The 57,293-nt window shown below is 73.1% G+C and carries 48 protein-coding genes, 1 tRNA gene and 1 other RNA gene (1 of these 50 running past the window's edge); 14 read left to right on the plus strand and 36 right to left on the minus strand.

Features of this window, described 5'->3' with window-relative positions; translation table 11 throughout:
- Positions 1–15: 15 nt before the first annotated feature.
- From rho to argS, 6 genes are all read right to left on the minus strand, one after another.
- Entirely contained in the window at positions 16–2,241 is a 2,226-nt protein-coding gene (gene rho, locus CK505_RS06850; RefSeq protein ID WP_095650603.1) for a transcription termination factor Rho, read from the minus strand.
- A gap of 325 nt (positions 2,242–2,566) precedes the next feature.
- Positions 2,567–3,517, minus strand: a complete 951-nt coding sequence (gene thrB, locus CK505_RS06855) for a homoserine kinase (protein ID WP_035927273.1) — start codon at positions 3,515–3,517, stop codon at positions 2,567–2,569.
- A gap of 6 nt (positions 3,518–3,523) precedes the next feature.
- A complete protein-coding gene (thrC, locus tag CK505_RS06860) occupies positions 3,524–4,633 on the minus strand; it encodes a threonine synthase (RefSeq protein ID WP_017834411.1) in 1,110 nt (369 codons plus the stop codon).
- Positions 4,634–4,742: 109 nt separating this feature from the next.
- On the minus strand, positions 4,743–6,065 hold the full coding sequence (locus tag CK505_RS06865) for a homoserine dehydrogenase (RefSeq protein WP_017834410.1): 1,323 nt from the start codon (positions 6,063–6,065) through the stop codon (positions 4,743–4,745).
- Positions 6,066–7,514: a diaminopimelate decarboxylase gene (lysA, locus tag CK505_RS06870; protein ID WP_095650604.1), complete on the minus strand. Its 1,449-nt coding sequence runs from the start codon at positions 7,512–7,514 to the stop codon at positions 6,066–6,068.
- 4 nt (positions 7,515–7,518) lie between these two features.
- Positions 7,519–9,189, minus strand: a complete 1,671-nt coding sequence (gene argS / locus CK505_RS06875; protein ID WP_031283503.1) for an arginine--tRNA ligase — start codon at positions 9,187–9,189, stop codon at positions 7,519–7,521.
- 105 nt (positions 9,190–9,294) lie between these two features.
- Between argS and CK505_RS06880 the strand changes: the two genes are divergently transcribed.
- Positions 9,295–9,370 (plus strand) — tRNA-Arg (locus tag CK505_RS06880).
- Between the two features lie 61 nt (positions 9,371–9,431).
- Here the strand turns inward: CK505_RS06880 and CK505_RS06885 are convergent.
- The 5 genes from CK505_RS06885 to CK505_RS06905 form a co-directional block, all read right to left on the minus strand.
- Entirely contained in the window at positions 9,432–10,808 is a 1,377-nt protein-coding gene (locus tag CK505_RS06885; RefSeq protein ID WP_017834407.1) for an APC family permease, read from the minus strand.
- 58 nt (positions 10,809–10,866) lie between these two features.
- Positions 10,867–11,238 carry a hypothetical protein gene (locus tag CK505_RS06890; protein ID WP_095650605.1) on the minus strand — a complete coding sequence of 124 codons (372 nt, stop codon included), beginning with the start codon at positions 11,236–11,238 and terminating at the stop codon, positions 10,867–10,869.
- A gap of 141 nt (positions 11,239–11,379) precedes the next feature.
- Positions 11,380–12,207 carry an ABC transporter ATP-binding protein gene (locus tag CK505_RS06895; RefSeq protein ID WP_017834405.1) on the minus strand — a complete coding sequence of 276 codons (828 nt, stop codon included), beginning with the start codon at positions 12,205–12,207 and terminating at the stop codon, positions 11,380–11,382.
- 3 nt (positions 12,208–12,210) lie between these two features.
- Complete coding sequence (locus CK505_RS06900; RefSeq protein WP_031283500.1) at positions 12,211–13,149, minus strand: ABC transporter permease; 939 nt, start codon at positions 13,147–13,149, stop codon at positions 12,211–12,213.
- Positions 13,150–13,300: 151 nt separating this feature from the next.
- Positions 13,301–14,305 carry an ABC transporter substrate-binding protein gene (locus tag CK505_RS06905; RefSeq protein WP_017834403.1) on the minus strand — a complete coding sequence of 335 codons (1,005 nt, stop codon included), beginning with the start codon at positions 14,303–14,305 and terminating at the stop codon, positions 13,301–13,303.
- 174 nt (positions 14,306–14,479) lie between these two features.
- Here CK505_RS06905 and hrpA point away from each other — a divergent pair, with 174 nt between their 5' ends.
- Positions 14,480–18,517, plus strand: coding sequence for an ATP-dependent RNA helicase HrpA (hrpA, locus tag CK505_RS06910; protein ID WP_095650606.1), 4,038 nt, complete (start codon positions 14,480–14,482; stop codon positions 18,515–18,517).
- Positions 18,518–18,529: 12 nt separating this feature from the next.
- Here the strand turns inward: hrpA and CK505_RS06915 are convergent, their stop codons facing one another.
- Complete coding sequence (locus CK505_RS06915) at positions 18,530–18,958, minus strand: HIT family protein (protein WP_017834401.1); 429 nt, start codon at positions 18,956–18,958, stop codon at positions 18,530–18,532.
- 57 nt (positions 18,959–19,015) lie between these two features.
- Complete coding sequence (locus CK505_RS06920; protein WP_017834400.1) at positions 19,016–19,678, minus strand: MBL fold metallo-hydrolase; 663 nt, start codon at positions 19,676–19,678, stop codon at positions 19,016–19,018.
- Between the two features lie 103 nt (positions 19,679–19,781).
- On the opposite strand from CK505_RS06920, the gene CK505_RS06925 reads away from it, so the two are divergent.
- Together CK505_RS06925 and CK505_RS06930 are read left to right on the plus strand one after the other, a co-directional pair.
- Positions 19,782–20,213, plus strand: coding sequence for a Fur family transcriptional regulator (locus CK505_RS06925; RefSeq protein WP_017834399.1), 432 nt, complete (start codon positions 19,782–19,784; stop codon positions 20,211–20,213).
- A complete protein-coding gene (locus tag CK505_RS06930) occupies positions 20,206–21,162 on the plus strand; it encodes a diacylglycerol kinase family protein (RefSeq protein ID WP_095650607.1) in 957 nt (318 codons plus the stop codon). The genes CK505_RS06925 and CK505_RS06930 overlap by 8 nt, the downstream gene beginning before the upstream one ends.
- A gap of 73 nt (positions 21,163–21,235) precedes the next feature.
- On the opposite strand, the gene CK505_RS06935 is transcribed toward CK505_RS06930, so the two are convergent.
- The 3 genes from CK505_RS06935 to CK505_RS06945 all read right to left on the minus strand — a co-directional run bounded on the left by CK505_RS06935 (position 21,236) and on the right by CK505_RS06945 (position 25,328).
- Positions 21,236–22,318, minus strand: coding sequence for a hemolysin family protein (locus tag CK505_RS06935; protein ID WP_035927290.1), 1,083 nt, complete (start codon positions 22,316–22,318; stop codon positions 21,236–21,238).
- Positions 22,315–23,676, minus strand: a complete 1,362-nt coding sequence (locus tag CK505_RS06940) for a hemolysin family protein (RefSeq protein ID WP_017833671.1) — start codon at positions 23,674–23,676, stop codon at positions 22,315–22,317. The genes CK505_RS06935 and CK505_RS06940 overlap by 4 nt, the downstream gene beginning before the upstream one ends.
- Before the next feature lie 194 nt (positions 23,677–23,870).
- A complete protein-coding gene (locus CK505_RS06945) occupies positions 23,871–25,328 on the minus strand; it encodes a GuaB1 family IMP dehydrogenase-related protein (protein WP_017833670.1) in 1,458 nt (485 codons plus the stop codon).
- A 271-nt stretch (positions 25,329–25,599) separates the two neighbouring features.
- Here CK505_RS06945 and CK505_RS06950 point away from each other — a divergent pair, with 271 nt between their 5' ends.
- Both CK505_RS06950 and CK505_RS06955 read left to right on the plus strand, forming a co-directional pair.
- Positions 25,600–29,442 carry a multifunctional oxoglutarate decarboxylase/oxoglutarate dehydrogenase thiamine pyrophosphate-binding subunit/dihydrolipoyllysine-residue succinyltransferase subunit gene (locus tag CK505_RS06950; protein WP_095650608.1) on the plus strand — a complete coding sequence of 1,281 codons (3,843 nt, stop codon included), beginning with the start codon at positions 25,600–25,602 and terminating at the stop codon, positions 29,440–29,442.
- A 133-nt stretch (positions 29,443–29,575) separates the two neighbouring features.
- Positions 29,576–30,175, plus strand: coding sequence for a GDSL-type esterase/lipase family protein (locus CK505_RS06955; RefSeq protein ID WP_031283102.1), 600 nt, complete (start codon positions 29,576–29,578; stop codon positions 30,173–30,175).
- A gap of 325 nt (positions 30,176–30,500) precedes the next feature.
- On the opposite strand, the gene rsrA is transcribed toward CK505_RS06955, so the two are convergent.
- Both rsrA and CK505_RS06970 read right to left on the minus strand, forming a co-directional pair.
- Entirely contained in the window at positions 30,501–30,767 is a 267-nt protein-coding gene (gene rsrA, locus CK505_RS06965) for a mycothiol system anti-sigma-R factor (RefSeq protein WP_017833667.1), read from the minus strand.
- Between the two features lie 2 nt (positions 30,768–30,769).
- Positions 30,770–31,438 (minus strand): sigma-70 family RNA polymerase sigma factor, encoded by a 669-nt coding sequence (locus CK505_RS06970; protein ID WP_017833666.1) that lies wholly within the window; start codon positions 31,436–31,438, stop codon positions 30,770–30,772.
- A gap of 309 nt (positions 31,439–31,747) precedes the next feature.
- Here CK505_RS06970 and CK505_RS06975 point away from each other — a divergent pair, with 309 nt between their 5' ends.
- The 4 genes from CK505_RS06975 (at position 31,748) to hisN (ending at position 35,657) form a co-directional block, all read left to right on the plus strand.
- Positions 31,748–32,287: a DoxX family membrane protein gene (locus CK505_RS06975; protein WP_017833665.1), complete on the plus strand. Its 540-nt coding sequence runs from the start codon at positions 31,748–31,750 to the stop codon at positions 32,285–32,287.
- 17 nt (positions 32,288–32,304) lie between these two features.
- Positions 32,305–33,687: a 3-phosphoshikimate 1-carboxyvinyltransferase gene (gene aroA / locus CK505_RS06980; protein WP_217987530.1), complete on the plus strand. Its 1,383-nt coding sequence runs from the start codon at positions 32,305–32,307 to the stop codon at positions 33,685–33,687.
- Entirely contained in the window at positions 33,677–34,786 is a 1,110-nt protein-coding gene (locus CK505_RS06985; RefSeq protein ID WP_017833663.1) for a ribosome small subunit-dependent GTPase A, read from the plus strand. Before aroA ends, CK505_RS06985 begins: the two co-directional genes overlap by 11 nt.
- Positions 34,787–34,859: 73 nt before the next feature.
- Positions 34,860–35,657 (plus strand): histidinol-phosphatase, encoded by a 798-nt coding sequence (gene hisN / locus CK505_RS06990; protein WP_017833662.1) that lies wholly within the window; start codon positions 34,860–34,862, stop codon positions 35,655–35,657.
- 71 nt (positions 35,658–35,728) lie between these two features.
- Here the strand turns inward: hisN and CK505_RS18160 are convergent, their stop codons facing one another.
- The 3 genes from CK505_RS18160 to smpB form a co-directional block, all read right to left on the minus strand.
- Positions 35,729–36,526, minus strand: a complete 798-nt coding sequence (locus tag CK505_RS18160) for a DUF4190 domain-containing protein (RefSeq protein WP_052132952.1) — start codon at positions 36,524–36,526, stop codon at positions 35,729–35,731.
- A 162-nt stretch (positions 36,527–36,688) separates the two neighbouring features.
- Positions 36,689–37,083: a transfer-messenger RNA gene (gene ssrA, locus CK505_RS07000) on the minus strand.
- An 87-nt stretch (positions 37,084–37,170) separates the two neighbouring features.
- Positions 37,171–37,647, minus strand: a complete 477-nt coding sequence (gene smpB, locus CK505_RS07005) for an SsrA-binding protein SmpB (protein ID WP_017833660.1) — start codon at positions 37,645–37,647, stop codon at positions 37,171–37,173.
- A gap of 177 nt (positions 37,648–37,824) precedes the next feature.
- On the opposite strand from smpB, the gene CK505_RS07010 reads away from it, so the two are divergent.
- Positions 37,825–39,060, plus strand: a complete 1,236-nt coding sequence (locus CK505_RS07010) for a polysaccharide pyruvyl transferase family protein (protein WP_095650609.1) — start codon at positions 37,825–37,827, stop codon at positions 39,058–39,060.
- A 77-nt stretch (positions 39,061–39,137) separates the two neighbouring features.
- Here the strand turns inward: CK505_RS07010 and prfB are convergent, their stop codons facing one another.
- Positions 39,138–40,259 (minus strand): peptide chain release factor 2, encoded by a 1,122-nt coding sequence (gene prfB / locus CK505_RS07015; protein ID WP_017833658.1) that lies wholly within the window; start codon positions 40,257–40,259, stop codon positions 39,138–39,140.
- 88 nt (positions 40,260–40,347) lie between these two features.
- On the opposite strand from prfB, the gene CK505_RS07020 reads away from it, so the two are divergent.
- Entirely contained in the window at positions 40,348–41,508 is a 1,161-nt protein-coding gene (locus CK505_RS07020; RefSeq protein ID WP_095650610.1) for a glucose-1-phosphate adenylyltransferase family protein, read from the plus strand.
- A gap of 79 nt (positions 41,509–41,587) precedes the next feature.
- On the opposite strand, the gene CK505_RS07025 is transcribed toward CK505_RS07020, so the two are convergent.
- From CK505_RS07025 to CK505_RS07065, 9 genes are all read right to left on the minus strand, one after another.
- Positions 41,588–42,811, minus strand: a complete 1,224-nt coding sequence (locus CK505_RS07025) for a glycerol dehydrogenase (RefSeq protein ID WP_081994412.1) — start codon at positions 42,809–42,811, stop codon at positions 41,588–41,590.
- Between the two features lie 104 nt (positions 42,812–42,915).
- On the minus strand, positions 42,916–43,809 hold the full coding sequence (locus CK505_RS07030) for a LamG domain-containing protein (RefSeq protein ID WP_255250902.1): 894 nt from the start codon (positions 43,807–43,809) through the stop codon (positions 42,916–42,918).
- Between the two features lie 354 nt (positions 43,810–44,163).
- Positions 44,164–44,673 carry a pilus assembly protein TadG-related protein gene (locus CK505_RS07035; RefSeq protein WP_017833654.1) on the minus strand — a complete coding sequence of 170 codons (510 nt, stop codon included), beginning with the start codon at positions 44,671–44,673 and terminating at the stop codon, positions 44,164–44,166.
- Positions 44,670–45,053, minus strand: a complete 384-nt coding sequence (locus CK505_RS07040; RefSeq protein ID WP_017833653.1) for a hypothetical protein — start codon at positions 45,051–45,053, stop codon at positions 44,670–44,672. The genes CK505_RS07035 and CK505_RS07040 overlap by 4 nt, the downstream gene beginning before the upstream one ends.
- A gap of 169 nt (positions 45,054–45,222) precedes the next feature.
- A complete protein-coding gene (locus CK505_RS07045; protein ID WP_017833652.1) occupies positions 45,223–45,630 on the minus strand; it encodes a TadE/TadG family type IV pilus assembly protein in 408 nt (135 codons plus the stop codon).
- Positions 45,631–45,632: 2 nt separating this feature from the next.
- Entirely contained in the window at positions 45,633–45,857 is a 225-nt protein-coding gene (locus CK505_RS07050) for a hypothetical protein (RefSeq protein WP_017833651.1), read from the minus strand.
- A 53-nt stretch (positions 45,858–45,910) separates the two neighbouring features.
- On the minus strand, positions 45,911–46,855 hold the full coding sequence (locus CK505_RS07055) for a type II secretion system F family protein (RefSeq protein ID WP_095650612.1): 945 nt from the start codon (positions 46,853–46,855) through the stop codon (positions 45,911–45,913).
- Positions 46,852–47,709: a type II secretion system F family protein gene (locus CK505_RS07060; RefSeq protein ID WP_017833649.1), complete on the minus strand. Its 858-nt coding sequence runs from the start codon at positions 47,707–47,709 to the stop codon at positions 46,852–46,854. Before CK505_RS07060 ends, CK505_RS07055 begins: the two co-directional genes overlap by 4 nt.
- Entirely contained in the window at positions 47,706–48,968 is a 1,263-nt protein-coding gene (locus CK505_RS07065; protein WP_095650613.1) for a CpaF family protein, read from the minus strand. Before CK505_RS07065 ends, CK505_RS07060 begins: the two co-directional genes overlap by 4 nt.
- 339 nt (positions 48,969–49,307) lie before the next feature.
- Here CK505_RS07065 and CK505_RS07070 point away from each other — a divergent pair, with 339 nt between their 5' ends.
- Positions 49,308–50,255, plus strand: a complete 948-nt coding sequence (locus CK505_RS07070) for a glycerophosphodiester phosphodiesterase (protein ID WP_176475299.1) — start codon at positions 49,308–49,310, stop codon at positions 50,253–50,255.
- Positions 50,256–50,271: 16 nt separating this feature from the next.
- Here the strand turns inward: CK505_RS07070 and CK505_RS07075 are convergent, their stop codons facing one another.
- Together CK505_RS07075 and CK505_RS07080 are read right to left on the minus strand one after the other, a co-directional pair.
- Entirely contained in the window at positions 50,272–50,688 is a 417-nt protein-coding gene (locus CK505_RS07075; RefSeq protein ID WP_095650615.1) for a DUF2304 domain-containing protein, read from the minus strand.
- Between the two features lie 51 nt (positions 50,689–50,739).
- Positions 50,740–51,405 carry a glycosyltransferase family 2 protein gene (locus tag CK505_RS07080; RefSeq protein WP_229588149.1) on the minus strand — a complete coding sequence of 222 codons (666 nt, stop codon included), beginning with the start codon at positions 51,403–51,405 and terminating at the stop codon, positions 50,740–50,742.
- Positions 51,406–51,548: 143 nt separating this feature from the next.
- Here CK505_RS07080 and CK505_RS07085 point away from each other — a divergent pair, with 143 nt between their 5' ends.
- On the plus strand, positions 51,549–53,612 hold the full coding sequence (locus CK505_RS07085; RefSeq protein WP_095650616.1) for a DUF6541 family protein: 2,064 nt from the start codon (positions 51,549–51,551) through the stop codon (positions 53,610–53,612).
- A gap of 103 nt (positions 53,613–53,715) precedes the next feature.
- On the opposite strand, the gene CK505_RS07090 is transcribed toward CK505_RS07085, so the two are convergent.
- The 3 genes in view from CK505_RS07090 to CK505_RS07100 are tightly spaced (at most 11 nt apart) and all read right to left on the minus strand, a layout consistent with a single transcriptional unit that may run on beyond the window.
- Positions 53,716–54,483, minus strand: coding sequence for an ABC transporter ATP-binding protein (locus CK505_RS07090; protein ID WP_051063783.1), 768 nt, complete (start codon positions 54,481–54,483; stop codon positions 53,716–53,718).
- Positions 54,484–54,485: 2 nt separating this feature from the next.
- Positions 54,486–55,334, minus strand: a complete 849-nt coding sequence (locus tag CK505_RS07095; protein WP_255250905.1) for an ABC transporter permease — start codon at positions 55,332–55,334, stop codon at positions 54,486–54,488.
- A gap of 11 nt (positions 55,335–55,345) precedes the next feature.
- Positions 55,346–57,293, minus strand: partial view of a glycosyltransferase gene (locus CK505_RS07100; protein WP_095650618.1) — the 3' portion only. Its footprint extends 56 nt past the window's final position; 1,948 of the gene's 2,004 nt are visible here — the last part of the coding sequence; its start codon lies beyond the right edge, outside the window; the stop codon is at positions 55,346–55,348.

Below are 57,293 nucleotides of genomic sequence, written 5' to 3' on the forward strand. Positions count from 1 at the left end.
GGCGGCGGGGGCGTGCTAGCGGTCGCTCTCGGCGCGGGCCGACAGCGTGGTCTTCTGCACCTGGAGCAGGAACTCGGTGTTGGACTGGGTGTCCCGCAGCTTGTTCGTGAGCAGCTCGAGGGCCTGCTGCTGGTCGAGCCCGGAGAGGACGCGGCGCAGCTTCCACATGATCTTGATCTCGTCCGGGGAGAGGAGGTTCTCCTCGCGGCGGGTGCCCGAGGAGTTGACGTCCACGGCCGGGTAGATCCGCTTGTCCGCGAGCGAGCGGGACAGGCGCAGCTCCATGTTGCCGGTGCCCTTGAACTCCTCGAAGATGACCTCGTCCATCTTGGACCCGGTCTCCACGAGGGCGGTCGCGAGGATCGTGAGCGAGCCGCCGTTCTCGATGTTGCGGGCCGCCCCGAAGAACTTCTTCGGCGGGTACAGCGCCGCGGAGTCCACGCCGCCGGAGAGGATGCGGCCGGAGGCGGGGGCCGAGAGGTTGTAGGCACGGCCCAGGCGGGTCATGGAGTCCAGGAGGACCACCACGTCCATGCCCATCTCCACGAGCCGCTTGGCGCGCTCGATCGCGAGCTCGGCGACCGTGGTGTGGTCGTCCGCCGGGCGGTCGAAGGTCGAGGCGATGACCTCGCCCTTGACCGTGCGCTGCATGTCCGTGACCTCCTCGGGGCGCTCGTCGACGAGCACCATCATGAGGTGGACCTCGGGGTTGTTCGTGGTGATCGCGTTGGCGATCGCCTGCAGCATCAGCGTCTTGCCGGCCTTCGGCGGGGAGACGATCAGCCCGCGCTGGCCCTTGCCGATGGGGGCGACGAGGTCGACGACGCGGGGCCCGATCTTCTTGGGCTCCGTCTCGAGGCGCAGGCGCTCCTGCGGGTACAGCGGGATCAGCTTCCCGAAGTCCACGCGGTCCTTGTTCTCCTCGGTCTTCTTGCCGTTGACCGTGGTGAGCTGGACCAGCGCGTTGAACTTCTGCCGCGTGGCGTTCTGCTGCTCGCCGTCGCGGGGGGCGCGGATGGCGCCGACCACGGCGTCGCCCTTGCGCAGGTTGTGCTTCTTGACCTGGGCGAGGCTGACGTAGACGTCGTTCGGGCCGGGGAGGTAGCCGGAGGTGCGCACGAACGCGTAGTTGTCGAGCACGTCCAGGATGCCGGCGACGGGCAGCAGGACGTCGTCCTCGGTGAACTCCGTGTCGTCGACCTCGGGGCCGGTGCTGCGCCCGCGGCGGTTGCGCCGCTCGTTGCGCTCGGCGCGGTCGTTGCGGTCGCTGCGGTCCCGGTCGCGGTCGTTGCGGTTGCGGTTGCGGCGGCTGCGGCGGCTGCCGCCGTCGTCCTGGCGGTTGTCCTGACCCCGGTTGTCCTGACCGCCCTTGTCCTGGCCGCCCTTGTCCTGGCGGTTGTCCTGGCGGTTGTCCTGGCCGCCCTTGTCCTGGCGGTTGTCCTGGCCCTTGCCGTCCTGGGACTTCCCGCCCTCGGACCGGCCGTCGCGCCGGCCGCGGCCGTCGCCCCGGTCCTGGCCACCCTTGTCCTGGCGGTTGTCCTGGCCCCGGTTGTCCTGGCCGCGGTTCTGGTTGCGGCTCCGGTCCTGCTTCGACTGGTCGTCGTCACGGCCCTCGGCGGAGGAGCGCGCCTCGTCGGTCTCCTGCCCGGAGTCCTGGCCCCCGTTGCCCTGGCCGTTGTCGTCGCGGTTGCGGTTGCGGCGGCTGCGGTTGCGGTTGCGGCCGCCCTCGCTCTCGGCGCCGGAGGAGTCCTCGGCGGGAGCGGGCTGGTCGGCCGGCTGCTGCTCGGTGGCGCCCTGCGCCGCGGTCTGCTGGGCGGCGTCCTGCTGCTCGGAGCCCTGCTGCGCGGGGACGGACACCACACCGGTGCTCGTGGCGCGGCGGGAGCGCGAGCGCCGCTGCGGCTGGCCGCCGTCGGCGCCCTGCGCGGCGGAGGAGTCCTCGCCGGTCGTGGCGGCGGCCGGGGCGGCGCCCTGGTCGGCGCCGCCGTCGGCGGTCTTCTCGACCGTCTGCGCGATCTTCTGCTCGACGGCCTGGTCCCGGTCGGCGACGGCGCCGCCGCGCTGGTGGGCGGCGATCGCGTCGACCAGCAGGCTCTTGCGCATCCGGCGGGCGCCGGTGATCCCGAGCTGGGAGGCGAGCGCCTGCAGCTGGGCCAGCTTGAGCGCGGACAGTCCCGCGTTCCGGGGGTCGCTGGTGGTGGTCTCTTCCGTACCCGTGGAAAGGTCGGTGGTCTCGGTCACGAAGTGTCCTTCTCCCTCGGTGGGGGGCCCATGGATCTCAGAGTCCAGGACCGTGGATGGTTCTCGGCGGGCCGCGATCGCGGGCCGCCTGCGGCGGGGCGCACTTCAGGGCGCGGCAGCCTGGGCGAACAAGGTGTCACCCGGAGATCATGGTGCGCTCCGGTCCGTGTCGGTGCGGGCCGGGGCGCCGACGGCATCGAAGAAGCCGGTGCCGGCGGGGGATCACCGGAGGATCTGAGGCGGTGGAGCCGAGGACCCCGGGGCATCCGACCGGGGCGCTGCCCCTCATGATGCCCGCTGTCCTCGCCGCGCCGGGCGCGGTCTCCTACCCCTGGATCTGCTGCGGGTGCCTCTCCAGCTTAGCACCCTGACCGTCGACGCGCAGACGGAGGACACGCCAGGAGACGGAATCGGCCCCGGGGGCGACGAGCTCCGCGAGGGCCTGCTCCGTCTCCTGCGCCTGGTCCCGGTCCGCGGCGAGGACCAGGACGGTCGGCCCGGCCCCGGAGATCATGGCCGGCAGCCCGCGGGCCCGCAGCGCGGCCATCAGCCGGGCGCTGGGGGGCATGGCCGAGGCCCGGTACGGCTGGTGCAGCCGGTCCTCGGTGGCGGGCAGCAGCAGCTCGGGTCGCCGCGTGAGGGCTTCGACGAGCAGGGCCGTCCGCCCGGCGTTGACCGCGGCGTCGTGGTGCGGGACGGTCGCGGGCAGCAGGGTGCGGGCGAGGCGGGTGGGGACCTCGAAGTCGGGGATCGCCACCACCGGCACGACGTCCTCGTGGACGGTCACGGGGGCGCTGCGGTAGCCGTCCGCGTCGGTCCACGAGATCACGAGCCCCCCGAAGAGGGAGGGGGCCACGTTGTCCGGATGGCCCTCCATCGCGGCGGCGACCTGGAGCAGTCGCCGGTCGTCGAGGGCGCGCTCCGCGGGCAGCAGCGCGTTCGCCGCGAGCACGCCGGCCACCACGGCCGAGGCGCTCGAGCCCATCCCGCGGCCGTGCGGGATCCGGTTGGTCGCCTCGAGCCGCAGCCCCGGCAGCTCCTCGACGCCCGCGGCCCGGAAGGCGGCCCGCATGGCGCGGACCACCAGGTGCTCCGCGGACCGGGGCACGGACGCGGAGCCCTCCCCGTGCAGCTCGAACTCCAGGCCGCCGCCGGTCACGGTGACGGCGAGGTCGTCGTAGTGGCCCAGGGCCAGGCCCAGGCTGTCGTAGCCCGGGCCCACGTTGCCGGTGGAACCGGGGACGCTCACCGCCACCCGCTGGCCGATCTCGAACATCCGGGACTACTCCAGGCCCAGCGCGGCGGCGACGGCGACCACGTCGAAGGGCACGCGCGTGGGCTCGGCCAGCGAGGGGTCCTCCCGCTCGGCGGCCTTGATCGCCCACTGCGGGTCCTTGAGACCGTGGCCGGTCACGGTGATGACCACCGTCTGCCCGGTGGGGGCCTCCCCCGCGGCGTGCTTCTGGAGCAGGCCGGCCACGCCCGCGGCGGAGCCCGGCTCGACGAACACGCCCTCCTTGGCCGAGAGCCACCGGTGGGCGGTCAGGATCTCGTCGTCCGAGACGGAGCCGATGAGCCCGCCGGACTCGTCGCGGGCGGCGATCGCCGAGTCCCAGGAGGCGGGGTTGCCGATCCGGATGGCGGTCGCGATGGTCTCGGGCTCCGTGACGGGGTGGCCGAGGACCAGCGGGGCCGCGCCCTCGGCCTGGAAGCCCCACATCACGGGCAGCTTCGTCGAGACGGCCGGCAGCTCCCCCGCCGTGGCGGAGGCGTAGGGCCGGGCGTACTCCTGGTAGCCCTTCCAGTACGCGGTGATGTTGCCGGCGTTGCCGACCGGCAGGATGTGCAGGTCCGGGGCGTCGCCGAGGGTGTCGACCACCTCGAACGCCCCGGTCTTCTGGCCCTCGATCCGGTACGGGTTCACGGAGTTGACGAGGAACACGGGGTAGGACTCGGAGAGCTTGCGGGCCACCTCGAGGCAGTTGTCGAAGTTGCCGTCCACCTGGATGATGTCCGCGCCGTGCGCCACGGCCTGCGAGAGCTTGCCCATGGCGATCCGCCCCTCCGGCACGAGCACCGCGCACGTGAGCCCGGCCTGCTTGGCGTAGGCCGCGGCGGAGGCGGAGGTGTTGCCGGTCGAGGCGCACACGACGGCCTCGGCGCCCTCCTCCTTGGCCTTCGTGATCGCCATGGTCATGCCCCGGTCCTTGAACGAGCCGGTCGGGTTCATGCCCTCGAACTTCAGCCAGACGGTGTTGCCGGTGAGCTCCGAGAGGGCGCGCGCCCGGATCAGCGGCGTACCGCCCTCCCCCATCGTGATGACCTCGGTGGAGCCGGAGACCGGCAGCCGGTCCCGGTACTCGTTGATGACGCCCTGCCAGACGTGTGCCATGTGCTGGATCTCTTCCTGTGGACTCGGTGGTGCGGGGGTGCTCGCGGGGGGCGTGCGGCGGCACCCCCTCCGGGTGCGGTGCCGCCCGCAGGCGGCACCGCGGGGCGGATCAGTCGGCGTGCTCCACACGGATCACGCCGGCGACCTCCTCGACGAAGGGCAGCTCGCGCAGGGCGTCCACCGTGGCCACGAGGTCCTTGTTCGCGCCCCGGTGGGTCACGAGCCGGATCTCCGAGAGCTGCGGGTCGCCGTGCGGGTGGTCCGTCTGCTGCATCGTGAAGATCGACACGCCGTGGTCGGCGAAGACCTGGGCGATCCGCGCCAGGACGCCGAGCCGGTCCTGGACGGTCAGGGTGATCGAGAAGCTCGTGCGGACGTCGTCCATCGGCGCGGCGGCGAGCTGGGCGTGGGGGTCCGCGCCCTGGGCCGGGCCGCCGAGCACGAGCCGGCGCGCGGCCGAGACGAAGTCGCCCAGCACGGCCGAGGCGGTGGCGGCGCCGCCGGCGCCTGCGCCGTAGAACATGAGGGACCCGGCGTTCGCGGCCTCGACGAACACGGCGTTGTAGGCGCCGTGCACGCCGGCCAGCGGGTGCTCCCGCGGGATCATGGTCGGGGTGACCCGCAGGTTCACCCCGCCCGGGCAGCGCTCGCACACCGCCAGGAGCTTGATGACGTAGCCGGCCTCGCGGGCGGCGGCGACGTCCGCGGCGGTGACCCCGGTGATGCCGCGGCAGTACACGTCGTCGATGGTGAAGGTCGAGTGGAAGGCCAGGGACGCGAGGATCGCGGCCTTCGCCGCGGCGTCGTGGCCCTCCACGTCGGCGGTGGGGTCCGCCTCGGCGTAGCCGAGCTCCTGCGCCTCGGCGAGCGCGTCGTGGAACTGCGCGCCGGTGGTGTCCATCTGGTCGAGGATGTAGTTCGTGGTGCCGTTCATGATGCCCAGCACGCGGTCCACCCGGTCCCCCGCGAGGGAGTCCTGCATGGGGCGCACGATGGGGATCGCCCCGGCCACGGCGGCCTCGTAGGACAGGGGCACGCCGGCGGCGTCGGCCGCGTCCTGGAGCTGGCGGCCGTGCCGGGCGATGAGGGCCTTGTTGCCCGAGATCACCGGCTTGCCGGCGTGCAGGGCCCGCAGGATGCGGCTGCGGGCCGGCTCGATGCCGCCGGTCAGCTCGATGACCACGTCCGCGGCGTCGACGAGGGCCTCGGCGTCGGTCGTGAGCAGTTCCTCGGGCAGCTCGACCGTCCGCCGGGCGGCGAGGTCGCGCACGGCGATGCCGATGAGCTCCACGGGCGCGCCCACGCGGGCGGCGAACTCGGGGCCGTGGTCGAGCAGGGTCCGGGCCACCTCGGCGCCGACGTTGCCGGCACCGAGCAGGGCGACCTTCACGGTCGAGGGCGGGCGGGTGGTCTCAGGGGTCGAGGCGGTCAATCAGGCTCCCAGGTCGCGGGCGAACAGGTCTTCTTCGGTCTCGCCCCGCACGATGAGCCGGGCCTCCGGCCGGTCGCCGGCGGCGCGCACGGCGACGACCGGCGGGCGGGCGATCCAGTTGTAGTTGCTGGACAGGGCCCAGCAGTAGGCGCCGGTGGCGGGCACGGCCAGGACGTCCCCGGGGGCGAGGTCCTCGGGCAGGTAGACGTCCCGGACCACGATGTCCCCGGACTCGCAGTGCTTGCCCACCACCCGGGAGAGCACGGGGGCCCCCTCGGCGCGGCGGTTCGCGAGCACGGCCGTGTAGTCGGCCCCGTAGAGCACAGGCCGGGCGTTGTCGCTCATCCCGCCGTCCACGGAGACGTACCGGCGCTGCGCGCCGGACTCCGCGGTGACGGTCTTCAGGGTGCCCACGGTGTAGAGGGTGCACGCGGCCGGCCCGGAGATCGCGCGGCCGGGCTCGATGGACAGGTGCGGGACCGCCATCCGCAGGGACCGGGCCGTGGTGGCCACCTGGTCCGCGAGGGCCTCGGCGATCTCGCGGGCCGGGCGGGGGGTGTCGGCCTCGGTGTAGGCGATGCCGTAGCCGCCGCCGAGGTCGAGCTCCGGGAGGGTCAGGCCGAAGCGCTCGTCGGCGGCGGCCATGAAGGCGAGCACCCGCTCCGCGGCCATCCCGAAGCCGTCGGCGTCGAAGATCTGGGAGCCGATGTGGCAGTGGATCCCGCGCAGGTCGAGCTCGGGCTCCAGGACGCACGCGGCGACGGCCTGCATCGCGGGGCTGTCCCCCCCGCCCTCGGACGGGGCGAGGGACAGGCCGAACTTCTGGTCCTCGTGGGCGGTGGCGATGAACTCGTGCGTGGACGCGTGCACGCCGGGGGTGACCCGGATCAGGACGGGGGCGACGACGCCGAGGGTGCGCGCCAGGTGGGCCACGAGCTCGATCTCGGCGAGGGAGTCCACGACGATCCGGCCGAGGCCGTGGTCGAGGGCGCGGGTGATCTCGGCGGCGGACTTGTTGTTCCCGTGCAGGGCGATCCGGGCGGGCTCCATGCCGCCGCGCAGAGCGACGGCCAGCTCCCCGCCCGAGGCGGTGTCCACGTTGAGGCCCTCCTCGCGCAGCCAGCGCACCACCTCGGTGGTCAGGAAGGACTTGCCGGCGTAGTAGACGGAGACCTCGGCCCCGATCCGCGCGAACGCCTCGGTGAAGGCGGCGCGGAACTCGCGGGCGCGCGCCCGGAAGGTGTCCTCGGAGTAGACGTAGGAGGGAGTGCCGTAGCGCTCGGCGAGCTCCGGGACGGGGATCCCCGAGACGGCCAGCACGCCGTCCTCGCCGCGGCGGAACGCCTCGGGCCAGATGACGGGGTCGAGGGCGTCGAGGTCCTCGGGGACGCTGAGCCAGGCCGGTGCCAGGGGGGAGCCCCCGGTGCGGGTGGTCGGGTCGGCGGTCATGCGATCACATCCTCTCCGGCGCGGACACGCCGAGCACGCCCAGGCCGTTGGCCAGGACCTGGCGTGCGGCGTCGTTGAGCCACAGGCGGGTGCGGTGCAGGTCGGTGACCTCGTCCTCGCCCTGCGGCGCCACGCGGCACGCGTCGTACCAGCGGTGGTAGGTCCCGGCGAGCACCTCGAGGTGGCGCGCCACGCGGTGCGGCTCGCGGAACTCGGCGGCCTGGGCGAGCACCGACGGGTACTGGCCGAGGGCGGCCAGCAGCTCCCCCTCCATCGGGTGGTCGAGCAGCGAGGCGTCGAACACGGCCTCCCCCCGCTCGTCCGTGCGGGCGACCCCCGCCGCCTCGGCGTTGCGCCCCACCGCGCACGTGCGGGCGTGGGCGTACTGGACGTAGAACACCGGGTTCTCGTTGGAGCGCCGGGTCAGCAGGCCCAGGTCGATGTCGATGTTGGAGTCCACGGAGAAACGGGTCAGCGAGTACCGGGCGGCGTCGACGCCGACGGCCTCCACGAGGTCCTCCATGGTCACCACGTTGCCGGCGCGCTTGGACATCCGCACGGGCACCCCGTCCTTGACGAGGTTGACCATCTGGCCGATGAGGACCTCGACCCGGTCCGGGGCGTCGCCCAGGGCGGCGGCGGCGGCCTTGAGCCGGGCCACGTAGCCGTGGTGGTCGGCGCCGAGCATGTAGATGCACAGGTCCGCGCCGCGGTCCCGCTTGTCCTTGAAGTAGGCGATGTCCCCGGCGATGTAGGCGGCCTGGCCGTCGGACTTGATGACCACCCGGTCCTTGTCGTCGCCGTAGGCGCTCGAGCGCAGCCACCAGGCGCCGTCCGCGAAGTAGAGGGCGCCGGAGGTCTTGAGCTGCTCGAGGAGCTTCTCCACGGCGCCCTGGTCGAACAGGGACTGCTCGTGGAAGTACACGTCGAAGTCCACGCCGAAGTCGTGCAGCGAGGACTTGATCTCGGCGAACATCAGCTCGACGCCCGCGGCGCGGAACGCCTCCTGGGGGTCCCCGGAGTCGAGGACGCCGGGGTTCTCGGCGACGATGCGCGCGGCGATGTCGGTGATGTACTCCCCGCCGTAGCCGTCCTCGGGGGCGGGCTCGCCCTGGGCGCGGGCCAGCAGGGAGCGGGCGAAGCGGTCGATCTGCGCGCCGGCGTCGTTGAAGTAGTACTCGCGCACCACGTCCGCGCCCTGCGCCTCGAGCACGCGGGCGAGGGAGTCGCCGACCGCGGCCCAGCGGGTGCCGCCCAGGTGGACGGGGCCGGTGGGGTTCGCGGAGACGAACTCCAGGTTGACGGACGTCCCGGCCAGCGACCGAGCCCGGCCGAAGGCCTCGCCCTGCTCCACGACGGTGCGGGCGATCTCCCCGGCGGCGGCGGCGTCCAGGGTGATGTTGAGGAAGCCCGGCCCGGCGACGTCCACGGCGGCCACGCCCGCGGTGCCCTGGAGGCGGTCACGGACCACGGCGGCGACGTCGCGCGGGGCGCGCCCCACCTTCTTGGCCAGCTGCATGGCGACGTTGGTCGCCCAGTCCCCGTGCTCCCGGTTCTTCGGTCGCTCGATCCGCACCTCCGGCAGCGGAGCGCCGTCGGCGAGGGCGAGGTCGCCCCGGGCCACGGCGTCCTGCAGGCATGCGGATACGGCGAGAGAAAGTTGTTCTGGAGTCACCGGACCAGTGTAACCGGGCGCCGTGGAGCGCCCGCGCCGGGTGGTCCACGAGCACCCCGCGAAACCTGCTAGTATCGTCGAGGTTCATCGCTGCGGCGGTGAAAGGCCCGCGTAGCTCAGGGGATAGAGCGTCTGCCTCCGGAGCAGAAGGCCGTAGGTTCGAATCCTACCGCGGGCACCACTCGGGACGAAGGCCCCGGACCACTCGGTCCGGGGCCTTCGTCGTGCCCGGCCCGGGCCGGTCAGCGGCGCTCCGCGGGTCGGCCGGTGCCGGCGCCCCGGTCCCCCGCCTCCTCGGCCCGCCGGTACCGGACAGGCTGCCCGCCGCGGACCCGGGCGACGGCGTAGAGCAGCACGCCCACGGCGAGGACGATCCCACCGCGTGCCCACACCCCGGCCTCCAGCTGGGTCAGCAGCACGAGGCAGGACAGGACGGCGAGCACCGGCAGGGGCGTCCAGGCACGGAAGTGCCGGTGCTCGACCGCCTCCCGGCGCAGCACGAGGACGGCGACGTTCGTGCTGATGAAGACGATGAGCAGCAGCAGCACCACCGTCTCCGCCAGCACGGCCACCCCACCGGTGAGGGTCAGCGCCAGCGCGGCGAGGGTCGTGACGACGATGGCCACCCACGGGGTGCCGCGGCCCGGCAGGACCCGGCCCAGCACGGCGGGGAAGAGTCCCTGCACGGCCATGCCGTAGGTGAGGCGGCTGGCCATGATCATGGTCAGCAGGGCCCCGTTGGCCACCGCGACCAGGGCGAGGAGGCTGAACAGCCAGCCGGGCACCGGGACCCCGGTGGCCGTCACCACGTCCAGCAGCGGGGCGCTCGAGGACTCCAGCCGGTCGGCCGGCAGGGCCACCGACGCCGCCGTGCCGACCAGCACGTACATCGCCCCGGCCACCAGGAGGGACCCGAACAGGGCCCGGGGGTAGACCCGCGACACGTCGCGGACCTCCTCGGCCATGTTGGCCGAGGTCTCGAAGCCCACGAAGGAGTAGTACGCGAGCAGTGCGGCGCCCAGCACGCCCAGCAGCGGGTCGACGTCCTCGCCGAAGCGCACCGCGCGCCCGACGTCGCCGCCCCCGCCGCCGAGCATCACGGCGACGGCCACGACGACCAGGACCAGCCCCGAGACCTCGAGCGCCGTCATGACGACGTTGGCGCGCAGCGACTCCTTGATCCCGCGCGCGTTGAGCAGGGCGATGGCAACGAGGAACACGATGGCCCCGGCAGCCGGGGGCACGTCCACGAAGACCGCGAGATAGTCCCCGCTGAAGGCCAGGGCCAGCGCGGACGCGCTGACCACGCCGGCGGTGAGCATGCAGAAGCCCACGAGGTAGGGCACGATCGGGACGCGGAAGGCGCGGTGGGCGAAGACCGCCGCCCCGCCCGCCCGCGGGTACTTGGTGACGAGCTCGGCGTAGGACGCGGCCGTCAGCAGGGCCAGCAGCAGCGCCACGAGCATCGGCGCCCAGGTGACGCCGCCCACCTCTCCCGCGATGATGCCCACGAGGGCGTAGACCCCGGCGCCGAGGACGTCTCCGAGGATGAACAGGAACAGGAGGGGCCCGGTGATGTGCTTCTTGAGGCCCGGACCGTCAGCAGGCTGATTGAGCATGGGACGAGTCTAGGCCGACCGCCCGGCGCAGGAGGCCGGGGCCCCGGTCGTGGGCCCGTCAGTCGCGGGCGCCGGGGTCCCGGCGCCCCGGGCCGCGGAACTCGTCCGGGTCGTAGGGGCGCACGGGCCCGTCGCCGAACTGTTCGTCGAGCAGCCGGTCCTCCTGGCTGGGACCCTCCCCCGCCGAGCGGCGCCAGTTGAACCCGGCGATCGCCAGGGCCCCTCCGCCGAGCAGGGTCACGGCGCCCACCACGACGACCACCACCGCGCGCCCGCTCAGGCCCGTCCCGTCCTCCGCCGAGACGCGCGCCAGGTGGTGGATGGCCTCGGGCACGGTGAACGTGGAGAGGAACAGGGCCACCACGCCCACGGCCAGCAGCCACCCTCCGGTGCGTCGGCGGGCGTGGTGCGGGTCGGGGGTCTGGCTCACGGGGCTGCTCTCCTGGCCTTCTGGACGTGCTGCTGGGCTCTGCCGGGCGGACCGCCCGGCGACGCGCGACGGGGCGGGCCGTGCCCGGCCCGCCCCGTCCTCGTCCGCGCCGGTCGTGGACCGGCGGCCGGTGCCGTCCGGTCAGGAACCGTCCTCGGTCTTGACGCTCTCGAACAGCGTAGCGTCGTCGAACGCCTCCTGCCCCGCCCCGGGCTGCAGCCGGCGGAACTGCTCGAGCAGTCCGGGCACCGTCATCGACTGCTTCTGCGCGGCGTCGAGCTCGAAGAGGATCCGGCCCTCGTGCATCATGATGAGCCGGTTGCCCAGGCGCAGGGCCTGGTCCATGTTGTGCGTGACCATCACCGTGGTGAGGTGCTGCTCGGCCACGATGTCCGCGGTGAGCCGGGACACGAGGTCCGCGCGCTGCGGGTCGAGGGCCGCCGTGTGCTCGTCGAGGAGCAGGATGCGCGGCTCGGAGAACGTCGCCATGAGCAGGGACAGCGCCTGCCGCTGGCCGCCGGAGAGCAGGCCCACCTTGGCGCCCAGCCGGTTCTCCAGGCCCAGCTCGAGGCTGGCCAGCTTGTCGCGGAAGAGCTGGCGGCGGGCGCTGGTGAGCCCCGGGGCGAGCCCGCGGGACTTGCCCCGCTGGTACGCGATCGCCATGTTCTGCTCGACCGTCATGGTGGGCGAGGAGCCCTTCATGGGGTCCTGGAACACGCGGGACAGGTACCGGGCGCGCTTGTGCTCGGGCAGCCGGGTGACGTCGGTGTCGTCGACCCGCACCGTGCCGGTGTCCGGGATCAGGCTCCCCGAGATGGCGTTGAGGATCGTCGACTTGCCGGCGCCGTTGGAGCCGATGACGGTGAGGAAGTCGCCCTCCGCCAGGGTCAGCGAGACGCCGGCGAGGGCGCGCCGCTCGTTGACGGTCCCGGCGAAGAACGTCTTGTGGACGTTGTCGATGGTGAGCACGGCTCAGGCACCTGCCTTCGTGGTCGCGGGGGTGTCGGTGAGGTCGTCGACGAGCCGCGCCGCCTCGCTCGCCAGGTGCCGCTCCCTGCGGCGCCGGAAGAACTGCAGCTGGGGCACCACGAGCGCGGCCACCACGAGGACCGCGGAGATCAGCTTCATGTCGGACGGGTTGAGACCCGCCTGCAGGGCCACGGTGATGACCAGACGGTAGACGACCGAGCCGAGGACGACGGCGAGGGTCGCCATCACCACCGTGCGCGAGCCGAAGAGCCCCTGGCCGAGGATCACGGAGGCGAGGCCGACGACGATGAGGCCGATGCCCATGCCGATGTCGGCGAAGCCCTGGTACTGGGCCACGAGGGACCCGGCGAGGCCCACGAGCCCGTTGGACAGGCACAGGCCCAGCATCTTCTGGTGGTCCGTGTTCACGCCGAAGGAGCGGATCATCTCCGGGTTGTCGCCGGTGGCCTGCATGGCGAGGCCGGCGTCCGTGTAGAGGAACCAGTCGAGGAGGACCTTGACCACGGCCACCCCGAGCAGGAACAGGGCGATGCCGATCCACGTCCCCTGCACGCCCATCTCGGCGAGCGGGGTGAAGACCGTGTCCTCGCGCAGCAGCGACAGGTTCGCGCGCCCGTCCATGACGCGCAGGTTGATGGAGTAGAGCGCGGTCATGGTGAGGATGCCCGCGAGCAGCCCGTTGATGTGGGCCTTGGTGTGGAGCAGGCCCGTGATGAGCCCGGCGAGCGCACCGGTCAGGAAACCGGCGGCGGTGGCGAGCCAGGGGCTGCCGCCGCCGAGGATGATCATCGCCGTGGTGGCGGCGCCCGTGGTGAAGGACTGGTCGACCGTCAGGTCGGGGAAGTCGAGCACCCGGAACGTGAGGTAGACGCCCAGCGCCATGACCGCGTAGAGCAGTCCGAGTTCGATACCGGCTATCACTTCTGCTGGATCCGTTCTGGTTGGTGGGAGACGGGGGCCGTCCGCCGATCGGGCGGGCGCGTCCTCCGTCGGAGGGGTGCCGCGGGGGCGGGGGCCGGGCGGGCCGGCGTCCGGGGTCTCCGGACGCCGGCGCCGTCCCGGCCGCCCGGGACTACTCGATGACCTGGTCGGCGGAGTCCTGGAGCTCCTGGGGGACCTCCACGCCCATCCGCTCGGCGGCCTGCAGGTTGATGATCAGCTGCGTGTCCTCCTGGGACTCGACGGGCATGGAGGCGGGGTCCCCGCCCTCCTTGAGGATGCGCACGGCCATCTCGCCGGTCTGGCGGCCGAGCTGCTCGTAGTCCAGGCCCTGGGTGATGAGGGCGCCGCGCTCCACGGAGTCGCCCTCGCCGGCGATGAGGGGGATCTTCTTGGACTCGGCGGCGGAGATCACGGCCTCGAGGCCGGAGACCACCTTGTTGTCGGTGGGCACGTAGATGGCGTCGGTGTCCAGGGACTCGGCGGCCTGGGCCACCTCGGAGGTGTTGGTCACCGACTTCTCGACGACCTCCAGCCCCTCCTCCGCGGCGGCCTCCTTCGCGAGGTCCACCTGGACCTGGGAGTTGGTCTCGCCCGAGCTGTAGATGATGCCCACGGACTCCGCCGCCGGGTCGAGCTGCTTGATCAGCGCGATCTGCTCGGCGACCGGGTTCATGTCGGTGGTCCCGGTGACGTTGCCGCCGGGGCTCTCGAGGGAGTCGACCAGCCCGGCCTCGACCGGGTCGGTGACGGCCGTGAACAGCACCGGGCGGTCGGTGACCGACTGGGCCAGGCCCTGGGCGGACGGCGTCGCGATCGCCAGGACGAGGTCCGCGTCCGAGGACGCCATGTTGGAGGCGATGCTGGTGGAGGTGCCCTGGTCCCCGGAGGCGTTCTGGAGGTCGACGGTGAGGTTCTCCCCCTCCGTGTAGCCGCCCTCCTCGAGCGCGGCGAGGAAGCCCTCCCGGGCGGAGTCGAGCGAGGGGTGCTCCACGAACTGGCTGATCCCGACGGTGGCCTCCTCGGCGGCCTCGCCGCCGCCCCCGCCGCCGGCGGGCTCGGTGTCGGAGCCGCCGCAGGCCGTGAGCAGCAGGGCGGTGGAGGCGAGGGCCGCCGTCATCGGGAACAGTCGCTTCATGGTGGGTCCTTTCTGGAACGAGTGGTGTCAGCGATATTACCTTCCGTTCGGTCACAAAATGAGAGGCAGCTCACAAGTGGTGACATAACGGCTCCGACGGCGTGTCGGCGGTGCCCGATCGTCCACCGGGACCGGGCCCTCCGCGGCCCGCGTCCCCGGTAGGATCGGGAGGTCATGTCAGCATCCCTGAGCAGCCCCCGAACCATCGTCTACCCCGAGAACCTCCCGGTCTCCGCGCGCCGCGAGGACATCATGGGCGCGATCGCCGCGCACCAGGTGGTCGTGATCGCCGGCGAGACCGGGTCCGGCAAGACGACCCAGATCCCCAAGATGTGCCTCGAGCTCGGCCTGGGCGAGCGCGGCCTGATCGGCCACACCCAGCCGCGGCGGATCGCCGCGCGTTCGGTCGCGGAGCGGATCTCCTCGGAGCTCGGCGAGAAGATCGGCGGCACGGTCGGCTACCAGGTGCGCTTCACCTCCGAGGTGGGCGCGGACTCACGGGTCAAGCTGATGACGGACGGCATCCTGCTCGCCGAGATCCAGCACGACCGCCTGCTGCAGAAGTACTCGGCGATCATCATCGACGAGGCCCACGAGCGCTCCCTCAACATCGACTTCCTGCTGGGCTACCTCCGGCGGATCCTGCCCCGGCGCCCCGACCTCAAGGTGATCATCACCTCGGCCACGATCGACCCCGAGCGCTTCGCCCGGCACTTCGCGCCGGAGGAGACCGAGGGCGGCGAGCCGGGACGGGCCCCCGTCATCGAGGTCTCGGGCCGCACGTACCCGGTGGAGATCCGCTGGCGCCCGCTGGCCCAGCCGCGCTCCGGGGACGGCGGCCAGGACGCCGAGGACGCCGGCGACGGGCTGGAGGACGAGGACCGGGACCCGATCGACGCCGTGTGCGACGCCGTCGAGGAGCTCTCCGCGGAGCCGCCCGGGGACATCCTGATCTTCTTCGCCGGCGAGCGGGAGATCCGCGACGCCCAGGAGGCGCTGCAGGGCACCCTGAAACGGGTCCGGGGCCTGGCCGACGCCGAGATCCTGCCCCTGTTCGGCCGGCTGTCCATGGCGGAGCAGCACCGGGTGTTCGCGCCGTCGGGCCGCCGCCGGATCGTGCTGGCCACCAACGTGGCCGAGACGTCGCTGACCGTCCCCGGCATCAAGTACGTGATCGACCCGGGCACGGCCCGCATCTCGCGCTACTCGGCGCGGACCAAGGTGCAGCGCCTCCCGATCGAGCGGATCTCCCAGGCCTCGGCGAACCAGCGGGCGGGACGCTGCGGGCGCGTCTCGGACGGCATCTGCATCCGGCTGTACTCGGAGGAGGACTACCTCTCCCGCCCGGAGTTCACCGATCCCGAGATCCTGCGCACGTCCCTGGCGGCCGTGATCCTGCAGATGACCTCGGTGGGGGTCGTCAAGGAGCCCGGGGACATCGAGCGCTTCCCCTTCGTGGAGCCGCCGGAGTCCCGGGCCGTCAAGGACGGCGTGGCCCTGCTCCGGGAGCTGGGCGCTCTCAAGGAGCCGCGGGGCGCGTCCCCGCGGGGCGGGCGGGACGACGACGCCCGCGGCGGGCCCCTCACCCCGGTGGGCCGCCAGCTGGCGCAGCTGCCGGTGGACCCGCGGCTGGGCCGGATGATCGTGGAGGCGGACCGGCGGGGCTGTGCCCGGGAGGTCATGGTCCTCGCGGCGGCGCTGACCGTCCAGGACCCCCGCGAGCGCCCCCTGGAGAAGCGGCAGCAGGCGGACGAGCTGCACAAGCGGTTCTTCGACGAGAACTCCGACTTCACGAGCTGGCTGCTGCTGTGGCGCTACGTGCAGGAGCAGCAGGAGGAGCTCTCCTCGACGCAGTTCCGGAAGCTGTGCCGGCGGGAGCACCTGAACTTCCTGCGCATCCGGGAGTGGCAGGACCTCTACGCCCAGCTGCGCCAGATGGGCCAGCAGGTCGGCATCCGGGTCGGCAAGGGCCGCGAGGTGGACCCCTCCGGGAAGGAGCGGGAGATCCACGTCTCGCTGCTGGCGGGGCTGCTCAGCCACATCGGGCTCAAGGACGAGCGCAAGCGGGAGTACCAGGGCGCCCGCGGCTCGCGGTTCGCCGTCTTCCCGGGCTCCAACCTGTTCAAGAAGTCCCCCGACTGGGTCATGTCCGCCGAGCTCGTGGAGACCTCCCGGCTGTGGGCCCGCGTCAACGCCGCGATCGACCCGCTGTGGGCCGAGGAGCTGGCCCCGCACCTGGTCAAGCGCAGCGTCTCGGAGCCCCACTGGTCCCGCGCGCAGGGATCCGTGACGGCCTACGAGAAGGTCACCCTCTACGGCGTGCCCGTCGTGGCCCAGCGCCGGATCAACTTCTGGCGGGTGGACCCCGCCCTGGCGCGGGAGCTGTTCCTCCGCCACGCCCTCGTGGAGGGCGACTGGCAGACCCGGCACCGGTTCTGGGCGCGCAACCGCAAGCGCCTGGCCGAGGTCGAGGAGCTCGAGAACCGGCTGCGCCGCAAGGACCTGCGGATCGACGACGAGGCCCTGTTCGCGTTCTACGACGCCCGGATCCCCGAGTCCGTGGTCTCGGCACGGCACTTCGACGCGTGGTGGAAGAAGGCCCGCCAGCAGGACGAGCACCTCCTGGACCTGGACCCCGAGGACCTGATCGCCGAGGAGGCCGGCGGCTACGACGAGTCGCTCTACCCGCGCCAGTGGGTCCGGCGCACCCGGGACGGGGAGCTGGTGCTGGACCTCGCCTACGAGTTCGCCCCGGGCTCCGACCAGGCGGACGGCGTGACCGTGCGCGTGCCCGTGCTGTTCCTCAACCAGCTGGACCCCGAGCAGTTCCGGTGGCAGATCCCCGGGTTCCGCACCGAGCTCGTCACCGCGCTCATCAAGTCCCTGCCGAAGGCCGTGCGCCGCAACTTCGTGCCCGCCCCCGACGTCGCCCGCCAGGCGGTGGCGATGCTCGACGCCGACTTCGACCCCGCCGTCGACGCCCTCGAGCCGTCCCTGGAGCTGGTCCTGCGCCGGCTCAAGGGCCACGTGGTCCCGCCGGGCTCCTGGAACTGGGAGGCCGTCCCGGCCCACCTTCGGATGCGCTTCGAGGTGCGGGACCGCCGCAACCGGGTGCTGGGCGAGGGCGAGGACCTCGAGGCGCTCCGGGCGGAGCTGCACGACGAGATCCGTGCCGCCCTGGCCGAGTCCCTGGGCGCGGTGCCCGGCGCGGCCCCCGGCGCCCCGGCCGGCGGCCCCGCCCGGAACGGCCCGCGCTCCCCCGCGCCCCGGCCCCCGGACGCGGCGCCGGCCCCGCCGGCGCTCGAGCGCTCGGGGCTGACGGCGTGGCCCGAGGAGGACCTGCCGCGCAGCGTGGAGACGACGGTGGCGGGCCAGCGGATCACCGGGTGGCCGGCGCTCGTCCCCGAGCGTCCCCGGGCCGCGGGGAGCCGGCCCGCCGGCCGGGAGGCCACGGTGGCCGTGCGCATCCTGTCCTCCGCCGCCGAGCAGCGGGCCGCCCAGCGCCGCGGGGTGATCACGCTGCTGCAGCTGCGCATCCCCTCCCCCGAGCGGTACGTGCTGGAGCACCTCAACAACCGGGAGAAGCTGGTCTTCACGCAGAACCCGCACGGGTCGGTGACCGAGCTCATCGCGGACTGCACGGTCGCGGCCATCGACAAGCTCACGCCGCCCGAGCCCCCCTTCACCCGGGCGGAGTTCGACGCGCTGCACGAGCACGTGCGGGCCGAGCTCATCGACACCGTCTTCCAGGTCACCGCGCTCGTGGAGCAGGTGCTCTCCGGGGCCGCCCGGATCCGCAAGCAGCTCAAGCGGTCGTCCTCGCTCGCCGCGGTGAACTCGCTCAACGACGTCAAGGCCCAGCTCGAGCACCTCGTGCACCCGGGCTTCGTCGCCGCCACCGGCTACGACCAGCTCCAGCACCTGCCCCGCTACGTGCGGGCGATGGAGGTGCGGCTCGAGAAGCTCTCCGGCCACCTGCAGCGGGACACGGTCGGGATGCTCGCCGTGCAGAAGCTCGAGGACGACTACGACGCCGCGCTGGACGCCCTGCCGACGCACGCCCCGGTCCCGGACGAGCTGCGCCGGGTGGCCTGGATGATCGAGGAGCTGCGGGTTTCGCTGTTCGCCCAGGAGCTGGGCACCGCCCACACCGTCTCGGAGAAGCGGATCCGCAAGGCCCTCAAGGACGCCCTCGGGGCCGCCCGGGCCTGACCCGGCGGCCGGTCAGGCCTGCGGCACGGCGGACCCGTGCCCGGCCTCGACGAGGGCGGCCCGGATCCGCTCCGCGGCCTCGTCCATCCAGGCGGGGTCCGGGTCGCGGAGCACGTTGACGAACTGGAACTGCTCGACCGTCTCCGCCGGCCACACGTGCACGTGGGTGTGCGGGACCTCGAAGCCCTGGATCATCTGGCCTACCCGCGCCGGCCGCCAGACGGCGTCGATGGCCCGCCCGATGCGCTGGGAGACCACCATCAGGTGCGCCGCCAGGTCCTCCGGCAGGTCGACCCAGTGGTCGTGCTCCTCGCGCGGGACCACGAGCGTGTGGCCCTGCGCGAGCGGGTCGATCGACAGGAAGCCGACGCAGCGCTCGTCCTGCCAGACGAAACGGCCGGGGATCTCCCCCTCGATGATCTTCGTGAAGACGGTGCTCACAGGTGCTCCCTTTCGGTGGTGGGTCGGGTGCGGTCGGCGGGCCGGGCGGTCCCGCGGCTACAGGGCGACGCGCTCGCCGACGGCGAGGTGGCGGTACTCGGCCCCGTACTTGGCGGCGAACGAGGTGAGCTGGCCCTCGATCACGCCGAGGCCGTTGTCGGAGAGCAGGCCGTCGTGGATCTGGAAGACCCGCTCGGGGCGCACGGACACCACGAAGTCGACGACCTCCGCCAGCTTGTTCCACGGCGCGTGGATCGGCGCCAGCAGCACGGGGGCGGAGAGCCCGTGCGGGACCACCAGCGAGTCGCCGGGGTGGTAGACCGTGTCCTCGACCAGGTAGCCGATGTTGTCCACGGTGCGGATGAGCGTGTGGATCAGCGCGTGCTGGCCGCCGAACGTCCGCACGGTGAAGCCCTCGAGCTCCAGCACGGTCTCGGGCTCGGCGTCGTGGATCGCGTGGCCCTCCCCCAGGGCCTCCCGGAGCCCCGCGGCCACCGGGGCCGGGGCGTACACCTGCACCTCCGGGTGCGCCCGGAGGTGCGCGTGCACCGGCTCGGGGTCGAGGTGGTCCGGGTGCTCGTGCGTGACGAGCAGGACGTCGGCCCCGTCGAGGGCCTCCGCCAGCTCCTCCCGTCCGGAGAACTTGCCCGGGTCGATCACCAGGACCCTGCCCTCGTTCTCGAGCCGCACGCACGAGTGGGTGTACTTGATGAGCTCCATGGGCCCACCCTAACCCCGGGTCCCACCGGCCGGCGGGGCACGTTCCGCGCGGTCCTTGTTAAGCTGGTGCCCGGCCCGGGCACCAGCGACGAGAGGACGAGGCGTGAGCGTGAGAACCAGCGGGGGGAGCGCCGGGGAGGTCCGCAACACCCGGCAGCGCCGCGCCGTCGCGCGGGCGCTCGCGTCCTTGGAGGACTTCATCTCCACGCAGGACCTGCACGCCCTGCTGCGGGAGCGCGGCGACTCCGTCTCCCTGGCCACGACCTACCGGATCCTGCAGTCGATGTCCGAGCTCGGCGAGCTGGACGTCCTGCGCAGCGACGACGGCGAGGCGATCTACCGCCGCTGCGCCGCCGAGCACCACCACCATCACCTGGTGTGCCGCCGCTGCGGCGCCGCCGTGGAGCTCGAGGCCCCCGCGGTCGAGGAGTGGGCCGGGCGCACCGCCGCCGCCCACGGCTTCACCGAGGTGGACCACACGGTCGAGATCACCGGCCTGTGCGCCGCCTGCGCGGCGCGGCGGGCCGATGGCTGAGCCGGGCCCGTCCCGCGGCGTCTTCGTCCTGGCGGTCAACCCGTGCGCCGGCCGCGGCCGGGCCCTCGAGGACGCCCACCGGGCCGCGGAGCTCCTGCGGACCGGCGGTGACGAGGCCGTGGTGCTCTCCGCCGCGGGCCTCGGCACCCTGGTGGGGCTGGTGCGCGACCGGCTGCGGGCGCACGCCCTCACCACCCGGGCGCTCGTGGTCGTGGGCGGGGACGGGATGGTGCAGGCCGGCCTCGGTGTGCTCGTGGAGCTCGCCGCGCAGGGCGTCGACGTCCCGCTGGGCGTGGTGCCGTGCGGGACCGGCAACGACCTGGCCCGCCACCTGCGCGTGCCGCTCCGGGACCCGGTGGCCGCGGCCGGGCGGATCTTGCGCCGGCTCGACGACCCCCGGGACCGCCGCCTCGACGTGGGCCGGGTGCGCTTCGCGGACGGCCGCACGTCCTGCTTCGCGACCGCCCTGTGCGCGGGCTTCGACGCCGTGGTCAACGAGCGGGCCAACCGGTGGCTGCGCCCGGCCGGCTCCTCCCGCTACCTGCTGGCCGTCCTGGTGGAGATCGCGCGGCTGCGCACCGTCCACTACCGGCTCGAGATCGAGGACGCCGGCGGCCAGCGCCGCACGGAGCGCCGGGACGGGGTCCTGCTGAACGTCGCCAACACGTCGTCGATCGGGGGCGGCCTGCGGATCGTGCCCGACGCCCGGGCGGACGACGGGCTGCTGGAGCTGTTCACCGTGGCGCCCCTGGGCCGGGCCCGGTTCCTGCTCCTGTTCCCCCGGCTGTTCTCGGGCCGCCACGTGGCGCTGGAGAGCGTGCGGATCGAACGGGTCCGCGCCGTGGCCGTGGACGCCCCGGACGTCACCGTCTACGCGGACGGGGAGCGCCTCGGCCCGCTGCCCGTGCGCGTGGACGTGCTCCCCGCGGCGGTCCGCGTCCTGGCCTGAGCCGGGGCCCGGTCGCGGCGCCGGGCGCCCGGCGCCGCCCGCCGCGGGAGTCCCCGCGGCGGGCGCCGGCCGTTCAGCGCGGCGGCTCCGAGGTGTCCACCCGGTCCCCGCGGCGCTGCCGCCGGTCCTGGGTGGTGTCCCGGATCTCGCCCACCAGCTCCTCGATGACGTCCTCGAGGAACAGCACGCCCAGGGTCTGCCCGCCGGCGTCGACCACGCGCGCCAGGTGCGAGCCCGTGCGCTGCATCGCCGCCAGCGCGTCGTCGATCTCGATGCCGGGACGCAGGTTCGCCAGCGAGCGCACCCGGGTCACCGGCACCGGCTCGTTGTAGCGGCTCTCCGGGATCGAGAGCACGTCCTTGATGTGCAGGTAGCCGTTGAGCTCGCCGTCGTCCTCCGTGAGGGCGAAGCGGGAGAAGCCCGTGCGGGCCACCGCCTTCTCGACGTCCGCCGCGGAGGCGTCCTCGGGCAGCGTGACGAGCTGGTGCAGCGGCACCATCACGTCGGCGGTGCGCTTGGACGAGAACTCGAGCGCGCCGGAGAGCAGGCCCGTCTGGTCCGCCACCGTGCCCTCCTTCGTGGACTCCGCCACGATGGACTGGAGCTCGTCCAGGGTGAAGGTCGAGGACACCTCGTCCTTCGGCTCGATGCCCATGAGCTTCAGGACGTGGTTCGCCGTCCAGTTCAGCGTGGCGATCACCGGCTTGACCATGCGGGAGACGAGCACGAGCGGGGGCGCCAGCAGCAGCACGGCGCGGTCCGCGGCGGACACCGACATGTTCTTCGGCACCATCTCGCCGAACACCACGTGCAGGAAGGTGACCACGAGCAGGGCCGTGAGGAACCCGCTGACGTCGGCGACCTCGGCCGGCACGCCCAGGTGGACCAGCGGGCCGGAGACGATGTGGTGCAGCGCCGGCTCGGAGATGTTGAGGATCAGCAGCGAGCACACGGTGATGCCCAGCTGGCAGCAGGCCAGCATGAGGGACACGTGCTCCATCGCGTACAGCGCGGTCCGGGCCCGCTTGTTGCCCTCCTCGGCCAGCGGCTCGATCTGGCTGCGCCGCGCGGACATGACGGCGAACTCGCCGCCCACGAAGAAGGCGTTGCCTGCCAGGAGCACCACGAGCCACGCGAGGCCTGCCCAGTCGCTCATCGTGCGTCCTCCTCTCGGGCGCCGCTCTCGCGGGCCCCTGCGGGGGCGTCCTCGGGCTCGGCCGGTGCGGGGACGAACCGGATGCGGTCCACGCGGCGCCCCTCCATCCGGGCGACCTCGAGCACGCCGCCCTGGACGGGGACCACGTCCCCGGGCTTCGGGACCTGCCCGAGCCGGTCCATCATGAACCCGCCCATGGTCTCGTAGGCGGGACCGTCCTCGATGTCGAGCTCGGTGATCTGCTCGGAGACCTCGTCGGGGCGCATCAGCCCGGGGAAGTACCACTCGCCCGCCGCGGACTGCAGGGCGCCGAGGCTGAGCCGGTCGTGCTCGTCGGAGACCTCCCCGACCACCTCCTCCACGAGGTCCTCGAGGGTCACGACGCCGGCGGTGCCGCCCCACTCGTCGACGACGACGGCCATCTGGAGCCCGCCGGAGCGCAGCTGCACGAGCAGGGAGTCGAGGTGGACGGTCTCGGGCACGCGCAGGACGTCCTCCATGATCGCCCCGCACTCGAGGGCGGCGCGGCGCTCCGACGGCACGGCCACGGCCTTCTTGACGTGGACCACCCCGCGGACGTCGTCCGGGGAGTCGTCCATCACGGGGAACCGGGAGTGCCCGGTGCGGGAGGCGACGGCCACGACGTCCGCGACGGACTCGTGGGAGTCGAGCATCTGCACGCGGATCCGGGGCGTCATGACGTCCGCGGCCGTGCGCTCGGCGAAGGTGAGGGTCTTCGCGACGAACGCGGCGGTGCCGGCGTCCAGGGTGCCCATCTTCGCGGAGCGGCGGACCATCGAGGACAGCTCCTCCGGCGAGCGCGCGCCCGAGAGCTCCTCCTTGGCCTCCATCCCGAACAGGTGCAGGACCCGGTTGGCCACGCCGTTGAGGGTGACGACGAACGGCTTGAACACCGCGGTGAACACGAGCTGGGGACGGGCGACCAGCCGCCCCACCCGGAACGCCTCCGCGATGGCCCAGTTCTTGGGCACGAGCTCGCCCAGCAGCATGGACAGCAGCGTGGAGATGAGCATCGACAGCGCCAGGGTCGCTCCCCCGGCGGCCGCCACGGACAGACCGGTGAGCTCGGCGATCGGTTCCCGCAGGAAGGACTGGAGCGCCAGGTCCAGGGTGTAGCCGGTGAGAAGTGTGGTCAGTGTGATCCCCAGCTGGCAGCTGGAGAGCTGCGTGGACAGGGACTTGAGGCACTTCAGCAGCGGTTCCGCCGCGCGGTCGCCCTCTGCGATCGCCCGGCGCACCGTGGTCTGGTCGAGGGCCACGAGGGAGAACTCCACGGCCACGAAGAAGCCCGTGCCGAGGATGAGGAGCAGACCCGCCGCCAGGAGCAGCCATTCCATCAGGAGCGGCCTCCCGCGGCGGCCCGCCGGGCGGGGACGGGGCGGTCGGCGGCCGGGCGGCCGGGGGCGGAGCGGGGGACGGTGGGCGAGCCGGCTCGGGGGCCGCGGCGGGGGGCGCCGCGGCCGGGCCGGCAACTACTGAACGAGTCCATGAGAGCTCCAGGGTACCGGAGCGGGAGCCCTCCGGCGCCGGTTCAGGACCAGCTGACGGGGCGCGCCCTGCCCTCCTCGTAGCCGGACGCGGACTGGATGCCGACCACGGCCCGGGCCGCGAACTGCTCGAGGGTCGTGGCGCCCGCGTAGGTCATGGAGCTGCGCACGCCCGCGGTGATCTGGTCCACGAGGTCCTCCACGCCGGGGCGCTCGGGGTCGAGGTACATCTTGGAGCTGGAGATGCCCTCCTCGAAGAGCCCCTTGCGGGCGCGGGCGAAGGCGCCCTCGCCGCGGGTGCGCTCGCGCACGGCGCGGGTCGAGGCCATGCCGAAGCTCTCCTTGTACATGCGGCCGTCGGCGTCCACGTTCAGCTCGCCCGGGCCCTCGTGGGTGCCGGCGAACCAGGAGCCCACCATGACCTGGCTGGCCCCCGCCGCCAGGGCGAGGGCGACGTCCCGGGGGTGCTTCACGCCGCCGTCCGCCCAGACGTGCCGGCCCAGCCCGGCGGCGGCCTCGGCGCACTCGAGCACGGCGGAGAACTGGGGCCGGCCCACGGCGGTCATCATCCGGGTGGTGCACATCGCACCGGGGCCCACGCCGACCTTCACGATGTCCGCGCCGGCGTCGACGAGGTCCTGGACGCCGTCGGCGGTGACCACGTTGCCCGCCACGACGGGCACGTCGGGGGCCGCCGCGCGGACCAGCTCGAGGGCCTCCACCATCTTGCGCTGGTGGCCGTGGGCGGTGTCCACCACGAGCACGTCCACGCCGGCGTCGAGCAGCGCCCGGGCCTTGCCCCGGACGTCCCCGTTGATGCCCACGGCGGCGCCCACCCGGAGCCGGCCCGCGCCGTCCAGGGCGGGGGTGTAGATCGTGGAGCGGACCGTGCCCTTGCGGGTCAGCACGCCCACCACCGTGTCGCCGTCGAGCACCGGCGCCACGTGGGCGCGGGTCTGCGCGAGCCGGTCGTAGGCGGCGGCGAGGACGTCGTCGCCGGACCCGGCCCGGACCTCCGCCAGGGTGAACACCGGGGCGTCGGTGCGCATGATCGAGCCGAGCTGGGTGAAGCGGTCCACCTCGGCGCAGTCGGCCGCGAGCACCACCCCTCGGTAGGCCCGCCCCGGACCGCACACCACCACGGCGCCGTGGGGCCGCTTGTGCATGATGCCCAGGGCGTCGTGGACGGTGTCCTCGTCCCCGAGGACCACGGGGGTCTCGAAGCGCGGCGAGCGCTCCTTGACCCAGGACGTGACGTCCGCGATGACGTCCAGCGGGATGTCCTGCGGCAGGATGCCCAGACCGCCGCGGCGGGCCAGCGTCTCGACCATCCGGCGCCCGGTCACGGCGGTCATGTTCGCGGCCACCAGCGGCACGGTGGCGCCCGTGCCGTCGCGCGGGGTGAGGTCGACGTCGAACCGGGAGGTGACCCGGGAGCTCGAGGGGACGAGGAAGACGTCGCTGTAGGTCAGGTCGGACGTGGGGGTGTTGAGAAATCGCACGCGCGCCAGTCTAGCCGGGGCCCGCGACACGCGCCCCGGGGCCGGGGGCGCGGACTAGCCATGCCGCCGCGCGGATCACTAGACTCGCCGGAGGTACGGCCGCGCCCGGTCGACGACCGTCCGGCAGGTTCCGGAGGCGGACGCCGCCGGCTGTCACGGGAGACGGCCGGCGAGGAACACCGGCGGCGGGTCCGGACGCTGCCGGGACCGACACTGTGGAGACCGGGCAGACGGCCTCCACGCGATCAACCATGGAAGAGGCGTATTCCCCGTGCCACATCAGCCACAGCACCCCATCCCTGAAGAATTCGCAGGTAACGAGTGGCTCGTCGACGAACTGTTCGAGAAGTACCGGACGGACAAGAACTCGGTGGACGAGAAGTGGTGGCCGATCTTCGAGTCGATGAGCGCGGACAGCAGCACCGCCCCGGAGCCGTCGGGCGCCGCGAAGGCCCCGGCGCCGAAGGCGGCCCCGGCGGCCGCCCCCGCGCAGCCCAAGGCCGCCGCCCCCCAGCCGCCCGCCGCCCAGCGCACCGCCGCCCGCACCTCCCCCGCCCCGGCCGCGAAGCCCGCCACGGCGCCCGCGCCCACCAGGTCCGGTGCCAAGGCCGAGGGCCGGCCCGAGACCGACCAGGGTGAGACCGAGGCCTCCGACGCCAAGAGGCCCATCCCGGCCCAGCCCGCCCGCGCCCGCGCCACGGCCCCCAACCACGACGCGCCGGCCGAGGACAAGGTCGTCAAGCTGCGCGGGCCGGCGAAGGCCGTGGCCGCCAACATGGACGCGTCCCTCACCGTCCCCACCGCCACCACGGTCCGCGCCGTCCCGGCGAAGCTGCTGATCGACAACCGGATCGTGATCAACAGCCACCTCTCCCGCAACCGCGGCGGCAAGGTGTCCTTCACGCACCTGATCGGCTACGCCGTGATCAAGGCGCTGGCCAACTACCCCTCCCAGAACGTCGTCTACGACGAGCAGGACGGCAAGCCCGTGGCGGTGCACCCCGCCCACGTCAACTTCGGCATCGCCATCGACATCCCGAACAAGGACGGCTCCCGCAACCTCGTGGTGCCGAACATCAAGGGCGCCGAGGCCATGTCCTTCATGCAGTTCTGGAACGCGTACGAGGACGTCGTCCGCCGCGCGCGCGCCAACGAGCTGACCATGGAGGACTACCAGGGCACCACGGTGTCCCTGACCAACCCGGGCGGCATCGGCACCGTGCACTCCGTGCCGCGGCTGTCCAAGGGCCAGGCGTGCATCGTCGGCGTGGGCGCCCTCGACCACCCCGCCGAGTACCGGGGCTCCTCCCCCAAGACCATCGCGCGGCACGCGGTCTCGAAGATCATCACCCTGACCTCGACCTACGACCACCGCGTCATCCAGGGCGCGGGCTCCGGCGAGTTCCTGCGCCTCATCGAGTCCTACCTGCTGGGCGGGGACGACTTCTACGACGAGATCTTCGAGGCCCTGCGGATCCCCTACGAGCCCGTGCGCTGGGCCGTGGACAACCAGGTCAACCCGGAGATCCAGGTCAACAAGGTCGCCCGGATCCAGCAGCTCATCCACGCGTACCGGGTCCGCGGCCACCTCATGGCCGACACCAACCCGCTCGAGTACGTGATGCGCAAGCACCCGGACCTCGACATCCGCACCTACGGGCTGTCCCTGTGGGACCTGGAGCGCGAGTGGCCCACCGGCGGCTTCGGCGGCGCGGACGTGCTCAGCCTGCGCACCATCCTGGGCCGGCTGCGGGACGCCTACTGCCGCACCCTCGGCGTGGAGTACATGCACCTGCAGGAGCCGGAGGAGCGCGAGTGGTTCCAGGACCAGCTCGAGCACGGCTACCAGAAGCCCAGCCGCGAGGAGCAGTTCCGCATCCTGGGCCGGCTCAACGCCGCCGAGGCGTTCGAGACGTTCCTGCAGACCAAGTACGTGGGCCAGAAGCGCTTCTCCCTCGAGGGCGGCGAGTCCCTGATCCCGCTGCTGGACGAGATCATCTCCGACGCCGCCGACGCCGGGCTCGCGGGCGTCGGCATCGCCATGGCCCACCGCGGCCGGCTCAACGTGCTCACCAACATCGCCGGCAAGTCCTACGCCCAGGTGTTCCGCGAGTTCGAGGGCAGCCAGGACCCGCGCACCACCGAGGGCTCCGGCGACGTGAAGTACCACCTCGGCACGGAGGGCTCCTTCACCTCCGACAACGGCAACGAGACCCAGGTCTACCTCGCCGCGAACCCGTCCCACCTCGAGGCCGCCGACCCGGTCATCGAGGGCATCGCCCGGGCCAAGACGGACGTCCTGGGCGCCGGGCCCGAGGGCGACGGGACGTTCCCGGTGCTGCCGATCCAGGTTCACGGCGACGCGGCCTTCGCGGGCCAGGGCGTGGTGGCCGAGGTCCTGCAGATGGCGCTGCTGCCCGGCTACACCGTGGGCGGCACCGTCCACGTGGTCGTGAACAACCAGGTGGGCTTCACCACCGCGCCCGCCGCGGCCCGGTCCACCACCTACGCGACGGACATCGCCAAGGGACTCCAGGCGCCGATCTTCCACGTCAACGCCGACGACCCCGAGGCCGTCACGCACGTGGGCCAGATGGCGTTCGCGTACCGGCAGACGTTCCACAAGGACGTCATCATCGACCTCGTGTGCTACCGGCGCCGCGGCCACAACGAGGGCGACGACCCCTCGATGACCCAGCCGCTGATGTACAACCTCATCGAGGAGAAGCGCTCGACCCGCAAGATCTACACCGAGAACCTCGTGGGCCGCGGCGACATCACCCAGGAGGAGGCCGACCGGGCGCTGAAGGACTACCAGGAGCGCCTGGAGCGGGTCTTCGCCGAGACGCACGAGGCGCAGACGTCCTCCATCCCGCTGGTCACCGGGGACTCCGCCGCGATCTCGAACATCGAGCGGCCCTCCGCCCAGCAGGCGGACTCCGGGGTCTCGATCCCCCGCACCACGGCCATCTCGACCGAGGCCGCCCAGCGGATCGGCGCGGTGCACGTGGAGGTCCCCGAGGACTTCGCCGTGCACAAGAAGCTGCGCAAGCTCCTCGAGCGCCGCGAGGCGATGACCCGCGAGGGCGGCGTGGACTGGGGCATGGGCGAGCTCATGGCCTTCGGCTCCCTCATGATGGAGGGCATCCCGGTCCGGATGAGCGGCCAGGACGTCCGGCGCGGCACGTTCACTCAGCGCCACGCCGTGTTCTACGACTCCGGCACCGGCGCGGAGTGGACCCCGCTCAACCACCTCTCCGGGAACCAGGCTCAGCTGGCGATCTACAACTCGCTGCTGTCCGAGTACGGCGTGCTGGGCTTCGAGTACGGCTACTCCGTGGAGCGCCCGGACGCCCTGACCGTGTGGGAGGCGCAGTTCGGCGACTTCGTCAACGGCGCCCAGATCATCCTGGACGAGTTCGTCTCCTCCGCGGAGCAGAAGTGGGGCCAGCGCTCGTCGCTGGTCATGCTCCTGCCGCACGGCTTCGAGGGGCAGGGCCCGGACCACTCCTCGGCCCGGATCGAGCGCTTCCTGACGCTGTGCGCCGAGAAGAACATGGTCGTGGCCAACCCCTCGACGCCGTCGAACCACTTCCACCTGCTGCGCCGGCAGGCCTACAGCCGCCCGCGCAAGCCGCTGGTGGTGGCCACGCCGAAGCAGCTGCTGCGCCTCAAGGCGGCGGCCTCCCCGATCGAGGAGTTCACCTCCGGCGCGTTCCGCCCGGTGATCGGCGACCAGGCGGGGCTCGAGGCCGCCGAGGTCACCGACGTGGTGCTGGTCTCCGGCCGGCTCTACTACGACCTCGCCGCGGCCCGCGAGGAGCGCAAGGACCGGAGGACGGCGATCGTGCGCGTGGAGCAGCTGTACCCGCTGCCCCTCGCGGAGATCCGGGAGGAGCTCGGCAAGTACCCCGAGGCCCGCCTCACGTGGGCGCAGGACGAGCCCGCCAACCAGGGCGCCTGGCCGTTCATGGCGGTCAACCTCCTGCCGCAGCTCGACCGGCCGGTCCGGCTCGCCTCCCGCCCCGCGTCCGCGTCCCCGGCCAACGGCTCGGCCAAGCGCCACGCGGCCGAGCTCGAGACCCTGGTGCAGACGGCCTTCGAGCGCGACTGAGCCCGTCCCGGGAGGGCGGGGCCCGTGCCCCTGCCCTCCCGCACGTCCCCAGCGAGTCCGGCGCCGGCCCGTGCCCACGGGCCGGCGCCGCTCGTCCCCCCGACATCCCGCACCCCCGACCAGAAAGAACGACGTGGAGCAACGAAGGATCAGAATTGTCGCAGTCGGTGACGAGCTGCTGGCCGGCGAGGGCGACCCCCGGGGCCTCGGCTGGTTCGGGCGGGTCATGGCCCGGACCCCGCACCACGTGGCCCCCGTGTCCGCCTACAACCTGGCGGCGCCCGGCGAGGGCAGCGAGTCGCTCAACGAGCGCTGGTTCGAGGAGGCGGCCCGCCGCTTCTCCCCCGGCCACGACAACCGCCTGGTCATCGCGCCCTCCACCCTGGACATCGACCTGTCCATCACGAGCGCGCGCTCCCGGCTGAACATGGCCAACATCATCGACACCGCCTCCCAGCACAACGTGCGGGTCCTCGTGGTCGGCCCCCCGCCCACGATGGACGCCGAGCGCAACCGCCGGATCGCGGACCTCTCGGCCGCCTACGCGGACGTCACGACCCGGCGCAACCACGTCTACGTGGACACGTTCAACCCGCTGCAGCACCACGAGCAGTGGCGCAAGGACCTCGCGGCCAACCACGGACACCCCGGCCAGGCCGGCTACGGGCTGATGGCGTGGCTCGTGCTGCACCGCGGCTGGTACGACTGGCTGGACCTGCCCGAGCCCCGGTGAGCCCCGCCCGTCCCGCGTGTGAGAGAATGGCGGGCAGTGCCTCGTCCGGCCGCCGCTGACATCACCAGACCACGCGGGAACGGACGCCGACACCCACGATCCGCCGCGGGCGACCGCGGACAGACAGGAGGCTCGCATGAGCAAGCGCGGACGCAAGCGCAAGGACCGCCGCAAGGGCGGCGCCAACCACGGCAAGCGCCCCAACGCCTGAGGTCCTTCCCGGACCCCGGCGACGCCGTGACGGAAGGGCCCCGGACCGCTGACGCGGTCCGGGGCCCTTCCGTGTGCCCGGAGGTCCTGCCGTGCGGGAGCCGGGGCGCCGCGCTCAGGCGGCGGGCGGGTCCTGGCGCGCGCCGTGCAGCCGGGCGAGGATCGAGACCCGCAGGTCGGCGGGCGCGGTCTCCGCGCAGGACCGCCGGACCACGGAGCGGATCACGCACTCCAGGTCGTACTCGCGGGCGCACTCCGGGCACTCGAGGAGGTGGCCGTGGATCTCGTCGAGGTCGTCCGCCGGGAGCACCCCGTCGAGGTACTCGTAGATCAGGCGGATCCTCTCGTCCGTGCAGCATCCGAGGCTCTCGCAGTCGGCCATGTCTACTTGTCCTTTTCCTTCTTCTTGTCGCCGGTCACCCTGGACGTGTCGAAGCCGCGCTCGGCGGCGTAGTCGGCGAGCTTCTCGCGCAGCAGCTTCCGCCCGCGGTGCAGGCGGGACATCACCGTCCCGATCGGCGTGTCCATGATCTCGGAGATCTCCTTGTAGGCGAAGCCCTCCACGTCGGAGAAGTACACCGCCAGCCGGAACTCCTCGGGCAGCTCCTGCAGGGCGCGCTTGACGTCGCTGTCCGGCAGGTGGTCCAGCGCCTCCACCTCCGCGGAGCGCAGCCCCGAGGACGTGTGGGACTCGGCGCGGTGCAGCTGCCAGTCCTCGACGGTGTCGGTGTTCGCCTGCAGCGGCTCGCGCTGCCGCTTGCGGTAGAGGTTGATGTACGTGTTCGTGAGGATGCGGTACAGCCACGCCTTGAGGTTCGTGCCGGGCTTGTACTGGTGGAACGCGGAGAACGCCTTCGTGTAGGCCTCCTGCACGAGGTCCTCGGCGTCGGCCGGGTTGCGAGCCATGCGCAGGGCGGCGGCGTAGAGCTGGTCCACGTACACCATGGCGTCCTGCTCGAAGCGCGCCTTCCGGTCCTCGGGGGACTCGGTCTCGACGTCGACGGGCGGCTCGGTGCGCTGGGGGGCGGCCCCCTGCTGGTTCTGCTCGTTCATCACGGACCAGTCTACGGGGACGCGCGCGCGGGCCGGGGCGGGCTCGAGAACGCTCGTGGGGGCGGTGATGACTGCTCCTCTCCCCCGCCGTGCGGGTCCCTCCGAAAACCTGTGCCGGTGACCTGCCCCGGACGGGGCGGCCGCTGTCCTGCACAACGGGTGTCACCGTCGCACCTATTCCCACCGCGCCCGGCCCGTGCTCGCCCCGGGCGCGGTCCCCGTGGCTAGGATGGGACGAGCGGCGCCGTCCGCCGATCCAGACCCGCCCGACACAGCCCCGCGGTACCGTCTGCCGCCGAGGAGGAACCCATGAGCATCGTCCGTCGCATCGCCCGCCCGCTGCTGGCCACCGGTTACGTCGCCAACGGGGTGGAGAGCTTCCGCAACTCGTCCCAGGCCGCCCAGCACCTCGCCCCGGCGATCTCCGCCGCCACGAAGGCCTTCCCCCAGGCCGGACCCGCGCTGCAGAACCACGCCGTGGTGGCCCAGGGCCTGGCCGCGGCGCAGCTCGGCGCCGCCGTGCTCTTCGGGCTGGGCAAGCTGCCCCGCCTCTCGGCCGGCGTGCTCGTCACCACCACCGCGCTCAACGCCTACGCCGACTACCGCGCCGCGGAGGCGAGCACCCCGGAGCAGAAGGCCGCCCGCCGCTCCACCGCCTTCAAGAACTCCTCCCTGGTGGGCGCCGTCATGCTCGCCGCCGTGGACACCGAGGGCAACCCGTCCCTGCTGTGGCGTGCCGAGCACCTCGCCGGGGACGTCCGCAAGAACGCCTCCAAGCTGGGCAAGGACACCCAGAAGCAGGTGGCCAAGGCCGAGAAGGCCCTCCAGCACGCCGTCAAGCAGGGCTAGGCCCCGGTCCCCCTGTCGTGATGCCGCCGGAGTCCTCCGCCCCCGCAGCCCGTCCCGACGCCGCGGAGCCGGCCCCGCAGCACGAGCTGTGGCCGGCTCCGTTCGTCGGGCCCCGTCCCGTCGTCGCCGAGCTGACGGTGCCGGGCTCGAAGTCCCTCACCAACCGGTACCTGCTGCTCGCCGCCCTGGCCGACGGTCCGTGCCGGCTGCGCTCGCCCCTGCACTCCCGCGACTCCCGGCTGATGGTCGAGGCCCTGCGGGCCCTCGGGGCCCGCGTCGAGGAGGTGCCCGGGGACGGCGGCTTCGGCCCCGACCTGCTCGTCGAGCCCGCCCCCTGGGACGCCGCCGAACCGGTCACGGTCGAGTGCGGGCTGGCCGGGACCGTGATGCGCTTCGTGCCGCCGGTCGCCACCCTCGCACGGCGTCCCGTCACCTTCGACGGCGACCCGGGCGCCCGGGTGCGCCCCATGGGACCGGTGATCGACGCCCTGCGCGCGCTCGGCCTGCGGGTCGAGGACGACGGCCGGGGCCGGCTGCCCTTCACCGTGCACGGCACCGGCGGCGTGCGCGGCGGGGAGCTGGAGATCGACGCCACCGGCTCGAGCCAGTTCGTCTCGGCCCTGCTGCTCGCGGGTGCCCGGTTCGACGACGGGCTCGTGCTGCGCCACCGCAGCGCCGACGGCTCGGGGCGCGGTGTGCCGTCCATGCCGCACGTCGAGATGACCGTCGAGGTGCTGCGCGGCCTCGGCGTCTCCGTGGACGACTCCGTGCCCGACGAGTGGCGGGTCTCCCCCGGGCCGGTGCGGGCCTTCGACGTGACCATCGAGCAGGACCTCTCCAACGCCGGCCCCTTCCTGGCCGCGGCCGTGGTGACCGGCGGACGGGTCTCGGTGCCCCGCTGGCCCGACCGCACCACCCAGGGCGGCGACCACTGGAAGCACATCCTCCCGGCCTTCGGCGCGGCGGTGGAGCTCACGGACGGGACCTTCACCGTCACGGGACCGGACGCGGTGACCGGGGTCGACCTCGATCTCGGCGAGGCCGGGGAGCTCGCGCCCACCGTCGCGGCCGTGTGCGCGGTCGCCGGCACGCCCTCGCGGCTGCGCGGCATCGCCCACCTGCGCGGCCACGAGACCGACCGGCTCGCCGCGCTCGTCACGGAGATCAACCGGCTCGGCGGCGACGCCGAGGAGACCGCGGACGGGCTGCTGATCCGGCCGGCCCCCCTGCACGGCGGGACGTTCCACAGCTACGAGGACCACCGGATGGCCACCGCCGGCGCCGTGATCGGCCTCGTGGTCCCGGACGTCCGGGTCGAGAACATCGCGACCACCGCCAAGACCCTCCCCGAGTTCCCCCGGCTGTGGGCGGAGCTCACGGGCACGAGCCGTGACGCGTAGGGACTCCGTCCGGCGCGACTGGGACGAGTCGGACGTGCGCGTCCGTCCCAGCAAGACCGGCTCCCGCCCGCGCACCAAGGAGCGGCCGGCGCACGAGGACGCCGTCACCGGCCGCATCGTCACCGTGGACCGCGGCCGCTACACCGCGATCCTCGAGGAGGACACCCCCGGGGAGCGGCTGGTCGTGGCCGTGCGCGCCCGGGAGCTGCGCCGCCGGCCCGTGGTCGCGGGCGACCTCGTGGGTCTCGTCGGCGACGTCAGCGGCGCCCCGGACAGCCTGGCCCGCCTCGTGCGGATCGAGGAGCGCTCCACCGTCCTGCGCCGCAGCGCGGACGACACCGACCCGGTCGAGCGGGTCGTGGTGGCCAACGCCGACCAGCTCGTGGTCGTCGTGGCCGCCGCCAACCCCGAGCCCCGCACCGGGTTCATCGACCGCTCCCTCGTGGCCGCCTACGACGCCGGCATCGAACCGCTGCTGTGCATCACCAAGACCGACCTGCGGGACCCCGCCGAGCTGATCTCCCACTACACGGCGCTCGAGCTGCCCGTGCTCGTCTCGGGACCCGCCCGCGACGTCCCGGCCGACGACGACGGGACCACGCTGCCCCTCGACCCGGCGCTCGTCGAGGCCCTGCGCGAGCGTCTCGACGGCCACGTCTCGGTGCTGCTGGGCCACTCCGGCGTGGGCAAGTCCACCCTCGTCAACGCCCTCACGGGCGCCGACCGGGCCACGGGCGGGGTGAACGCGGTGACCGGACGGGGCCGGCACACGTCGTCGTCGGCCCTCGCCCTGAAGATCGAGGACGCCTCCCCCGGGTCCTGGATCATCGACACCCCCGGCATCCGCTCGTTCGGCCTGGCGCACGTGGACCACGACCGGATCGTGGAGTCCTTCGACGAGCTCGCCGAGGCGATCGCCGAGTGCCCCAAGGGCTGCCGGCACACGGGGACGTCCCCCGGCTGCGCCCTGGACGCCTGGGTGGCGCAGGGCCGCGCCGGGGAGGCGGGCGAGTCCCGGCTGGTCTCCCTGCGCCGGCTGCTCGGGGCCGGGGAGCGCCCCGGGGAGTCCCGCGAGGACAAGGAGCTCGGCGTCCAGTGAGCCGCCGGGCGGGGGCTGCCTCGCACCCCCGCCCGACCAGGCCCGGGACCGCGGTTCGGGGTAGGTTGGACCAATGCGCAGCCCCAGCAACTACACCGACGACCTCCGCCTCGCCCACATCCTGGCCGACGCCGTGGACCGCCTGACCATGCGCCGGTTCAAGGCCCAGGACCTCACGGTGGAGACCAAGCCCGACCTCACCCCCGTCACGGACGCCGACCGCGAGGCCGAGCAGCTCATCCGCACCCAGCTGGGGCGCGCGCGCAACCGGGACGCCGTGATCGGCGAGGAGTACGGCGCCACCGGCAGCGGCGCCCGGCAGTGGGTCGTGGACCCCATCGACGGCACCAAGAACTTCGTGCGCGGCGTGCCGGTGTGGGCCACCCTGATCGCCCTCGTCGACGAGGGCCGGCCGGTGGTCGGCGTGGTCTCCGCGCCGGCGCTCGGGCGCCGCTGGTGGGCGGCGGCCGGCACGGGCGCGTTCACCGGCAAGTCCCTGGCCAACGCCCAGCGGATCCACGTCTCCCAGGTGGGGCGGCTGTCCGACGCCTCGCTGTCCTACTCCTCGCTCACGGGGTGGCGGGACCGCGGGGTGCGCGAGCGCTTCCTGGAGCTCACCGACGAGGTCTGGCGGACCCGGGCCTACGGCGACTTCTGGTCCTACTGCCTCCTCGCCGAGGGCGCCGTGGACATCGCCTGCGAGCCCGAGCTCAGCCTGCACGACATGGCCGCGCTGGTGCCCGTGGTCGAGGAGGCCGGCGGCCGGTTCACGTCCCTCGAGGGCGAGCCCGGGCCCTTCGGCGGCAACGCGCTGGCCACCAACGGCCTGCTGCACGACGAGGTGCTGGGGCTGCTCGCGACCGGCTCCTGAGCCGCCCGCGCGACGACGGGGGCCCGCACCGGCCGGTGCGGGCCCCCGTCGTCGTCGGTCTCCGGCCGGGGTCAGAGGTCCTGGCCGGTGAAGCCCATCTCCCGCTCGATGCACTGCTGGAACGCCGCCTGGTCATTGGAGAACTGCGAGCAGGCCTCCATGGCCGGCCCGAACTCCCCGAACAGCGCCCCGAAGAGCACCAGGAAGAGGATGCTCGCCAGGATCGCCAGGACGCTGAGCACGATGCCGATGATCGGCAGGGCCTTGGACGCGCCGGGCGTCCTGCCCAGCTTGCGCAGCGCCACGATGCCCAGTACCAGGCCCACGAGGCCCGGGACGATGCCGAGCACGAACCAGCACGTCAGCAGCGCCACGATGCCCAGCACCAGGGAGGCGATGCCCAGCCCCGTGCCGGCGGGCCGCGGGCTCGCGCCGTACTGGTTCATGTCGTACTGCCCCTGGTAGCCCTGCTGCCCCTGGTAGCCCGGGCCGCCGTACTGGCCCTGGTCGTACTGGCCCTGGCCCTGGTAACCCTGGCCACCGTACTGACCCTGGTCGTACTGGCCCTGGCGGTACTGGTCCTGGTAGCCCTGCTGCCCCTGGCCGTAGGAGTCCTGGCCCTGGTAGCCCTGGCCGCCGTACTGGCCCTGGCCGTACTGGCTCTGGTAGCCCTGCTGCCCCTGGCCGTACTGCGGTGTGGCGTACGGGTCGCCGGCGCCGCCCTGGCCGGAGCGCGGCGGCTCGTAGGAGGGTCCCGAAGGCGCTCCCTCGACGCGCTGACCGTACTCGGGCGGGTCGTGGCGACCGGAGCTCGACGACCCGCCGGCACCGGTGCCGCTCTGGTCTGGCGTGTTGTCGTTGTGGCTCATGGCGTTGCCCTTTCGGTCGTCTGCGGTACGCCACCAGCTTGTCACACGGCCCGCCGGGACGTGCCCCTTCCCGGGCGGCGGCACGGCGCCCACCCTGCCCCCGGAACGATCCGGGCACGAAAAAACCGGGGAGCGCCTCGCGGCGCTCCCCGGTCAGGGATCTCGTGGAGATGGGGGGAATTGAACCCCCGTCCGATGCAGCATTGTCAGGGCTTCTCCGGGTGCAGTCTGCGTGGCGTTTTCTCAGTCCCGGCCCTCGTGCAGACACGTGGCCGACGGACTCAGTCGCGAAAGTGTTCTCCAGACGCCCGCGACGAACGGCTGGAGCAGTGGCCTCCTGATTGATGCCAGACCCCGGGTCGAAGGCGAACCCGGGCTGACAGTCACCTAAGTAGTCTGGTTGCGCTTACGCCGCGAGGGCGAAGGCGTTCTGAGACTTGGCGACGTTGCTCTGAGAATTGGCAACTATTGTTTTACAGAGAGCGTTTACGAGATAACTCTGCGTCCTCGACCCGCTTCCCCTGTCTCAACTCACATCGTCGAAACCGATCATCCCCGTATTTTGTTGTCAAGCACCCCGCCGCAGCGGGACACACCATTCTACCGCGCGGTACCTGCCGACCGCAAGCATTCGCCCCGGACCCTCAGCCCAGGTTCTTGTAGCGCATGGCCCGCTGGGCCTCGCGGTTGTCCTGCTGCTCCCGCAGGGTCTGGCGCTTGTCGTACTCCCGCTTGCCCTTGGCCACGGCGATCTCGACCTTGGCCTTCTTCCCGTCCACGAAGTAGAGGGACAGCGGCACGATCGTGAAGCCGGACTCCCGCGTCTTCTGCTGGATCTTGTCCATCTCGCTGCGGTGCAGGAGCAGCTTGCGGCGGCGGCGGGCGGAGTGGTTGGTCCACGACCCCTGCAGGTACTCGGGGATGTGGACGCCCTCGAGCCACAGCTCGCCGTCGGTGAACTGGCAGAACCCGTCCACGAGCGAGGCGCGCCCCATGCGCAGGGACTTCACCTCGGTGCCCATGAGCGCGAGACCCGCCTCGTAGGTGTCGAGGATGTGGTAGTCGTGCCGGGCCTTTTTGTTGTTGGCGACGACCTGGCGACCGGTGTCCTTCTTGGCCATGGGCCTCCTCCCTGGGGACGGTGCGGACGGGAACGTGCCGCGCACCGGGGCACGCGGCAGATCCTCCATCCTACGCCACGGCCCTCGCGCGGGACCACGGCCGGCACCCGGACCCGGCGGCGCCCCGCCCAGGAGCGTCGCCCCAGGTCACCCCGCCGCACCCGGTAGGCTGGGCGGATGCTGGAGCCAGTCCCCACCGAGCGCCCGCCCGCTGCGGACGTCCTGTACCTCGTCGGCACGAGCGGTCACCCGAACTTCGGCGACGAGTTCATCGCCGCCTCGTGGCTGCGCTTCCTCGCCCGCGCCCGGCCCGGCGCCGAGGTGTGGCTCGACTGCCCCCACCCGGGGCTGGCGTCCCACCTGTTCGACGGACTGCACCCGGGTCTGCGGACCACCGACACCCTGTGGCGGCTCGCCTTCGAGACGACCGGCATGGACCCGGCCGCGGCGGACGCCCACGTGGACCGGGTGGTGACGCACCTGGGGTCCCCGCGCTACGACCTCGGCCTGCTCGGCGCCCGGCGCGCGAGTTCCGTGCACTTCCTCGGGGGCGGGTACCTGAACTCCATCTGGCCGCACCACGCGCGCCTGCTCCGGGCGGCGCTGCGGCTGCGCGAGGTCTCCGGGGCGCGGCTGGCCGCCACCGGCCTGGGCCTGGCCCCCGCCACCGACGCCGAGGGCCTGCGCGCCGCGCTCGGCGCCTTCGACCACGCCACGGTCCGTGACGCGCCCAGCGCCCAGCTCGCCCGCGCCGACCGCGCCCCCGACGACGCCTTCCTCGGCCTGCCCGGCCTCGCGGGCTTCACCGGCGCGCCCGCCGAGGGGACGGACGACGGCGACGTGTGGGTGTGCCTGCAGAGCGACATGACCGAGCCCGGGATCCTCGACGGCGCCGTCGCCGCCGTGCGGGCCGCGCTGACGGGTCCGGCACTGGCGGGCCGGACCGTGCGCTACCTCGAGGCGATCCCCGGCGCGGACCGCGCGGCCTTCGACCGGCTCGCCGACCTCGTCCCCGAGGAGAACTTCGTGCCGTTCACGCGGCTCTGGCAGGAGGGCTTCCCGGCCCGGCCGGGTCAGACGTGGATCACCTCGCGGTTCCACTTCCACCTGCTCGCCGCCGCGTGCGGCGCGGAGGGCACCGCGCTGGAGGTCAGCCCCGACTACTACCGCGTCAAGCACCAGTCGCTGCTCGAGGCCGGCACGGGGTGGTCCGTCACGCCCACCGGCGGCACGGAGCCGTACGCGCCCGCCCGGTCGCACGCCTTCCCCGCCACGGCCGCGCGGCTGCACCGCACCAAGCTGCGGGAGGCGGAGGAGCTGTACCCGGCGGCAGCGGCCCCCGAGGACGACCCCGCCGGGACGGAGCCCCGCACCCGGCCGGGACGGACGGTGGCGCGCTTCCTGCGCCGCTGAGCGCCCGCCCTCCCAGGGCACCGGGCCCCGGCCGGTCGCGGGACCGGCCGGGGCCCGGTCAGGGGTCCCGCGGGAGCTCAGGCGTCGGCCGGGGCGTGGCGCTGGTCGGCGCGCCAGCGGATCCCGGCGTCGACGAAGCCGTCGATCGCGCCGTCGAAGATCGCGGAGGGGTTGCCCTCCTCGTGGTTGGTCCGCAGGTCCTTGACCATCTGGTACGGGTTCAGGACGTAGGAGCGCATCTGGTCGCCCCAGGACGCCTTGACGTCCCCGGCCAGCTCCTTCTTCTTGGCGCTCTCCTCCTCCTGGCGCTGCAGGAGCAGCCGCGACTGGAGCACGCGCAGCGCGGCGGCGCGGTTCTGGATCTGGGACTTCTCGTTCTGCATGGACACGACGATGCCCGTGGGGATGTGGGTCATCCGCACGGCGGAGTCCGTGGTGTTCACGGACTGCCCGCCGGGGCCCGAGGAGCGGAAGACGTCCACCTTGATCTCGGACTCGGGGATCTCGATCGAGTCGTCCTGCTCGATGAGCGGGATGACCTCCACCGCCGCGAACGAGGTCTGGCGCCGCCCCTGGTTGTCGAAGGGGGAGATGCGGACGAGCCGGTGGGTGCCGGCCTCGACGGACAGGGTGCCGAAGGCGTAGGGGGCCTTGACCTCGAAGGTCGCGGACTTCAGGCCCGCCTCCTCCGCGTAGGAGGTGTCCAGGACGGTGGTCGGGTAGCCGTGGCGCTCCGCCCAGCGCAGGTACATGCGCATGAGCATCTCGGCGAAGTCGGCGGCGTCCACGCCGCCGGCGCCGGAGCGGATGGTCACCACGGCCTCGCGCTCGTCGTACTCGCCCGAGAGCAGGGTCTGGACCTCCAGCCGGGAGAGCGCCTTCTTGACCGCGGCGAGCTCCTCCACGGCGAGCTCCAGGGTCTCCGCGTCGTCCTCCTCGGCGGCCAGCTGCACCATGACCTCGATGTCGTCGATGCGGCCGCCGAGCTTCTCGAGCCGCTCGAGGTCGGACTGCTTGTGGGAGAGCTTGGAGGTGATCTTCTGCGCCGCGGCCTGGTCGTCCCACAGGTCCGGGGCGGTCGCCTGCTGCGAGAGCTCGGCAATGTCCCGCTTGATGGCGTCGACGTCGCTCACGGCCTCGATGGACGCGAACGTGGAACGGAGGGCGGAGATCTCTGCCGGGAAGTCAAGGGAGGCCATGGAAGCCAAGATTATCCCATGGGGGCAAATCGCCCCGGCCCGGCCCGGCGCCCCTCTGGCAGGATGGTGCCGAGAGGAAGGAAGCACGATGCGCATCCCTCGCACGCTGGCCCTGGTCCTCGCCGGCGGGAAGGGCTCCCGGCTCGGCGCCCTGACCGAGAAGAAGGTCAAGCCCGCCCTGCCCGTGGCGGGCACCTACCGGCTCATCGACGTCGCCCTGTCCAACCTCGTGCACTCCCACCTCTCGGACGTGTGGGTCGTCGAGCAGTTCCTTCCGCACAGCCTCAACCAGCACCTGGCCAACGGGCGCCCCTGGGACCTCGACCGCACCCACGGCGGGCTCCAGGTCCTGCCCCCGTACCAGGGCACCGAGGGCGAGGGCTTCGCCGAGGGCAACGCGGACTCGCTCTACCGGCAGAAGGACCTGATCCGCGACTTCGCCCCGGACCTGGTCCTGGTGCTCAGCGCCGACCACCTGTACACGCTGAACTTCCTCGACGTGATCGACACCCACCTCGAGCGGGGCGCCGACCTGACCGTGGTCACCACGCTCGTCGACGAGGACCCCTCCCGCTACGGCGTGGTGCAGGCCGACGACGGCGGCCGCGTCACCGGCTTCGACTACAAGCCGGACGAGCCCCGGGGGCGGCTGGTCGCGGCCGAGATGTTCCTCTACGACGCGGAGAAGCTGCTGGAGGCCCTGGACCTCGTGCACGAGCAGGAGGGCGGGCTCGAGGACTACGGCAACGACCTGGTCCCGTGGTTCGTGGCGCACCGCACGGTGGTGGAGCACCGCCTGGACGGGTACTGGATGGACCTGGGCACCCTGCAGTCCTACTGGACCGCCCACATGCAGATGCTCGACGGCGACGGCGTGGCCCTGGACGACCCCGGCTGGCCGATCCTCTCGGCCCAGCCGCAGCGGGTGCCCGCCCGGATCGCCGGCAGCGCCGAGCTGCGCGGGTCGATGGTCGCCGCGGGCGCGATGGTGCGCGGCGCCGTGGAGCACTCGGTGCTCGGCCCCGGCGTCGTCGTCGAGGAGGGCGCCACGGTGCGCAGCTCGGTGCTGCTGGACGGCGTCCGGGTGGGAGCCGGGGTGACCCTCGAGAACGTCCTCGCCGACACGGGAGCCGACATCTCCGCGGGTGCGCACGGCGCCGCGGGCGCCGTGACCCTGATCGACGGCACGGGCGCCGTGGCGGCCACCGAGGAGTTCGACCGCGGGGCGGTCCTGCCCCGCGGTCACTGAGCCCTCCGCGGACCGGTCCCGCCGGGGCGGGACCCGCCCGGGACGGGACCGCCCGGACGGATCGTGTCCGGGCGGGACGCTAGTGGGCGTGGCGGTAGGGCTGCGGCTCGGGCAGGCCGGCGCGGGCACGCACCCGCCGGCCGAGGCGCTCGATGGAGGTCAGCGCCGCGGCGACGTCGTCCGCCCGCACGGTGAAGGGCATGCTGTGGATGGTCTCGCTCTCCACGGTGGCGGCCCGCGCCACGGCCCGGATCTCCTCGGTGTCCTCCGCGCGCAGCCCGATCTCCGTGAGGGTGGTCGGCAGCCCGACCCGGGTGGTGAACTCGATGAAGTCCACGATCTCCGAGCTCGGGGCGCCCTCCAGCACGAGCTGGGTGATGGAGCCGATGTTGACCTTCTGCCCGTGGGCCAGGCCGTGGGTCTGCGGCGCCGCGGTCAGTCCGTTGTGGACGGCGTGGGCCGCCGCCAGTCCGCCGGACTCGAAGCCGAGCCCGGAGAGCAGGGTGTTGGCCTCGATGACCTTCTCCAATGCCGGGGTCACGACGTGGTCCCGGGCTGCATCCATCGCCACGAGGGCGTTGTCCCACAGGACGTCCCAGCTCAGCCGGGCCAGGGCGGTGCCCGTGAGGGTGGCCGTGCCCCCGGCCATGGTCAGCGACCCCGAGGCGGCGGTGGCCCTGGCCTCCAGCCAGGTGGCCAGGGCGTCGCCGACGCCCGCCGCCAGGAAGGTCGCCGGCGCGTTGGCCACCAGCTGGGAGTCGACGAGGACGAGGTCGGGGTTGCGGGGGAAGAACCGGTACTCCTCGAAGACGCCCTCGTCGGTGTAGACGACCGCCAGCGCCGAGGTCGGCGCGTCGGTGGAGGCGACGGTGGGGACGCTGACCCACCGGATCCCGGCGAGGAACCCGGAGGCCTTGACCGCGTCGATGGTGCTGCCGCCGCCCACGGCCACGGCCACGTCGGCCCCCGCCGCGCGGATGACCGCCGTGAGCCGGTCGATCTCCCCGGCCGAGGGGATGCCGTTGAAGGCCTCGCGCGTGGTCGCCATGCCGGCCCGCGCCAGGGACGCCTCCACGTCGTGGCCCACGAACCCCCAGACGACGTCGTCGGCCACCACCAGGGGTGTCTGCCCGACGGCGGCGAGATACTCTCCCAGGCGGGCGATGGCGCCCGGTCCCTGGACGTAGCGTCCTGGGCTGATGACGGAGCGGACGGGAGCGTCCATGGCCTTCTCCTTCGACGACGGGGCCGGCAGGTCGTTCCCCCCGCCGTCCGGGATGATCTCCCGGGTGCCCGCCAGCATAGGAACGTCCCCGCGGCCGGCACCAGGGACGTTCTCGCCGGCTGAGAAACCGGGGACGCGTCGCCGTCGCCTCCCGCCGTCCGGGCCGGGCCGCGCCCCGGTCCTCACCGCGTGGTCATCACCCGGTAGTGCTCCTCCACCTGCTTCCCGGGCAGCTCCTTGGTGTAGACCGCCACCTTGCCGACGGCCCCGTCGAAGAACGACCTCAGGTCCCGGGTGCCGACGCGGAACGGCGCGCTGCCGCGCCGGGGCACGACGACCGTGCCGTCGTGCTCCAGGTCGTCCTGGTCCATGCGCTGCCCGTTGCGGTAGATCTTCGTGTAGCCGTTCGGATAGTTCCCGCCCTTGTCCTTGGCGTTGATGACGAGCACGTAGTGGATCCACTCCCCCTTGCGCACCGGCACCTGGAAGTAGGACCCCGGCCCCTCCCCTCCGGAGGGGTTGAACGCGTAGCCGGAGATGCGGTTGGGCCGGTTCTCGGAGTTGCTCTTCGAGTACATCCGCGCCACGTACTCGTGGTTCCTCGGCGCGCCCTTGCCCATCCAGTGCACGTACCCCGAGCCCTCCTGGGACCGGAAGTCCAGCGCGTCGGGGCGCATCCACGCCTCGACGGTGAGCACGCCGCGCGTGCCCGCGCTGACGGCGGCGGCGTCGGACACCTGGAGGTACTGGCCGGTGCCGTCGAAGTCCGCGGCCGTGTCGCCGTTGGGCAGGGTCGCCCGCTTCGGCTTGCCGTGGTAGCTGCCGTGGAGCCTGCCCACCAGGTCCTTCTCCGTGCCCGCACCGGGGCTGCGCATGGCCCAGTACGCGGCGGGTCCGTCCTTCCGGACGGTGTCGTCGTAGGAGAGCGGGCGGGCCGCGCTCCGCGGGACGTCCCCGGGATCGTCCCGGGCGGCCGACGGCGGAAGCCCTGCGATGCCCAGCGCCAGCGCGAGCAGCAGCGTCAGCACGCCCTGCACCGGCGTGCTCCACCGCCCCCGCGCGCGAACAGTGCTCATGTCGAGACCTCGATGTGGTGTCGGACGGGACCGCCCGCACCGGTTGCCCCCGTGGTGCGCGTCCCGCTCACTGCGGTGCCGGCCGTGCGGCCGCACCGGACGTCGTCGCGACACCTCCTCCCCACCAGGACCGATGCACTCCCGAGGACCGGTCCGGAGGAACATCCCCTCGGCACCAGCGTGCGCCGCCGCGCCCGGGCGGTCAATGAGATCGCGCCGAACAGCACCCGAACGGTGACCATCTCCGTCGCCCGGTCCGGGGCCGGCCCTGACGTCTGCGAGCGCCGTGCCTCCCGCACCGGCCGAGCCGCCCCCGGAGCGGCCGCGCGGGTCAGCGGAACCGGGTGGGCCGCGTCATCGGCCCAGTCGCGCGCGGGCCTCGCTCGTGGCGGTGATCGGGATGCCGTCGGGCACCAGGAGGTTGACCACCGGCGGGTGCACGACGGCGGCCAGGGTCACCTCGGCGGTCCGCCCGTCCGGGCTCCCGGTGGGTGCGGCCAGGGCCAGGCCCGGCGTTCCCGCCCAGGCGCTGACGGTGTCGAGGTAGGCGGTCGCCGCCCCTGCCACGGCGTCGTCGTCCAGGACCGTGACGGGCGGGGCGCCGCCCGTCCCCGGCTCCAGCGCCACGAACGTGTCGGCCGCGGCGAGCGCGGCGTTGTCGGCCAGCACCTGCAGCTTGCGCTCCCCCACGTAGACCGCGGTGACCCCCATGACCACGACCGTGAGCAGGAGCAGCACGACCGCGAAGCCGATGACCAGGATCGTCACCTGCCCGTCGTCCCGGTCCTCGCCCCGGGCGTGGTCCCGGTTCTGGTCCCGGCTCCCGTCCCGGCGCGGGCCGGGTCCGGCGGTCCGCCCGCTCATCCGTAGCGGCCGATCACGACCGTGGCCGAGGACGTCAGCACGGCCACGTCCAGGTCGGTGAACCCGGGCACCAGCGGCAGCGGGACCTCCAGGGTGGCGTGCACCGTGGCCACCGCACCGGGCTCCGCGCACGCCCCGTCGGAGCACTCGAGGCGGAGCGCCAGCCGGTCGGGGGCGAAGCCCTGGTCCGCGGCCGCCAGCCGCGCCGCCGCGGTCAGCCCGGTGTCCGAGAGCGCACCGGGCTCGGCCCGGGCCAGCACCTGGGACGCCTGCTGCGCGGCGGCCACCACTCCGAAGGCCCCGGCCTGGACCTGGGCCACCGCGAGCACGAAGTAGACCACGGGGACGAGCAGCAGCGTGCCCAGCGCCACGAACTCCACGACCGCGCTGCCCTCGTCACCGCCCGCAGTCCTCCCGAGCACATCGGGCGGCCCGGCCGCACAGGCCGTCCCGGTCGCTCCGATCGCGCCGGTCGCTCCGGTCGAGGCGGGCGAGGCGGTCGAAGCAGCCGTAGCCGTCGATGCCGCTGCTCCGCTGGAGGCAGGAGCTTCAATCCCCGAGGACGGCATGGCCGCGCACCTCCAGGGAGTCGGGCGGACCGAACAGCGCCACCACGGGCAGGGGCGAGACCACCGTGATCTCCAGGGTCCGCAGCTCGCCCACCGCCGCGGTGGTCGCGACGACGTCCTGGGCGTACCGGGGGCCGAGGGCGCCGGAGACGATCCGGCGGGTCCGCTCGACCCCGTCCTCGGGCGACCGGTCGGCCAGGGTGCCGTACCGGGCGCCCGCCGCGGCGGCGTCGATCAGCGTGTTGCGCACGTGCAGGGCCAGGGCCAGTTGCAGCGTGGCGGCGAAGATCATCGCCACGAGGCCGGCCACCATGACGTACTCGACCACCGCACTGCCCCGGTCCGTCCCCGGGGGCCCGGCGCCCGGCCGGGCGCGCTCCTCGTCCATCCTCAGTTCTGGCTCACGCGCGCCATCGCGTCCTGGAAGAGCCCCTCCAGGGCCGGCTGCGCCACCAGCAGCAGACCGGCCACGAGCACCGCGGACATCAGGGTCAGCATCACCCAGCCGGGGACGTCCCCGCGGTCCGGATCATCGGCGGCGAGCCGCTCGCGCAGCGCGGCGAGGGTCAGGGTGAGGACGCCGAGCAGGGCGGCGAACCGGTGGAGGTGTGTCATGGGGTGTGTCCTTTCCTGGAGGGCTGCCGGTTCCCGGCCGCCCGGATGAGAGGTCAGAAGCCGAGCTCCAGCACGGCGATCCCGGGGAACACGGCGAACACGACCGTCAGCGGCAGCACGCAGAACACGAGGGGCACCATCATGGCGATCTCCTTGCGCCCGGCGGCCTCCATCAGCTCGCGCTTGTCGTTGTCCCGCACGTCCTGGGCCTGGGCCCGCAGCACGTCCGCCAGGGGCGTGCCGCGCTCGATGGCCACGACGATGCCGTCCACGAACCGCCCGATGGGCGCCACCGGGGTGCGCGCGGAGAAGTCCTGGAGGGCGTGCACGAGTCCGGCGCCGGACCGCGTCTGTGCGAGCACCGCGCGGAACTCCGCGGTGAGCTCTCCCTCCGCGACCCGGCACACCCGCTCGAGCGAACCCACCGCGCTCTCCCCCGCGCCCACCGACAGCGCCATCAGCTCGGCGACGGCGGGGAACTCGGCCAGCATCCGGGCCTCGCGGAGCCGGATCCGCCGGCTCAGCAGGTGCCCGCGCAGCAGGTGCCCGGCGGCCGTGGCCGCGCCCACGGCCAGCAGCACCCCGCCGGGACCCGTGCCCCAGCGCGCCTCGGCGGCCACGCCGAGCAGGACGCCGAGCAGCAGGCCCCCCGTCGCGCACAGGAGCTGCTCGGCGCGGAAGTCCGCCGCCGTGGTGCTGACGCCCGCCCGGACCAGGCGTCCCTCCAGGGCCGCCGACGGGGCGGCGTGCCGGAACACGCGGTGGGCCAGCCCGCGCACGACCGGGTCCAGCCCCGCTGCGGTCCGGCCGGGTGTCCGGGCGGAGCGGCGCCCGGGGCGGGCGAGCAGCGCCGACTCGACCTCCACTGAGCGCAGCTGCGGGGCGATCCGGGTCGCGAAGGACGGCCGGCCGGTGACCCGGGCGCCGGTGAGCACCAGCCACAGCCCGGCGGCGTGCACCAGGCCGAGGAGCACCAGCAGGGCGGGGGTAGCACTCACCGCAGCACCCGCTCGGGCTCGGGCAGGGCGCCGATCCGCAGCATGAGGCGGTAGGCGATCGTGGAGACGAGCAGCCCGCCGATCAGCACCAGGGCGCCGGCCGGGGTGTCGTAGGCCCGGATCGCGGCGGGCTGGGTGGCCATCAGCGCCAGCACGATCCACGGTGCGGCCACCGCCAGCCGGGCGGCGTTGACCGTCCAGGACTGCCGGGCCTCCAGCTCTCCGCGGGTGCGGGTGTTCTCCCGCAGGAACTCGGACAGCGTGCCGAGCAGCCGGCCGAGGTCGGTCCCGCCCACCTCCCGGGTCACCCGCAGGGCCTCGACGATGTTGTCGGCCACGGGGTCGGCCAGCCGGTCCTTGAGCAGGGTGAGCGCGCCCTGCAGCTGCCCCGAGGCGCGGTAGTCGGCGGCGAACCGGGCGAAGGCCGGGCGCACCGGCTCGGGTCCGCGGTACTGCAGCTGGATCAGCGCCTCGGGCAGGGACATCCCGGCCCGGATCGCCGAGCGCAGGTGGTCGACCACGTCGGGCCACACCTCGCGCAGGGCGGCCGCCCGGTGCCGGGCCCGGTGCTGGACCACCGCCAGGGGAACCCAACCGCCCAGGACGGCGGCGCACAGGCCGAGCACCGCCGCGCCGGTGACCGCGGCGACGAGCAGTCCGCTCAGCGTCCCGGCCGCGGCGCAGGCGGCCAGCAGTCCCGCCGGACCGACCCGGGCCAGGTCCGCGCGCAGCAGCAGCTCTCGCAGCCGGCCGGGCCGGCGCGGGCCGGCCGCGCGCGGCGCCTCCTCGGCCCAGCAGGACCACCAGAGCAGGAACACGCCCGCCCCCAGCAGCACGCCCAGCGCCGCGCTCACCGCGCTGCTCCGACCGGGCCGTCGTCCGCCAGCAGCTCGCTCACCCGGTGTCCGGCCCGCTCGAACTTCCACGCCGCCGGCGCCTCGGCGGCCACTGCCAGCAGGGCGCCGTCCGTCTCGGCGAAGACCGGGTACGTCTCGATCACGCCGTTCTCGACCCGGTTGCCGATCGCGAGGATCTCGCTCACCCGGCGGCGGCCGTGCCGGTCCCGGTGGCAGTGCACCACGAGGTCGAAGCACGAGGCCACCGTGGGCACCACGAACCCGGAGCTGATGTTCTCCCCCGCCAGCAGCGGCAGGGTGCAGATCTTGGTCACGGCGTCCCGGGCGGAGTTGGCGTGCAGGCTGCACATCCCCGGGAGTCCGCTGTTGAGCGCGATGAGCATGTCCAGGCTCTCCGCCTCCCGGACCTCCCCGACCACGAGCCGGTCCGGGCGCATCCGCAGCGCCTCCTTGACGAGCCGGCGCAGGGGGATCTCGCCCGTGCCCTCGAGATTGGGCTGACGGCACTGCATCCCCACGACGTCGCGCAGCGGGACCTGCAGCTCGAAGATCTCCTCGACCGTCACCACCCGCTCCCGGGGGCCGATCGAGGCGCACAGACAGTTCAGCAGCGTGGTCTTGCCCGCCTGCGTGGCGCCGGAGACGAGGATGTTGAGCCCGCTGGCCACGGCCGCGTCGAGGAAGCGCGCGGCGCGCGGCGGCAGCGCACCCAGCTCCACGAGGTCGTCCAGGCGCCGGGCCCGGGCCACGAACTTGCGGATGTTCACGGCCCAGTGCCGGCGCGTCACGTCCGGGATCACCACGTGCAGCCGGGACCCGTCCGGCAGCGCCGCGTCCACGAACGGGGAGGACAGGTCCAGGCGACGGCCCGAGGACTTGAGCATCCGCTCCACCAGGTTGCGGATCTGGGCCTCGGTCAGCACGAGGCTCGTCAGCTCGGACTCCCCGCCGCGGGCGGCGTAGACCTCCGCGGGGCCGTTGATCCAGATCTCCTCGATCCGCGGGTCGTCGAGCAGCGGCTGCAACGGGCCGAACCCGGCGACCAGGTCCAGCAGCACCCGCCGGGCGGCGTCCAGGTCCGCGAGGGCCGGCAGCACCCCGCGCGCCGAGCGCTGGTCGTAGTCGCGCACCGCGGCGTCCACCAGCTCCCGGGTCCGCTCCAGCTCGAGCACCGGGTCCAGGCCGCGGCGCCGGATGAGCTCGCGCACCTCGGCCTCGACCAGCCCGAGCGCGTCCCCGGAGAGCAGTGCCGTCATCCGTCCCCCTGCGCGTTCCCCGGCGCGGGATCCGCGTCGGCGGCGCTCCCCCCGGAGCGCATGCACAGGAACATAGGCCGAACCGGCGTCGTCCCCACAACCCCCGTCCGGGCTCCTGTGGACAGCCGTCGCTGACCTGCGACGTTGTTCCCGTCCGGAAACACATGAAGTGTCACAGGATGCGGGCGCATGGAAACAGGTCGGCGGGGGCCACGTCCCGAAAGGGCGTGCAGGCCGGGCCGCCGGGCCGTAGGGTGGCGGGCGAACACGCTCCCCCCGGGCGTCCGCGTCACGGCACCACCCGTGCCGCACGCACTGCCCCCGATCGCAAGGACCGCCGTGACCCACGTGACCACCGAGCAGGGCGGCACACGCCCCGACGTCGCCGCTCGTCTCCGGGCGCTGCTCCGCGCGGGCGTCCCCTTCGCCGGGAACCTGCTCACGAGCGCGGCCGGAGCGGCCCTCGGCCGGCACCTGGTGGACCCGTCGCCGGTCCCGAGGGCAGCCGTGCCCCGGGACTGGCCGCCCGTCTTCGCGCACCGGGGCGGCGCCGAGGTCGCCCCGGAGAACACCCTCGAGGCGTTCCGGGCCGCCGCCGCCCTCGGGGACGTGGTGCTGGAGCTCGACGTGCAGGCCTCCGCCGACGGCACGGCCGTGCTGATGCACGACCTCACGGTGGACCGCACGACGGACGGGACCGGCGCCGTCGCGCTGATGTCCGCCGCGGAGCTCCAGCGCCTGGACGCCGGGCACGCGTTCACCCTCGACGGCGGGACCTTCCCGTGGCGGGGGCGCGGGGTGCACGTCCCGACGCTCGCGGAGGTCTACGAGGCGTTCCCCGAGCACCGCGTGGCGATCGAGCTCAAGGGCAACCGTCCCGGCGCCGAGGAGATCGTCTGGCGGGCCGTCCGGGCGGCGGGTGCCCAGGAGCGCACGCTCGTCGCGACGAACCGCACCGCCTCGATCCGGCGGTTCCGCCAGGTCTCGGGCGGGGCGGTCCCCACGGCGGCCTCCCCCACGGAGTTCGCGGCCTTCCGGCTGCTGTGCCTGCTGGGCCGGCACCAGCACCACACGCTCCCGTTCCAGGGCCTGCAGCCGCCGGACTCGCTCCTGGGACTGCGCGTGCTCACGCCCGGACTCGTGCGCAGCGCCCAGCAGGCGGGTCTGCGGGTGGACGTCTGGACCATCGACCGGGAGGACGACATGCGCCGCCTGCTGGGGTGGCGGGTGGACGGCGTCATGACGGACCGGCCGGATCTGCTGTCCCGGGTGCTCCGGGAGGCCTGATCCGCGCCGGGACCGGTCAGGCCGCGGGGCGCGGCGCCGGGGAGGTCTCGGCGAAGTCCCGCACCGAGGCGCGCTGGGCGTGCTCCGGGGCCGGGGCCCAGGGCCGCTCCGCCTCGGCGACCGCGATGTGCCGGGCCAGCCGGGTCACGTTGACCTCCTGCTGGCGGTTGCGCAGCGCGGAGGTGGCCTGGGTGATCATGAAGATCACCACGAAGCCGTACAGGACGAGGTCGGTGCCGCGTCCGATCCCGAAGAAGTGGGCCACGCCCGTGAGCAGGTCGGGGAAGAAGATGGACAGCGCCGCGAAGACGAAGAAGGCCAGGCCCACCACGCGGCGGATCGCCTGGTGCTTCGCGTTGGCCCCGCCGCGGATCAGGGCGAGCGCGCCGTAGCCCACGGCCAGGATCAGCAGGATCTGGACGGCGTAGATCATCGGACGGCTCTTCCCTTCGATGGTGCGGACTGGGTGCGGACGGGGTGCGGACTACTTGACGAACAGCTCGGCGAGGATGTTCACGCCGTTGAGCAGCGACTGCCCCTTGGACTTCGAGTAGTCCGTGTAGATGATCTCGACCGGGTGCTCGACCCAGCGGGGCCGGATGTCGGCCAGCTGGTTGACGATCTCCGAGGCGTGCGCCATCCGGTTCTGGGTCAGCCGGATCCGGGACAGGGTGCCCCGGTCGATGGCGCGCAGCCCGTTGTGGGCGTCGGAGAGGTCCATGCCGGTGGACAGCTTCGAGAAGAACGCGGCGGTGCGCAGCACGACCCGCTTGAGCGGGGAGATCCGGGTGCGCCCGTCGAGGAAACGGGAGCCGAGCACGACCTCGGCCTCGCCCGAGCGGATCCGCTCGACCATGTCCCACGCGTCGGTCACGCGGTGCTGGCCGTCGGAGTCGAAGGTGACCACGCAGTCCATCCCGGGGTCCTGCAGGGCGTACTCGAAACCGGTCTGCAGCGCCGCGCCCTGCCCGAGGTTGATGGGGTGCTGGACGACGACGGCGCCGGCCTCGGCGCAGATCCGGGCCGAGTCGTCGGAGGATCCGTCGTCGACGCAGACGACGTGCGGGAAGGTCTTCCGGAGCTCCTTCAGCACCTCTCCCACGACGGCCGCCTCGTTGTACACGGGCATGACGATCCACGAACGACTCACCCGGACATTCTCGCACAGCGCGCCGGACCCGCCCGTCAGGTCGGCGGCCGGACCCGGGCCGGCCGCTATGATCGACCCGACCCTTCCCCCCACCGTGAGGACAAGACCGTGCCCGCTGCCAGGCAGAGCCCCGCAGGACCGACGTGCTGACGGACTGGGGACCCCATCTGCCGGCGTTCCTGGTCCTGCTGGCGTTCCTGTGGCTGCCGGGGCTGGCGCTGCTGTGGGCCTTCGGGCAGCGCGGGGGCCGGATCCTGCTGACGGCACCGGTCTTCAGCGTCGCCGTCGTCGGGCTCACGGGCGTGGTCCTGGACCTGGCGGGCATCCCCTACGGCGCGCTCACCCAGGTGGCCGCCGCGGTGGTGCTGGCGGCGCTGGCGTGGCTGGTCGGCCGGCTCCTCCCCCGGGGCGGCCACGCGCCCGGCCAGCACGACGCCGGGGCGGACCCGGCGGAGCGCTCGGGCGGCGCGGGCCGCTGGCTCTTCCCGGCGGGCGCGGCCGCCGGGCTCGCGATCGGGGCGGTGCTGCTGGTGCGCCGGATGGCGTCCGTGATCGGGCACCCGGAGGCGATGGCCCAGCGCTGGGACAACATCTTCCACCTCAACGCCATCCGCTACGTCGTCGAGACCGGCAACGGCTCGACCCTGACCCTGAACCGGATGGTCAGCCCGGAGAGCACCATCGCGCTGTACCCCGCGGCGTGGCACCAGCTGGCGTCCCTCGCGGTGCCCCTGTCCGGGGACAGCGTGCTCGTGGCCCACAACCTGACGCTGCTCGCGGTGGGCGGGCTCGTCTGGCCCGCCTCGTGCATCTTCCTGGTCCGATGCCTCGTCGGCCCGTCCCCCGTCGCGGCCGTGGTCGCCGGCACGGCCGCCGCCGGGTTCAGCGTCTTCCCGCTGGGCCTGATGGCCTGGGGGCCGCTCTTCCCCAACATCCTCGCCCTGGCGCTCGCCCCCGTGTCCCTCGGCCTGCTCGTGCGGCTGCTCGGCCCCGGGGTGAGCGCGGACCGGACGGCGCGCACCCCGGACGCGGCCGGCCGGGTCCGGCTGGCCGCCAGCCTGGTGGTCACCCTCGGCGCGCTGTTCGTCTCCCAGCCCAACGCGTTCCTCGCCCTGCTCGTGGTCGCGGTCCCCCTGGCGGCCACGGCGTGGTGGCTCGGGCTGCGGGCGGCCGCGGGCGCCCGGCGCCGTGGTCCCGCCCTCGGGCTCGTGGCGGTCGCGGTCGTCGTGGTCACCACGTGGCTGCTCCTGTGGAACGTCCTGACCACGTCGTTCGTGTGGGAGCCGTCCACCACCCTGGCGCGGGCGGCCGGCGAGGCTCTGCTCTTCGGCTCCAACGGCCGGGAGGACGTGCCCTGGGTCCTCGTGCTGCTCACCGGGGCGGGAATCTACGCTGCCATCGCCCGGCGGAGACTGCGCTGGCTGGTCATCGCCCATCTGGTGCTCTCGTACCTCTATGCTGTGGCCGCCGCGGGCGAGGAGAGCCCGGTCCGGCAGTGGCTCGTGGGCGGGTGGTACACCGACTCGTACCGCCTCGCGGCCACACTCCCGCTGACGGCCGTACCGCTGATCGCCCTCGGTGCTGCCCATGTGGTGGGCAGCCTGGCCATCGGCATGACGGCACTGGCCTCGTTCACCGGCCGCCCCCGGGCAGGCCGAGCCGCCTATCCCGTCGCAGCGGTCGTGGTGCTGGGTCTCGCGGTGCCCTACTCCCAGGTCGAGTCCCTGACCCAGGCGACCCGATGGGGCAAGCAGTACTACGCATGGGAGGGGCCGGAAAGCATCCTCAACCAGGATGAGTACGCGTTGCTCCAGGACCTCGACGAGCTCACGGAGCCGGGGGACGTCATCGCGGTCAACCCGTGGAACGGTGGCTCCCTGGCGTTCGCGGTCGCCGAGCGGCCCGTCACCCAGTACCACGTCGAGTCACCCGGGGTCGAACTGCGCACGCTGGACCCGGAATTGAACGCCCTGGCCACGGGGATCGCCGACGCCACCCCGGACAGCCGGGCCTGCGCCGCCGCCGAAGAGCTGGACGTGCAGTGGGTCCTGGACTTCGGCACGCAGTTCATCATTCCCGGTGCCCGCCAGGCCGGTGAGTACGCGGACATCAACGCCGTCGACCCGCAGCTCGCGCCCGGTCTTGCGCTGGTCGAGCGCAACGGGCAGGCCGCGCTCTACAAGATCGTCGGCTGCGACGGCGCCTGAGCCTGCCGCGGGATCCCCGTCCTGCGACGGACGACGGGCCGCCCGGTTCCTCGCGGAGCCGGGCGGCCCGTCGTCGTCCGCGGACCGCGGGCAGGGAGGACCGTCAGCCGGCGTTCTCCGCGGCGCGGAACTGCTCGATCACCTCGTCGATGGGCCCGTCGCTGCGGACCCGGCCGTGCTCGATCCACACCCCGCGGTCGCAGACCTTGCGGACCACGTCGAAGTCGTGGCTGACGACCAGCAGCGTCTTGCCCTCCTCGGAGAGCTCCTTGACCCGGCCCAGGCTCTTGCGCTGGAAGGGCTCGTCTCCCACCGAGAGGATCTCGTCGATGATGAAGATGTCCGGGTCGGTGAACACCGCCACGGCGAAGGCCAGGCGCAGGTACATGCCGGACGAGTAGAACTTCACCTCGGTGTCGATGAACTGCTCGATCTCGGAGAACGCCACGATCTGGTCGAACTTCCGGTCGATGTCCTCCTTGGACATGCCGAGGATCGCGCCGTTGAGGTACACGTTGTCGCGGCCGGTGAGGTCGGGGTGGAAGCCGGCGCCGACCTCGATCAGCCCGGCCACGCGCCCGTTGACCGTGAGCGAGCCCCCGTCGGGGCTCATCACGCCGGAGACCAGCTTGAGGAACGTGGACTTCCCGGAGCCGTTGAGCCCCACGAGCGCCACGCTCTCGCCCGGCCGGATGCTGAGGCTGAGGTCCTCGAGGGCGCGGAAGCGGTTGGAGATGTCCTGACGCCGCCCCCGGGCGAGCCACATCACCGTCTCCTTGAGGGAACGGGCGTGGCGGAGCGAGAACTCCTTGGCCAGGTGCTCGGCCACCACGGCGGGCTCGGCCGGCGGGGTGGTGCGGTCGGTGCTCATCGTCACAGCTCCTGCGCGAATCGGCCCTCGAGGCGACGGAACAGCAGGTCGCCCAGGAACATGACGACCGTGACCACCAGCAGCGCCACCGGCGTCCAGAGGGAGAACAGGTGGGGCGGCACCTCGTGGGCGCCGGGGGTGGTGGTCGGCAGCCAGAACGCCGCGTGCGAGAGCTCCACGGCCACGGTCAGGGGGTTCAGCATGAACCCGGCGAACCACACCGGGCCCAGGACGTCCCGGACCATCGTCCACGAGTAGAGCACCGGGGCGGACCACGTGCTGACCATGACGATCAGGTCCACGAAGTTCTCGGCGTCGCGGAAGAACACGTTCGCCGCGCCGAAGAGCATGCCCAGACCGGCCCCCAGCAGACCCACGATCAGCAGCGCCGCGGGCACGGCCAGCAGGGAGATCCACGTGGGCGACCAGCCCACGATGAGGGCGGCCAGGAGCATGACCACCAGCTGCGGCATGAGGTGCACGCCGGCGACCCACACGGACGCCACGGGGAACATCTGCCGGGGCAGGTAGATCTTCTTGATCAGGCTCGCGTTGGCCACGATCGAGCGCGCCGCGTTGCCGAAGGACTCCGAGAAGAAGTTGATCAGGATGATCCCGGAGAACAGGTACACGGCGTAGTTCTCCATCCCCCGCTCCAGGCCCAGGAAGATGCCCAGGGCCACGTAGAAGACGACGAACTGGATCCCCGGCTTGACGTAGGACCACAGCAGCCCGAGGACCGTGCCCCGGTAGCGGATCTGCAGCTCCTTGTCGACCAGCAGCTTCAGCAGGTAGCGCTGACGGAACACCGCCGGCAGCCCCGTCCCGGGGGACGGCCTCCGGACGACCATGGCAGCCGGCATCAGGCGCCGATCTCCGAGTGCTCGCGGAAGGTCGCCTCCCAGGCCGCCATGGAGGTGACCTCCGGCAGCGCGGCCCGGTAGCGGCGGGACAGCTCCGGCCAGCGCAGGGCCAGCTGGGCGTGCAGCCGCAGGGACTCCGCCATCAGGGCGCGGGCCTCCCGGGGCGAGCGCTTGTACCAGGTGTAGCCGGTGCCGTCCGAGGCGGAGACCAGGGCGCTGTCGTAGCGGGCCAGCCGCCACCACCGGGCGTCCTGGTAGGGCAGGTGCACCTGCGGGTGCTGCTCGGCCTGCTCCTGCGGGCGCACGGCGAGGTGGCGCACCACGGCGGTGGTCGCCGAGGTGAGCACCTTCAGCCCGTGCGGGGCGGAGAGCCGCCGGGTCCGCAGGGGCTTGGCCGACGCGACCGTGGGGTAGGCGTCCAGGTCCGCCTCGTAGACGGCGTCGGAGTGCTGGGTCATCATCCGGCGCACGTCGCGGATCCGCTGGGGCAGCAGCTCGTGCAGGGCCTCGGGCCCGGCCAGGACGTCCCGCAGGGCCAGGACCCGGGCCTCCTCCGCGAAGTACTGCATGGACAGCAGGTGCCGCAGGTCCTTGATCCCGTTGCGCCCGAGCACCTCGCCGCCGCGGTCGAACGGGGAGTGCAGCAGGGCGGCCACGAGCTGGTTGCGCTTGTGGAAGTACGCCTGCCAGCTGATGGTGTCGTCCTTGTCCGCCCAGGCCAGGTGCCACACGGCCACGCCGGGCAGGGACACGGTGCGGTAGCCGGCCGCCTTGGCGCGGATGCCGTACTCGACGTCGTCCCACTTGATGAACACGGGCAGCGCCAGGCCGATCTCGCGGACGACCTGCGTGGGGATCAGGCACATCCACCACGCGTTGTAGTCCACCTCGATGCGGCGGTGCATCCACGCGGTGCTGCGCAGGTTGCTGCGGCGGAAGTCGTGGCCGATCTCCACGCCCTCGCCCGCGGGGCCGTACTGGAAGCTGTACGGGTCCATGGCCTCGCCGAAGTTGTGGATCTTCGTCGGGTTGAGCAGGTCGATCATGTGCCCGCCGACCAGCGTGGGCCGCTTGCAGAAGTCGGCGAACACGCTGATCCGGCGCACGGCCTCGGGCTCGATCTCGACGTCGTCGTCCATGAGCAGCACGTAGGTGCTGTCGGCGCGCACGGCCTCGTACATGCCACGGGCGAAGCCGCCGGCCCCGCCCAGGTTGCCCTGGTCGATGACGCGCAGCCGGTCGCCGAAGCGCTCCTGGACCTCGCTGAAGCCCGGCTCGTCGACGACCTTCTGGTTGCCCTGGTCCACAATCACGACCTGCGCGACCTGCGGCAGGTGCTCGCGCTGCTCGTCCAGGAGGCGGGCGTTGGTGAGGCAGTAGGAGGGCTTGTTCATGGTCGTGATCTGGAGGGTCACGGACCCCTCCGTGGTGCCCGTGCCGTCGCCCAGCCACTGGGCGCCCAGGACCTCGAGCTCCTGGTCCGCCGCGGTGGCGTCGAACCAATACCACCCGCCGTCGGCGAAGGCCTTCAGCGGCAGCACGACCTCGGTCAGCCGCTCGGCGCCGGAGACCTCGTGCACCGACACGGGCACGGACTCGCCGCGCGCGTTGGAGCTGTGCACGTTCACCGAGCCGCGGCCCGTGGTGCGCACGCGCAGCACGACCTCGCGCAGGTGGGTGTTGTGCCGCCAGTAGCTGGCCGGGAACGCGTTGAAGTACGTGGCGAAGGACACGGTGCTGCGGGCCGGCACGCGCACGGAGGTGCGGCCGAGGATCGCCACGCCGCTGGCGGCCCCGGCGTCGGAGGCCACGTTGACCACGATCTGGGGCCGCTGCTCCTTCGTGTCCTCCTGCTGGGCGGCGGTGCCCGTGTCCGCCCGGGAGTCCAGGTAGAGGGGCTGGGTCGGGAAACGGTCCTTGGCCGGGAAGACGAGCTCCTGCAGCACC

Origin of the sequence: Kocuria sp. WN036 (genome assembly GCF_002287015.1) — a bacterium.
In the GTDB taxonomy this organism is placed as follows: domain Bacteria; phylum Actinomycetota; class Actinomycetes; order Actinomycetales; family Micrococcaceae; genus Kocuria; species Kocuria rosea.

Bases quoted from the DNA above. Each gene is read 5' to 3' on its own strand.
- thrB (WP_035927273.1), bottom strand. From the start codon at position 3,517: ATGTTCGAGATCGGCCAGCGGGTGGCGGTGAGCGTCCCCGGTTCCACC.
- thrC (WP_017834411.1), bottom strand. From the start codon at position 4,633: ATGGCACACGTCTGGCAGGGCGTCATCAACGAGTACCGGGACCGGCTG.
- lysA (WP_095650604.1), bottom strand. From the start codon at position 7,514: ATGACCGCCGACCCGACCACCCGCACCGGGGGCTCCCCCCTGGCACCG.
- CK505_RS06885 (WP_017834407.1), bottom strand. From the start codon at position 10,808: ATGCTCAATCAGCCTGCTGACGGTCCGGGCCTCAAGAAGCACATCACC.
- CK505_RS06905 (WP_017834403.1), bottom strand. From the start codon at position 14,305: ATGAAGCGACTGTTCCCGATGACGGCGGCCCTCGCCTCCACCGCCCTG.
- hrpA (WP_095650606.1), top strand. From the start codon at position 14,480: ATGTCAGCATCCCTGAGCAGCCCCCGAACCATCGTCTACCCCGAGAAC.
- CK505_RS06920 (WP_017834400.1), bottom strand. From the start codon at position 19,678: ATGGAGCTCATCAAGTACACCCACTCGTGCGTGCGGCTCGAGAACGAG.
- CK505_RS06930 (WP_095650607.1), top strand. From the start codon at position 20,206: ATGGCTGAGCCGGGCCCGTCCCGCGGCGTCTTCGTCCTGGCGGTCAAC.
- CK505_RS06935 (WP_035927290.1), bottom strand. From the start codon at position 22,318: ATGAGCGACTGGGCAGGCCTCGCGTGGCTCGTGGTGCTCCTGGCAGGC.
- CK505_RS06940 (WP_017833671.1), bottom strand. From the start codon at position 23,676: ATGGAATGGCTGCTCCTGGCGGCGGGTCTGCTCCTCATCCTCGGCACG.
- rsrA (WP_017833667.1), bottom strand. From the start codon at position 30,767: ATGGCCGACTGCGAGAGCCTCGGATGCTGCACGGACGAGAGGATCCGC.
- CK505_RS06970 (WP_017833666.1), bottom strand. From the start codon at position 31,438: ATGAACGAGCAGAACCAGCAGGGGGCCGCCCCCCAGCGCACCGAGCCG.
- CK505_RS06975 (WP_017833665.1), top strand. From the start codon at position 31,748: ATGAGCATCGTCCGTCGCATCGCCCGCCCGCTGCTGGCCACCGGTTAC.
- hisN (WP_017833662.1), top strand. From the start codon at position 34,860: ATGCGCAGCCCCAGCAACTACACCGACGACCTCCGCCTCGCCCACATC.
- CK505_RS18160 (WP_052132952.1), bottom strand. From the start codon at position 36,526: ATGAGCCACAACGACAACACGCCAGACCAGAGCGGCACCGGTGCCGGC.
- smpB (WP_017833660.1), bottom strand. From the start codon at position 37,647: ATGGCCAAGAAGGACACCGGTCGCCAGGTCGTCGCCAACAACAAAAAG.
- CK505_RS07010 (WP_095650609.1), top strand. From the start codon at position 37,825: ATGCTGGAGCCAGTCCCCACCGAGCGCCCGCCCGCTGCGGACGTCCTG.
- prfB (WP_017833658.1), bottom strand. From the start codon at position 40,259: ATGGCCTCCCTTGACTTCCCGGCAGAGATCTCCGCCCTCCGTTCCACG.
- CK505_RS07020 (WP_095650610.1), top strand. From the start codon at position 40,348: ATGCGCATCCCTCGCACGCTGGCCCTGGTCCTCGCCGGCGGGAAGGGC.
- CK505_RS07025 (WP_081994412.1), bottom strand. From the start codon at position 42,811: ATGCTGGCGGGCACCCGGGAGATCATCCCGGACGGCGGGGGGAACGAC.
- CK505_RS07030 (WP_255250902.1), bottom strand. From the start codon at position 43,809: ATGAGCACTGTTCGCGCGCGGGGGCGGTGGAGCACGCCGGTGCAGGGC.
- CK505_RS07035 (WP_017833654.1), bottom strand. From the start codon at position 44,673: ATGAGCGGGCGGACCGCCGGACCCGGCCCGCGCCGGGACGGGAGCCGG.
- CK505_RS07045 (WP_017833652.1), bottom strand. From the start codon at position 45,630: ATGGACGAGGAGCGCGCCCGGCCGGGCGCCGGGCCCCCGGGGACGGAC.
- CK505_RS07050 (WP_017833651.1), bottom strand. From the start codon at position 45,857: ATGACACACCTCCACCGGTTCGCCGCCCTGCTCGGCGTCCTCACCCTG.
- CK505_RS07065 (WP_095650613.1), bottom strand. From the start codon at position 48,968: ATGACGGCACTGCTCTCCGGGGACGCGCTCGGGCTGGTCGAGGCCGAG.
- CK505_RS07075 (WP_095650615.1), bottom strand. From the start codon at position 50,688: ATGATCTACGCCGTCCAGATCCTGCTGATCCTGGCCGTGGGCTACGGC.
- CK505_RS07090 (WP_051063783.1), bottom strand. From the start codon at position 54,483: ATGAGCACCGACCGCACCACCCCGCCGGCCGAGCCCGCCGTGGTGGCC.
- CK505_RS07095 (WP_255250905.1), bottom strand. From the start codon at position 55,334: ATGGTCGTCCGGAGGCCGTCCCCCGGGACGGGGCTGCCGGCGGTGTTC.